At 65.4% G+C, this 41850-nt stretch carries 47 protein-coding genes and 1 pseudogene; 27 read left to right on the top strand and 21 right to left on the bottom strand.

What is annotated here, in order from left to right; translation table 11 throughout:
- Both LXM94_RS12565 and rsmI read right to left on the bottom strand, forming a co-directional pair.
- Nucleotides 1–174: YraN family protein (locus LXM94_RS12565; protein WP_235771758.1), on the bottom strand; the 174-nt coding region annotated here is incomplete at its 3' end.
- Nucleotides 164–1078 (bottom strand): 16S rRNA (cytidine(1402)-2'-O)-methyltransferase, encoded by a 915-nt coding sequence (rsmI, locus tag LXM94_RS12560; protein WP_235771748.1) that lies wholly within the window; start codon nucleotides 1076–1078, stop codon nucleotides 164–166. The genes rsmI and LXM94_RS12565, both read right to left, overlap by 11 nt.
- 253 nt (nucleotides 1079–1331) lie before the next feature.
- Between rsmI and dnaN the strand changes: the two genes are divergently transcribed.
- The 7 genes from dnaN to LXM94_RS12525 all read left to right on the top strand — a co-directional run bounded on the left by dnaN (nucleotide 1332) and on the right by LXM94_RS12525 (nucleotide 6313).
- Nucleotides 1332–2450 carry a DNA polymerase III subunit beta gene (gene dnaN, locus LXM94_RS12555; protein ID WP_235771746.1) on the top strand — a complete coding sequence of 373 codons (1119 nt, stop codon included), beginning with the start codon at nucleotides 1332–1334 and terminating at the stop codon, nucleotides 2448–2450.
- Between the two features lie 205 nt (nucleotides 2451–2655).
- Nucleotides 2656–3258 carry a phospholipid N-methyltransferase PmtA gene (gene pmtA / locus LXM94_RS12550; RefSeq protein WP_235771744.1) on the top strand — a complete coding sequence of 201 codons (603 nt, stop codon included), beginning with the start codon at nucleotides 2656–2658 and terminating at the stop codon, nucleotides 3256–3258.
- Between the two features lie 14 nt (nucleotides 3259–3272).
- Nucleotides 3273–3869 (top strand): histidine phosphatase family protein, encoded by a 597-nt coding sequence (locus LXM94_RS12545; protein WP_235771742.1) that lies wholly within the window; start codon nucleotides 3273–3275, stop codon nucleotides 3867–3869.
- Nucleotides 3856–4554, top strand: a complete 699-nt coding sequence (gene pyrF, locus LXM94_RS12540) for an orotidine-5'-phosphate decarboxylase (RefSeq protein WP_235771740.1) — start codon at nucleotides 3856–3858, stop codon at nucleotides 4552–4554. The genes LXM94_RS12545 and pyrF overlap by 14 nt, the downstream gene beginning before the upstream one ends.
- An 18-nt stretch (nucleotides 4555–4572) precedes the next feature.
- On the top strand, nucleotides 4573–4860 hold the full coding sequence (locus LXM94_RS12535; protein ID WP_235771738.1) for a DUF1330 domain-containing protein: 288 nt from the start codon (nucleotides 4573–4575) through the stop codon (nucleotides 4858–4860).
- Between the two features lie 116 nt (nucleotides 4861–4976).
- Entirely contained in the window at nucleotides 4977–5957 is a 981-nt protein-coding gene (locus tag LXM94_RS12530) for a complex I NDUFA9 subunit family protein (protein ID WP_235771736.1), read from the top strand.
- A 203-nt stretch (nucleotides 5958–6160) separates the two neighbouring features.
- Complete coding sequence (locus LXM94_RS12525; RefSeq protein ID WP_235771734.1) at nucleotides 6161–6313, top strand: hypothetical protein; 153 nt, start codon at nucleotides 6161–6163, stop codon at nucleotides 6311–6313.
- A 42-nt stretch (nucleotides 6314–6355) separates the two neighbouring features.
- Here LXM94_RS12525 and LXM94_RS12520 read toward each other — a convergent pair whose 3' ends face one another.
- Nucleotides 6356–7162: an undecaprenyl-diphosphate phosphatase gene (locus LXM94_RS12520; RefSeq protein WP_235771732.1), complete on the bottom strand. Its 807-nt coding sequence runs from the start codon at nucleotides 7160–7162 to the stop codon at nucleotides 6356–6358.
- Nucleotides 7163–7332: 170 nt separating this feature from the next.
- On the opposite strand from LXM94_RS12520, the gene LXM94_RS12515 reads away from it, so the two are divergent.
- The 9 genes from LXM94_RS12515 to LXM94_RS12475 all read left to right on the top strand — a co-directional run bounded on the left by LXM94_RS12515 (nucleotide 7333) and on the right by LXM94_RS12475 (nucleotide 17466).
- Complete coding sequence (locus LXM94_RS12515) at nucleotides 7333–8025, top strand: glutathione S-transferase family protein (RefSeq protein ID WP_235771730.1); 693 nt, start codon at nucleotides 7333–7335, stop codon at nucleotides 8023–8025.
- A gap of 8 nt (nucleotides 8026–8033) precedes the next feature.
- On the top strand, nucleotides 8034–9197 hold the full coding sequence (gene queG, locus LXM94_RS12510; protein ID WP_235771728.1) for a tRNA epoxyqueuosine(34) reductase QueG: 1164 nt from the start codon (nucleotides 8034–8036) through the stop codon (nucleotides 9195–9197).
- Nucleotides 9194–10069: an SDR family oxidoreductase gene (locus LXM94_RS12505; RefSeq protein ID WP_235771726.1), complete on the top strand. Its 876-nt coding sequence runs from the start codon at nucleotides 9194–9196 to the stop codon at nucleotides 10067–10069. The genes queG and LXM94_RS12505 overlap by 4 nt, the downstream gene beginning before the upstream one ends.
- Nucleotides 10070–10438: 369 nt before the next feature.
- The gene (locus LXM94_RS12500; RefSeq protein ID WP_235771724.1) at nucleotides 10439–10807 is read left to right on the top strand and encodes a septal ring lytic transglycosylase RlpA family protein; all 369 of its coding nucleotides are present in this window, start codon (nucleotides 10439–10441) and stop codon (nucleotides 10805–10807) included.
- Between the two features lie 64 nt (nucleotides 10808–10871).
- Nucleotides 10872–12161, top strand: coding sequence for an RsmB/NOP family class I SAM-dependent RNA methyltransferase (locus tag LXM94_RS12495; RefSeq protein WP_235771723.1), 1290 nt, complete (start codon nucleotides 10872–10874; stop codon nucleotides 12159–12161).
- 253 nt (nucleotides 12162–12414) lie between these two features.
- Nucleotides 12415–13695: an imelysin family protein gene (locus LXM94_RS12490; RefSeq protein WP_235771721.1), complete on the top strand. Its 1281-nt coding sequence runs from the start codon at nucleotides 12415–12417 to the stop codon at nucleotides 13693–13695.
- A gap of 44 nt (nucleotides 13696–13739) precedes the next feature.
- Entirely contained in the window at nucleotides 13740–15281 is a 1542-nt protein-coding gene (locus tag LXM94_RS12485) for a di-heme oxidoreductase family protein (RefSeq protein ID WP_235771720.1), read from the top strand.
- A complete protein-coding gene (locus tag LXM94_RS12480; protein WP_408015635.1) occupies nucleotides 15278–16363 on the top strand; it encodes an imelysin family protein in 1086 nt (361 codons plus the stop codon). The genes LXM94_RS12485 and LXM94_RS12480 overlap by 4 nt, the downstream gene beginning before the upstream one ends.
- A 17-nt stretch (nucleotides 16364–16380) precedes the next feature.
- Nucleotides 16381–17466, top strand: a complete 1086-nt coding sequence (locus LXM94_RS12475; RefSeq protein ID WP_408015634.1) for a DUF1513 domain-containing protein — start codon at nucleotides 16381–16383, stop codon at nucleotides 17464–17466.
- Between the two features lie 13 nt (nucleotides 17467–17479).
- Here the strand turns inward: LXM94_RS12475 and LXM94_RS12470 are convergent, their stop codons facing one another.
- The gene (locus LXM94_RS12470) at nucleotides 17480–18031 is read right to left on the bottom strand and encodes a GNAT family N-acetyltransferase (RefSeq protein WP_235771717.1); all 552 of its coding nucleotides are present in this window, start codon (nucleotides 18029–18031) and stop codon (nucleotides 17480–17482) included.
- An 85-nt stretch (nucleotides 18032–18116) separates the two neighbouring features.
- Here LXM94_RS12470 and LXM94_RS26055 point away from each other — a divergent pair, with 85 nt between their 5' ends.
- The 4 genes from LXM94_RS26055 to guaA all read left to right on the top strand — a co-directional run bounded on the left by LXM94_RS26055 (nucleotide 18117) and on the right by guaA (nucleotide 21103).
- A complete protein-coding gene (locus LXM94_RS26055; protein WP_268965105.1) occupies nucleotides 18117–18251 on the top strand; it encodes a hypothetical protein in 135 nt (44 codons plus the stop codon).
- A gap of 142 nt (nucleotides 18252–18393) precedes the next feature.
- Nucleotides 18394–18843, top strand: coding sequence for a PaaI family thioesterase (locus LXM94_RS12465; protein ID WP_235771716.1), 450 nt, complete (start codon nucleotides 18394–18396; stop codon nucleotides 18841–18843).
- Nucleotides 18840–19478 (top strand): 5'-methylthioadenosine/S-adenosylhomocysteine nucleosidase, encoded by a 639-nt coding sequence (locus LXM94_RS12460; RefSeq protein ID WP_235771715.1) that lies wholly within the window; start codon nucleotides 18840–18842, stop codon nucleotides 19476–19478. Before LXM94_RS12465 ends, LXM94_RS12460 begins: the two co-directional genes overlap by 4 nt.
- Nucleotides 19479–19540: 62 nt before the next feature.
- On the top strand, nucleotides 19541–21103 hold the full coding sequence (gene guaA, locus LXM94_RS12455; RefSeq protein ID WP_235771714.1) for a glutamine-hydrolyzing GMP synthase: 1563 nt from the start codon (nucleotides 19541–19543) through the stop codon (nucleotides 21101–21103).
- Between the two features lie 102 nt (nucleotides 21104–21205).
- On the opposite strand, the gene pheT is transcribed toward guaA, so the two are convergent.
- From pheT to infC, 9 genes are all read right to left on the bottom strand, one after another.
- Entirely contained in the window at nucleotides 21206–23632 is a 2427-nt protein-coding gene (pheT, locus tag LXM94_RS12450) for a phenylalanine--tRNA ligase subunit beta (RefSeq protein ID WP_235771713.1), read from the bottom strand.
- Nucleotides 23629–24048 carry a GFA family protein gene (locus tag LXM94_RS12445; protein WP_235771711.1) on the bottom strand — a complete coding sequence of 140 codons (420 nt, stop codon included), beginning with the start codon at nucleotides 24046–24048 and terminating at the stop codon, nucleotides 23629–23631. The genes pheT and LXM94_RS12445 overlap by 4 nt, the downstream gene beginning before the upstream one ends.
- Before the next feature lie 5 nt (nucleotides 24049–24053).
- The gene (locus LXM94_RS12440; protein WP_235771709.1) at nucleotides 24054–24329 is read right to left on the bottom strand and encodes a DUF2442 domain-containing protein; all 276 of its coding nucleotides are present in this window, start codon (nucleotides 24327–24329) and stop codon (nucleotides 24054–24056) included.
- Nucleotides 24310–24546 (bottom strand): DUF4160 domain-containing protein, encoded by a 237-nt coding sequence (locus tag LXM94_RS12435; protein ID WP_235771707.1) that lies wholly within the window; start codon nucleotides 24544–24546, stop codon nucleotides 24310–24312. The genes LXM94_RS12440 and LXM94_RS12435 overlap by 20 nt, the downstream gene beginning before the upstream one ends.
- A gap of 4 nt (nucleotides 24547–24550) precedes the next feature.
- On the bottom strand, nucleotides 24551–25636 hold the full coding sequence (pheS, locus tag LXM94_RS12430) for a phenylalanine--tRNA ligase subunit alpha (protein WP_235771705.1): 1086 nt from the start codon (nucleotides 25634–25636) through the stop codon (nucleotides 24551–24553).
- Between the two features lie 99 nt (nucleotides 25637–25735).
- On the bottom strand, nucleotides 25736–26140 hold the full coding sequence (rplT, locus tag LXM94_RS12425; RefSeq protein WP_235771704.1) for a 50S ribosomal protein L20: 405 nt from the start codon (nucleotides 26138–26140) through the stop codon (nucleotides 25736–25738).
- A gap of 36 nt (nucleotides 26141–26176) precedes the next feature.
- A complete protein-coding gene (gene rpmI / locus LXM94_RS12420) occupies nucleotides 26177–26380 on the bottom strand; it encodes a 50S ribosomal protein L35 (RefSeq protein WP_004435490.1) in 204 nt (67 codons plus the stop codon).
- Nucleotides 26381–26718: 338 nt separating this feature from the next.
- Nucleotides 26719–27000 carry a hypothetical protein gene (locus LXM94_RS12415; protein ID WP_235771703.1) on the bottom strand — a complete coding sequence of 94 codons (282 nt, stop codon included), beginning with the start codon at nucleotides 26998–27000 and terminating at the stop codon, nucleotides 26719–26721.
- A gap of 162 nt (nucleotides 27001–27162) precedes the next feature.
- Nucleotides 27163–27699: a translation initiation factor IF-3 gene (gene infC / locus LXM94_RS12410; RefSeq protein ID WP_235771757.1), complete on the bottom strand. Its 537-nt coding sequence runs from the start codon at nucleotides 27697–27699 to the stop codon at nucleotides 27163–27165.
- Between the two features lie 229 nt (nucleotides 27700–27928).
- On the opposite strand from infC, the gene LXM94_RS12405 reads away from it, so the two are divergent.
- Both LXM94_RS12405 and LXM94_RS12400 read left to right on the top strand, forming a co-directional pair.
- Nucleotides 27929–28753, top strand: coding sequence for an alpha/beta hydrolase (locus tag LXM94_RS12405; RefSeq protein WP_408015632.1), 825 nt, complete (start codon nucleotides 27929–27931; stop codon nucleotides 28751–28753).
- Between the two features lie 121 nt (nucleotides 28754–28874).
- The gene (locus tag LXM94_RS12400) at nucleotides 28875–29483 is read left to right on the top strand and encodes a transglutaminase-like cysteine peptidase (protein WP_235771700.1); all 609 of its coding nucleotides are present in this window, start codon (nucleotides 28875–28877) and stop codon (nucleotides 29481–29483) included.
- A 42-nt stretch (nucleotides 29484–29525) separates the two neighbouring features.
- Here the strand turns inward: LXM94_RS12400 and mbfA are convergent, their stop codons facing one another.
- Nucleotides 29526–30509, bottom strand: coding sequence for an iron exporter MbfA (gene mbfA, locus LXM94_RS12395; RefSeq protein WP_235771699.1), 984 nt, complete (start codon nucleotides 30507–30509; stop codon nucleotides 29526–29528).
- 114 nt (nucleotides 30510–30623) lie between these two features.
- On the opposite strand from mbfA, the gene LXM94_RS12390 reads away from it, so the two are divergent.
- Nucleotides 30624–31463: a C40 family peptidase gene (locus LXM94_RS12390; protein WP_235771698.1), complete on the top strand. Its 840-nt coding sequence runs from the start codon at nucleotides 30624–30626 to the stop codon at nucleotides 31461–31463.
- Between the two features lie 61 nt (nucleotides 31464–31524).
- Nucleotides 31525–31992, top strand: coding sequence for a group III truncated hemoglobin (locus tag LXM94_RS12385; RefSeq protein WP_235771697.1), 468 nt, complete (start codon nucleotides 31525–31527; stop codon nucleotides 31990–31992).
- A 91-nt stretch (nucleotides 31993–32083) separates the two neighbouring features.
- On the opposite strand, the gene LXM94_RS12380 is transcribed toward LXM94_RS12385, so the two are convergent.
- The 5 genes from LXM94_RS12380 to LXM94_RS12360 all read right to left on the bottom strand — a co-directional run bounded on the left by LXM94_RS12380 (nucleotide 32084) and on the right by LXM94_RS12360 (nucleotide 35717).
- Nucleotides 32084–32989 carry an EamA family transporter gene (locus LXM94_RS12380; protein WP_235771696.1) on the bottom strand — a complete coding sequence of 302 codons (906 nt, stop codon included), beginning with the start codon at nucleotides 32987–32989 and terminating at the stop codon, nucleotides 32084–32086.
- A 147-nt stretch (nucleotides 32990–33136) separates the two neighbouring features.
- Entirely contained in the window at nucleotides 33137–33802 is a 666-nt protein-coding gene (locus tag LXM94_RS12375) for an OmpA family protein (protein ID WP_235771695.1), read from the bottom strand.
- Between the two features lie 206 nt (nucleotides 33803–34008).
- Nucleotides 34009–34407, bottom strand: a complete 399-nt coding sequence (locus LXM94_RS12370) for a hypothetical protein (protein WP_235771694.1) — start codon at nucleotides 34405–34407, stop codon at nucleotides 34009–34011.
- A 176-nt stretch (nucleotides 34408–34583) separates the two neighbouring features.
- Nucleotides 34584–35123, bottom strand: coding sequence for a GNAT family N-acetyltransferase (locus tag LXM94_RS12365; RefSeq protein ID WP_235771693.1), 540 nt, complete (start codon nucleotides 35121–35123; stop codon nucleotides 34584–34586).
- Between the two features lie 9 nt (nucleotides 35124–35132).
- On the bottom strand, nucleotides 35133–35717 hold the full coding sequence (locus LXM94_RS12360) for a helix-turn-helix domain-containing protein (protein WP_235771691.1): 585 nt from the start codon (nucleotides 35715–35717) through the stop codon (nucleotides 35133–35135).
- A 118-nt stretch (nucleotides 35718–35835) separates the two neighbouring features.
- Between LXM94_RS12360 and LXM94_RS12355 the strand changes: the two genes are divergently transcribed.
- On the top strand, nucleotides 35836–37086 hold the full coding sequence (locus tag LXM94_RS12355; RefSeq protein WP_235771690.1) for an MFS transporter: 1251 nt from the start codon (nucleotides 35836–35838) through the stop codon (nucleotides 37084–37086).
- Nucleotides 37087–37148: 62 nt separating this feature from the next.
- Nucleotides 37149–38981: a translation elongation factor 4 gene (lepA, locus tag LXM94_RS12350; protein ID WP_235771688.1), complete on the top strand. Its 1833-nt coding sequence runs from the start codon at nucleotides 37149–37151 to the stop codon at nucleotides 38979–38981.
- 186 nt (nucleotides 38982–39167) lie between these two features.
- Here the strand turns inward: lepA and LXM94_RS12345 are convergent, their stop codons facing one another.
- Nucleotides 39168–40376 carry an MFS transporter gene (locus LXM94_RS12345; protein WP_235771681.1) on the bottom strand — a complete coding sequence of 403 codons (1209 nt, stop codon included), beginning with the start codon at nucleotides 40374–40376 and terminating at the stop codon, nucleotides 39168–39170.
- Nucleotides 40377–40457: 81 nt separating this feature from the next.
- Between LXM94_RS12345 and LXM94_RS12340 the strand changes: the two genes are divergently transcribed.
- Nucleotides 40458–41441, top strand: coding sequence for an AraC family transcriptional regulator (locus tag LXM94_RS12340; protein ID WP_235771679.1), 984 nt, complete (start codon nucleotides 40458–40460; stop codon nucleotides 41439–41441).
- A gap of 21 nt (nucleotides 41442–41462) precedes the next feature.
- Here the strand turns inward: LXM94_RS12340 and LXM94_RS12335 are convergent.
- Nucleotides 41463–41850: pseudogene (locus LXM94_RS12335) on the bottom strand (chain-length determining protein); the annotation flags it as partial.

Genomic DNA, 41850 nt, shown 5'->3' with positions numbered 1-41850 from the left:
GCCGCGGCGGGCGACAAGGTCGATCTCGCCAAGCTTCGTGCGGTAGCGCAGCGCGACGATGCGGTAGCCCTTGCAGAGCAGGTAGAGGGCGGCGACATATTCCGCGACATGGCCGCGGCGGAAGGCCCTCCGCCGTCTGGGGTCGGCCGATTTTTCCGCCCGCCTAGCCGCCATCGCCAGCCTTCAAGTCGAGAAGCCGCTGATAGAGGTCACGGCGCGGGAGTCCCGTCTGGCGTGCCGCCTCCGTCGCGGCCCTGCCCGCCGGCATCGAACCGGCGAGCCGGCGCAGGATCGCATCCGCATCGTGCGCCTCCATCGGCACGGCCTCCGCCGGCGGACCGACGACCAGCACGATCTCGCCCCTCACCGTGCCTCCCGAATTGTAATGCGCGGCCAGTTCGCCGAGCGTCCCGCGGCGGAACTCCTCGAACGTCTTGGTGAGCTCGCGACAGACGCAGGCCGGGCGCCCGTCGCCGAGCACGTCCGCCGCGGCTGCAAGCGTAGCCGCGATGCGGTGCGGCGACTCGAAGAACAGAAGCGTCGCCGGCACGCCGGCCACGTCCGCCAGCCGATCGCGGCGGGCCTTGTCCTTCGTCGGCAGGAAGCCGCCGAAGAAGAAGGCGTCGTTCGGCAGCCCCGAGCCGACCAATGCCGCAAGCGGCGCCGAGGCACCGGGGATCGGGACGACGCGATGGCCCGCCTCGATGGCACGCTGCCCGAGGCGGTAACCCGGGTCTGAGACGAGCGGCGTGCCGGCGTCGGAGACGAGCGCAACCGACCTGCCGGCATCGAGCACCGCGATCAGCCGCTCCCCGGCTTCGTCCGCATTGTGTTCGTGGTAGGCAAAGGGCCGATTGACGATCCCGTACCGGTCGAGCAGGACGCGCGTCACGCGCGTATCCTCGCAGGCCAGCACATCGGCGCCTGCAAGCGTTTCCAGCGCGCGCAGCGTGATATCGCCGAGATTGCCGATGGGTGTCGCGACCAGGTAGAGCGCCGGCTCGAGCGGACGGGCGGGAACCAGCGCGTTGTGCAGCCTGAAGCTCCGCTCGGCGCCCGCCCCGCTGCTATCCTTCACCTGACGTTCCTTCAACGGAATTCCCCTTTCGGCATGCCTGCGCCTTCACGCGACTCTCCTTATGAGCGAGCCGCGAAGAGACGACAAGGTGGACGCTCCGGGGATTATGGCGGGGCGTGACCGCTTGCCTCTTGCAATCCTTCGCGGGTTTCTGCCATTTTGCCCGTCCACATCCTTCCGGCACCTGCCGAAACGAAGAACTAGGAACGCGTCGGACTTCCGGCGCGCAAGCGGTCGAAAGCGGTAGATCTCCATGCGCATAACTCTCGAGCGGGCCAACCTCCTGAAATCGCTGAACCACGTGCACCGCGTGGTCGAGCGGCGCAACACGATCCCGATCCTTTCGAACGTGCTGCTGCGCTCCGACGGCGCGAGCCTCGAAATGAAGGCGACGGACCTCGACCTCGAAATCACGGAAGCCACGGCGGCGCAGGTCGAGCAGGCCGGTGCCACGACGGTGCCCGCGCATCTGCTCTACGACATCGTGCGCAAGCTGCCGGACGGTTCCGAAGTGCTGCTCTCCACCAACCCGGATGGCGCGACGATGACCGTCGCCTCCGGCCGCTCCAAGTTCTCGCTGCAATGCCTGCCGCAGGCGGACTTCCCCGATCTCACCGCCGGCAGCTTCACCCACACGTTCCGCATCAAGGCGACGGACCTCAAGATGCTGATCGACCGCACGCAGTTCGCGATCTCGACGGAAGAGACGCGCTATTATCTGAACGGCATCTTCATCCATACCATCGAGAGCGACGGCAAGCTCAAGCTGCGTGCGGTTGCGACCGACGGCCACCGTCTTGCGCGCGCCGACATCGAGGCGCCGTCGGGGTCGGAGGGCATGCCCGGCATCATCATCCCGCGCAAGACCGTCGGCGAACTGCAGAAGCTCGTCGACACGCCGGACGTCGTCGTCTCGGTGGAAGTGTCGGACGCCAAGATCCGCTTCACGATCGGCTCGATCATCATGACGTCGAAACTCATCGACGGCACGTTTCCGGATTACCAGCGTGTCATTCCGGCGAACAACGACAAAGAACTCAAGATCGACTGCCAGTCCTTCGCCCAGGCCGTCGACCGTGTTTCCACCATCTCCTCGGAGCGCGGCCGCGCGGTGAAGCTGTCGCTGGCCGACGGCCAGATGACGCTCACGGTCAACAACCCGGATTCCGGCAGTGCGACGGAAGAGCTTCCGGTCGGCTACGACAACGATCCGCTGGAGATCGGCTTCAACGCGAAATACCTGCTCGACATCACGGCACAGCTCTCCGGCACCGATGCCGTTTTCATGCTGGCCGATCCCGGTTCGCCGACGCTGGTGCGCGATCTCGCCGGCGACGACGCCCTCTATGTGCTGATGCCGATGCGCGTCTGACCGGGCGCGCCTTCGCCCGATCGTCCCGCCCTCCGGCGGGCGGCGGATTTCTTTTTTCCGAACAAGGCATTGCCGGCGCCATATTCCAAAAAGAAGTTTCGACCGGCGACGTTTACAGACTTGTTTTTGACGCAAATTCGTCCACATACTCCCCGCGAAAGCCGTGTCGGGCGGGTCCGAAGCATGAGGCGAACCGGGGGACGAGATGAATTTGCGGGTCAGGGTCAAGGAACGTCTCGGCAGGAAATTCGACGACGAGATTCGCTTCTTCAAAGGCTGGATGAGCAATACCAGGGCGGTGGGCTCGATCATTCCGACATCCTCCGTCACGGCACGACGCATGGCGAGCGTTACGGACCCGTCCTCCGACCTTCCGGTCCTCGAGCTCGGTCCCGGCACAGGCGTCATCACGAAAGCGATTCTCCAGCGCGGCATCGAGCCCGCTCGCCTCGTTTCCGTCGAATATTCGACGGACTTCTACAATCATCTCCTCGCGCGCTTTTCCGGCGTCCGCTTCATCAACGGCGACGCGTTCGATCTCGACAGGACGCTGGGCGACCTGAAGGACCAGACCTTCGACAGCGTCGTGTCGGCGGTGCCTCTCCTCAATTTCCCGATGCACAGGCGCGTATCGCTGATTGAAGACCTGCTGGGCCGCATCCCGGTCGGGCGACCCGTCGTGCAGATTTCCTACGGCCCGCTCTCCCCCGTCATCGCGATGCCCGACCGCTACCAGATCTCGCATCTCGACTTCGTTGTCCGCAACATTCCGCCGGCGCAGCTCTGGGTCTACCGCAGGACGCACTGACGCGGTCCGGGCGAATGTTGGCGCTCTATATCAGCCACCCGCAGGTCCGGATCGACGCAAGTGTTCCGGTGCCTGACTGGCAACTCTCCGACTGCGGGCGGGCGAGAGCCCGCAACGCTTCGGCGACACGCTGGATGGCCGGAGTCGGCCGCCTCGTTTCGAGCGGCGAGCGCAAGGCGATCGAAACGGCGGAGGTGCTCGCCGACGGGCGCGTTGCCATCGAAATTCGGGCCGGCATGGGCGAGAACGACCGTTCGGCGACCGGATTTCTCGATCCGCCGGCCTTCGAGGCCGCCGCCGACCGGTTCTTCGCCCATCCGGAGAAGAGCTACCGCGGCTGGGAGCGCGCCATCGACGCCCAGCGCCGCATCGCGGCCGCCGTGGACGCCGTGCTGACCGGCCATGACCCGTCCGTTCCGATCGCCTTCGTTGGCCATGGCGGCGTCGGCACCCTGCTGAAATGCCATCTCGCCGGGCAGCCGATCTCCCGCTTACAGGACCAGCCGGCGGGCGGCGGCAATCTCTTCGCCTTCCGGCTTGCGGACCGGGCCGTTACGTGCAACTGGACCCCGATGGAAAGCTTCGAGGGATTCGACCATGGCAGCGCGTGACCGCCTCATCGTCGGGCTGGACGTGCCGAGCATCCGGGATGCGGAAAGCATCGTCCGCACGCTCGGAAGCAACGTCCTCTTCTACAAGATCGGCTACCAGCTCGCCTTCGCAGGCGGGCTCGAATTCGCGCGGGATCTCGCGCGCGAGGGCAAGAAGATCTTCCTCGACATGAAGCTGCTCGACATCGACAACACGGTTGCGAAGGGCGTGGAGAACATTGCCCGGATGGGCGTGTCGATGCTGACGCTGCATGCCTATCCGAAGGCGATGGTGGCCGCGGTCAAGGCCGCGGAGGGCTCCGGCCTCTGCCTGCTGGGCGTGACGGTGCTCACCTCCATGGACGAGAAGGATCTGATCAGCGCGGGTTATGAATACGATCCGCACACGCTCGTGCTCAGGCGGGCGGAGCAGGCCCGCATCGCCGGCATGGGCGGCGTCGTCTGCTCGGCGGAGGAAGCGAAGGCCGTGCGCAAGATCGTCGGCCCCGACATGGCGATCGTGACGCCCGGCATCCGGCCGGCCGGTGCCGACAGGGGCGACCAGAAGCGTGTTATGACGCCGGCGGAGGCTCTGAAGGCCGGGGCGAGCCATCTCGTCGTCGCGCGCCCGATCGTCCAGGCCGACGATCCGCTTGCGGCGGCCAGGGCCATCCTGTCCGAGATGGATGCGGCAACGGCCGCCTGACGGCCGGGAGGAAAGACAATGCCCAAGGGATACTGGATCGCGCGCGTCGATATCCGCGACCCCGAGCGCTACAAGGACTATGTCGCCGCGGCCAAACCGGCCTTCGAAAGATATGGCGCGACCTTCCTCGCGCGCGGCGGGCCCTTCCAGCGCCTCGAAGGCGAGGTCCGGGCGCGCAACGTCGTCATCGAGTTCCCCTCGCTTCAGGCGGCCGTCGACTGCTACCATTCGCCCGAATACCAGCGCGCTGCCGCGATCCGGCAGGAAGCGGCGGACGCAGAGATGGTGGTGGTCGAGGGCGTCTGAGACCCGCCACCGTCTGCGCCAATCGGCCGCCCCGATCGGGCGCGCGGTGCCTTCACCTGCCGGGCGCTTTCGGCTATGTAGGCCTCACCCACCTCTTCGTGCTCAGGAGCAGCCCCATGACCTTGTCCAACCTTCCGCCGCTAGTCACCGTTTTCGGTGGATCGGGTTTCGTGGGTCGGCACGTGGTGCGGGCGCTCGCCCGGCGCGGCTACCGAATCCGCGTAGCCGTGCGCCGGCCGGATCTCGCCGGCTTCCTTCAACCGATCGGCGGCCTCGGCCAGATTTCCTTCGTCCAGGCGAACCTGCGTTACCGCGCCTCCGTCGACCGCGCCGTCCAGGGTGCCGATCATGTCGTCAACTGCGTCGGCATCCTCTTCGAGAGCGGCCGCAACACGTTCGATTCCGTGCAGGATTTCGGCGCACGCGCCGTGGCTGAAGCCGCGCGCGCCGCCGGCGCCACGCTGACCCATGTCTCCGCCATCGGCGCCGACGTCAATTCCGCATCGAGCTACGGCCGCACGAAGGGCCGTGCGGAGAAGGCGATCCTCGAAACGAAACCCGATGCCATCATCCTGCGCCCGTCCATCATCTTCGGGCCTGAGGACGGTTTCTTCAACAAGTTCGCCGAGATGGCACGTTTCGCGCCGGCCCTGCCGCTGATCGGCGGCGGCCACACCAAGTTCCAGCCGGTCTATGTCGCCGACGTCGCCGAGGCAGTCGCACGCTCCGTCGACGGCACGATCGACCGCGGCCGGATCTACGAACTCGGCGGCCCCGAGGTCCTGAGTTTCCGCCAGTGTCTCGAGATGATGCTGCGCATCATAGACCGGAAGCGCTCCTTCGTGTCGCTCCCCTTCCGCATCGCATCGATGATGGGGTCCGTCGCCTCGCTCGTGCCCTTCATCGCCCCGCCGCTGACGGCCGATCAGGTGACGCTGCTGAGATCCGACAACATCGTCTCCGACGAGGCCAAGAAGGAGGGCCGCACCATCCAGGCGATCGGCATCACGCCGGCGCTCGCCGAGGTGATCCTGCCGTCCTATCTGGTGCGCTATCGTCCGCAGGGCCAGTTTACCCGCAGTGGCAAGGCAGCCTGACCGGCGCCGTGCGTGGCAGGGGGCAACGGCTGGCAGCCGTTGCAATTCCGCCGCAGTGATATCTGCAGTGCGGCCTTTACCGCGGATTCAGCATGATCGCATATTGATGTTTATCGGCCCGGCGAATAAACACCGCCCGCGCCACGTCATGGTCCGCGAGATGCGGACTCGGCGCTGATCATTTCTTAAGAAGGCTTACCTGAATGGGCAAGGCAATTGCACTCTTCTTCGGCTGCGCGGCTCTGGTGATCGTCGCCGGTTCCTTCGCTGCGCCGACCACCGTCGTCGCGAGCAAGCAGGGCTGCGCGCCGGCCTATGGCGTCGACCCCTGCACGACCACCGCCACCACCCGCTAAGGGCCTGGACGCCGTCCGACCTTCACCGGACGGCTCTTCCATTCAGCCGAAAATCATCAGCGCGACGAGCCCGGCGGTTCCGATCAGGATCCGCCAGATCGCAAAGGGCGTGAAGCCGCGGCGTGAGACGAATTCGAGCAGGGATCGTACGACAAGCAGCGCGGCTACGAAGGCTGCGAGGAAGCCGGCGGCGATGACGCCGATATCGTTCCAGTCGAGAAGGCTGCGGTTCTTGTAGAGGTCGAGCGCGAAGGCCCCGACCATCGTCGGCATGGCGAGGAAGAACGAGAATTCCGCGGCGGAACGCTTGTCGGTGCCCATCAGCAGCGCACCGGCGATCGTCGCCCCCGAACGGGATGTGCCCGGGACCATCGCCAGGCACTGGAACAGGCCGATCTTCAGGCAGAGCGAAAGAGGATAGGTGCCGATATCGGTGTAGCGCGGCGTCAGTGGCATCCGGTCGATCGCATAGAGGATGACCCCGCCGACGATGAGCACGATGCAGATGAGCATCGGCGTCTCGAACAGCACCGTCTTGATGAAGTCGTGGGCGAGAGCGCCGATCACGGCCGCCGGCAGGAAGGCGATGAGCACGTTGAACACGAAACGCCGCGCCTCTGCGCTCGTCGGAAGGGAGAGCGCGATGCCGACAAGCTTCGTCGCATAGACCGACAGGATCGCCAGGATGGCGCCGAGCTGGATGAGAACGGCGAAGGTGTTTCCCGGCGACTTGAAGCCGAGAAAATGGCCGGCGAGAAGCAGATGCGCGGTGGAGGAAACGGGGATGAACTCGGTGAGGCCCTCGATGAGACCCAGCACGAGAGCGCTTACAATCGATTGATCGGCCATGAAAATTCCCTGATGCAATGGTGGAAGGACGGTGTCGCGGCCCGACACCGATTCGCTTGTGTTTGCGCGATCACCTTCCTATAGCTTCATGACCGGAGCGATGAACAGTCCAAACTCCCATGCCCGCGTGTCTGCACCGGGCCATCTCAAGTAGAACCGCAAAGCCTGAAATGCCGATACTTTACCATCATCCCATGTCTTCCGCGTCCCGCTTCGTCCGGCTGATCCTGACGGAATACGGCTATCAGACGGACTTTGCCGAAGAGCAGCCGTGGGAAAACCGCCGCGACTTCCTGGCACTCAATCCGGCGGGCACCTTGCCTGTCTACGTCGACGACAGCATGAGGGCGCTTTGCGGCGCAACCGTGATATCCGAATATCTCGACGAGACGCACGGCGTGCTCAAGCGCGACAAGCGGCTGCTCGCCGAAGACCCCTTCCAGCGGGCCGAAATCCGTCGCCTCGTCGAGTGGTTCCTGCTGAAGCTCGAGCAGGACGTGACCCGGCCGCTCGTGCGCGAGCGGATCTTCAAGCTGCAGATGACGGCCGAGCAGGGCGGCGGTGCACCGGACAGCAAGGTGCTGCGCAACGCCCGCGCCAACATCCGCCAGCACCTGAAGTATCTGTCCTGGCTTGCCGGTTCACGGACCTATCTCGCCGGAAACCGCCTGAGCTATGCCGATCTCGCGGCGGCCGCCTCGGTTTCCGTCCTCGACTATCTCGGGGAGATCGCCTGGGCGGACGCGCCGCAGGCCAAGGACTGGTACCAGCGGCTGAAGTCACGGCCGTCCTTCCGTCCGCTGCTTGCCGAGCGGGTGCGCGGCGTAACGCCGGTCTCGCACTACGCCGACCTGGACTTCTGAGGGTCGCCATGTCCTGCGGGAGGAACGAGCCGCGGGAAAGGGAACGCCGCCGCCGGCTGACGGATTTCCTGCGCGCGGAGGCCCTTGGCAAGGGCTTCGATCTTTGTCGCATCACCCGGCCGGATGCCATCCCGGAGGCGCCGCAGCGGCTCGCAGACTTTCTCGACGCCGGCTATCACGGCACGATGGACTGGCTTGCCGAAACCGAGGCCCGGCGTGCGGATCCGCGCACGCTCTGGAGCGAGGTGCGCGCCATCGCGCTCTTCGGCATGAATTACGGCCCGGAGCACGACCCGCGCACGGTCCTTGCGATGAGGGATCGCGCGGCGATCTCGGTCTATGCCCAGAACCGCGACTATCATGATCTGATCAAGGGGCGGCTCAAGGAGGTAGCGACCCGTTTCGCCGCCCGCGCCGGGGCGGACGTCAAGGTTTTCGTCGACACCGCACCCGTTATGGAGAAGCCGCTCGCGCAGAGCGCCGGTCTCGGCTGGCAGGGCAAGCACACCAACCTGGTCAGCCGCGACTACGGCTCCTGGCTCTTTCTCGGCAGCCTCTTCACGACGGCGGAACTGGATTGCGACGAGCCCGACAGCGACCACTGCGGCTCCTGCCGCGCCTGCCTCGACGCCTGCCCGACAGCCGCCTTCCCGGCGCCCTACAAGATCGACGCCCGCCGCTGCATCTCCTACCTCACGATCGAACACAAGGGCCCGATCGACCGCCCGCTGCGGCCGCTGATCGGCAACCGCATCTACGGCTGCGACGACTGTCTCGCGGCCTGTCCATGGAACAAATTCGCCGCTGCCGCCTCGGAAATGAAGCTCAAGGCGCGCGACGATCTGCGCGCGCCCGAGATCGCCTTCCTGCTGACGCTCGACGATGCGGCCTTCCGCAGTCTCTTTTCAGGGTCTCCCGTCAAGCGCATCGGCAGGGACCGGTTCGTCCGCAATGTCCTGATCGCGGCCGGCAACTCCGGCGACGTCACGCTCGTCGACCGTTGCCAAGCGCTTGCGCATGACCCTTCCCCCACGATACGGGGGATGGCAGTCTGGGCGCTCTCCCGTCTCATGCCCGTGGAGGCCTTCCGGCGCTTCGCGCGCGGGGCCCGCGACGAAGGCGATCAGACGGTGCTCGACGAATACCGACAGGCGGAAACGGAACTGGCATGAAACAGCTATTGATCCTGGGGGCGGGCTTTTCGGGGCGCGCCATCGCAAAGGCCTTCATGGACACGGGCGCGGCGGTCTATGGCACGACCCGCTCGGCCGAGAAGGCGGACCAGCTTGCCGGGCTCGGCATCACGCCGCTGCTTTACGACGGCGAGACCCTTTCCGCCGAGGTCGAGAAGGCGATGGCCGCTACCACCCACCTCGTCCAGTCGATTGCGCCCGGCGCCCTCGGCGATCCGATGTTCCGCGACGAGGCGCCGCGGCTCGAGACGCTGTTTCCGGCACTGCGATGGGCGGCCTATCTCTCGACCGTCGGCGTCTACGGCGACCACAAGGGAAACTGGGTCGACGAGACGGCTGAGCTTCACCCCGTTTCGTCCCGCTCGGTCGAACGGGTGGACGCGGAGAGGCGATGGCTCGACTGGGGTCGGGCGCAGGGTCTGCCCGTTGCCGTTCTGCGCCTTTCGGGTATCTACGGTCCGGGCCGCAACGCCTTCTGTAACATCGCTGCCGGCACGGCGCGACGACTCATCAAGGATGGCCAGGTCTTCAATCGCATCCGCGTCGAGGACATCGGATCGGCTGCCGTCTTTCTCGCCGAACGCAAGCTCGGCGGCATCTTCAACATCACCGATCACGAGCCCGGCCCCCCACAGGATGTGGTCGCCGAGGCTGCCGCGCTGATGGGTGCGGACATGCCGCCGGAAATCCCCTTTGAGATGGCGGAACTCTCTCCGATGGCCCGCTCCTTCTGGGGCGAGAACAAGCGCGTCTCCAACAGGAAGATCCGTGACCTCGGTTTCCGCTTCCGCTATCCGGACTATCGACAGTCGCTGGAACAGCTCTGGAAAAGCGGCATCTGGCGCGGCTGACCCCGCCGCACACCCGCGTTTCGCGACCTCCTTCGCAGAAAAGATGCAACTTTAACGAAAGCCTTCTTAAAATCAGGCCGGAAAACGCGCGGATTCTACGCTCGTCGTGATATAATTTTCCTCACAATTGGCCTGGCGACATCGAATTTTGCTCACTTTTCGCAAAACTGGCTTACCGGTTGATTCGAAAGAATTTTTCCGCGCCTCGACGCCGGCTCCCTCAGTCAATCCGTTCACGGAAACAGCATATGTTTGCGCGACCCACCAGATATGGTGATCGGTTGAGGCACTTTTTTGCCACTTTTCACCCCAATACGGCCCTTTGAAATCAAGAAAAACGACGTTCGACCACAAAGGGCCGATTGATCTATGTCATCGAAAATCTGTTCTGCGGCACTCGCTGCCGTTATTGCAATCGCCGGCGGAATTGCCATCGCTGACGATGCAAATGCTGCAGCGGACGGCTGCGGTCGTGCGTCCTGGTACGCCCTCACCTCGCGTACCGCCTCCGGCGAGCGCATGAACCCCACCCTCATGACCGCGGCGCATCGCAGCCTGCGCTTCGGCACGAAGGTGAGGGTGACGAATGCGCGCAACGGCAAGAGCGTCGTGGTCCGCATCAACGACCGCGGCCCGTTCATTCGCGGCCGCGTGCTCGATCTTTCCAGGGCAGCCGCCTCGCATATCGGTATGGTCCGCTCCGGCCATGCCAAGGTCTGCTACCAGATCGTCGGCTGACCAGCCGCAGGCATCTTGCTCTTGCCGGCCATCGCCGCTACCACGGCGCAAACGGAGTAAGAGTATGCGATTGGGTGGCCGGCTCAGTGGAGCGATCGAAGTTCTGGCGGATATCGAGGCACGCAGGCGTCCCGTCGCCGACGCGCTGAAGGACTGGGGTCTCTCCCACCGGTTCGCCGGGTCCGGCGATCGGGCGGCGATCGGCAACATCGTCTACGACGCGCTGCGCATGAAGCTGTCGCATGCCTTCCTGATGGACGACGACAGCGCCGCGGCGCTCGGATATGCCGTCATGCTGCGCCAGTGGGGCTTCAGCCCCGAAACGCTCGCCACGGAATTCGAGGGTGACCGCTTCGCCCCCGCACCGCCGCCGGCCGGGACGCTTGCCGCATTTGCGGCACGGGATCTTGCCGCGGCGCCCCTGCATGTACAAGGCGACATCCCGGAATGGGTGCAGCCCTCGTTCGAGCAGAATTTTTCCGACGACTGGCTTCAGGAGGCGCGCTCGCTTGCCGGACGGCCGACACTCGACCTTCGTGTCAACACGCTGAAGGCCAATCGCGACAAGGTTCTGAAGGCACTCGAGCGCGCCGGCGCGGAACCGACGAAGCTCTCGCGTTTCGGAATCCGCATTCCCGCCGGCGAAGGCGCCTCGCGGCTTCCGAACGTCACCGCCGAACTCTCCTTCCAGAAGGGCTGGTTCGAGGTGCAGGACGAAGGCTCGCAGGTCGTCGCCGATCTCGTCTTCGCGCAGGAGGGCGAACAGATTCTCGACTTCTGCGCGGGCGGCGGCGGCAAGACGCTTGCAATGGCGGCCGCGATGAACAACAAGGGCCAAGTGCACGCCTATGATACCGACCGCAAGCGGCTCGCCCCGATCATCGAACGGCTGAAGCGGGCGGGAACCCGCAACGTGCAGGTGCACGAGAGCATCGCCAGCCTCGCACCGCTCGCCGGCCGCTTCGACCGCGTCCTGGTGGATGCGCCTTGCACCGGCACCGGCACGTGGCGGCGGCGGCCCGATACCAAGTGGCGGCTCACGGAAAAGAACCTCGAGGAGCGCCTCGCGCAGCAGCAGCAGGCGCTCGCCAGTGCTGCCACCTTCGTGCGGCCCGGCGGCTATCTTGTCTACGTCACGTGCTCCGTCCTGCCGGAAGAAAACGAGAACCAGGTCTACGGCTTCTGCGACGACCATCCGGAATTCGAGATCCTGTCCGCCGCCGAGGTCTGGCAGGACCTTTTCGGCACCGACAAGCCGCAGCCATGGTCGGCGGACATGAAGACGGTCACGCTGACGCCCGCCTCGACCGATACGGACGGCTTCTTCTTCTGCGTGATGGGGCGGGCCGCTTAGGAAGGTCGCCCGGCAGCGGCGCGGTCGGCGGGTCGGGGTGTTTCGACGCGATCCGACCGAAATGCCCTGCGGGGCGGGCTGCTTCCTTCAAATCTTTCTAAACTATACTCTTTGACACCATTTTTAAATTGCGTCATGACAGTGGCGCCCGAGCGGCTGCCTCACGGCCGCCGCCCGAAGAAGCGTCCGGCGATACGTCCCCTGGAGAGGGCAGCCGGATCGGCAGGACCTGAACGGGACACCAGGAGACGCCATGAAAACCGCCCTTATTCGTACCGCAGCCGTCGCTTTGCTTGCGGCCGCCTCCAGCCTTTCGGTCTCGACCGCCCATGCGGCGGCCGACCCGGCCGCGATCGTGACGCACTATGCAGAGATCGCGCATGCGAAGTTTTCCGACTCGCTTGCCGCCGCGAAGGACCTCGGCGTCGCCATCGACGCGCTGATCGCCACCCCCACCGACGAGACGCTGAAGGCAGCGCGCGCAGCGTGGCTCAAGGCCCGCGTTCCCTACCAGCAGACGGAGGCCTATCGCTTCGGCAACGCCGCCGTGGACGACTGGGAAGGCAAGGTGAATGCCTGGCCGCTCGACGAGGGGCTGATCGACTATGTCGACCCGAGCTACGGTACGGAAAGCGACGAAAACGCGCTCTTCACCGCCAATGTCATCGCCAATCCGACCCTCAAGGTCGATGGCAAGGACGTGGATGCGACGGCGATCACGCCCGAGCTGATCGCCGGCTCCCTGCAGGAGGCTGGCGGCGTCGAGGCGAACGTCGCGACCGGCTATCACGCCATCGAGTTCCTGCTCTGGGGCCAGGACCTGAACGGAACCGGCGCCGGCGCCGGCAACCGCCCGGCCACCGACTTCGACACGAAGAATTGCACCAGCGGCAATTGCGACCGCCGCGCCGCCTATCTCAAGGCCGCTTCGTTGCTGCTCGTGACCGACCTCGAAGAGATGGTCGCCGCCTGGGCCCCGGAGGGCGATGCCGCGAAGACCGTCACGGCCGACCCGAAGGCCGGCCTCTCGGCGATGCTGACCGGCATGGGTTCGCTCTCCTACGGGGAGCTCGCCGGCGAGCGCATGAAGCTCGGCCTGCTGCTGCATGATCCAGAAGAGGAGCACGACTGCTTCTCCGACAACACGCACAATTCGCATCTCTACGACGCCGTCGGCATCCAGACGGTCTATACGGGCGAATACACGCGACCGGACGGCACCAAGCTTTCCGGCCCGTCGCTCTCCGAACTCGTCGCGGAGAAGGACAAGGCGCTCGACGACGAAATGAAGGCGAAGCTGGCCACGACCGTCGAGGCGATGCAGACAATGGCGAAGCGCGCCGAGACAACCGAGGCCTACGACCAGATGATCGGCGAAGGCAACGCGGAGGGCAATGCCGCGGTCCAGGCCGCGATCGACGGGCTCATCGATCAGACGAAGACGATCGAGCGCGTCATTTCGTCTCTCGATCTCGGCACGATCGAGCTTGAAGGATCCGACAGCCTGGATAATCCTAACGCCGTCTTCCAATAACAGACGAAGGCGGGCCGCCCGCATCCACGGGCGGCCCGATTTCCATGACGGGCATATCGACGTTCAGAGGGTTTGCCGCGGCCGCAGTTCTTTTGGCCGCAGCGGCCGTGTCGGTCGCTGGTGATCCCGTCGCGGGGGTGCATTCCGGCGAGCGAACCGACCTTTCCGGCAACGACCGCAGCCGCGTCCTCTCCGTCATCGCACCGACGCGCGACTTTACCAAGGCCGAGCCGTACGAGGCGATGTCGGGCGGCGGCGCAACGTCGATCGCCGCAACCAATGCCGACAGTTTCTCGCATTTTTCCGCCAATCTGACCTTCAAGGAAGAGGAGACGTTCAAGCTCGGGAACGCGCTGTTCCGGAAGCTCTGGGTCTCCTCCCCCTCCTCCACGCAGGCCTCGGACGGACTTGGGCCGCTCTTCAACGCGCGCGCCTGCCAGAGCTGCCATCTGAAGGACGGCCGGGGCCATCCGCCGGAAGGAGCGCGCGACGCGACGTCCATGTTCCTGCGGCTCGCCCGTCCGCCGGCAGACGACGCGGAGAGAGCCCGCCTCGCCGCCTTCGAGATCGCCAGCCTGCCGGACCCGGTCTATGGCGGACAATTGCAGGATCTGGCGGTGCCGGGCCTCGCCGCCGAAGGGCGCATGGCCATCGCTTACACCGAGGAAAGCCGTACCCTCGCGGGCGGGGACGTCGTGTCGCTGCGGCGCCCGGCCTATTCGGTGGCGGATCTCGCCTACGGCGATCTCGATCCGACGACCACGCTGTCGCCGCGCGTCACCCAGCCGATGATCGGCCTCGGCCTGATCCAGGCGATTCACGAGGCGGATATTCTGGCCCTGGCCGACCCGGCGGACACGAACGGCGACGGGATCAGCGGCCGACCGGGCACGGCCCGCGACCCCGCGACAGGCAGGCTCGCGCTCGCCCGCTTCGGCTGGAAGGCACAGAACGTGACCGTGCGGCAGCAGAGCGCAGAGGCGTTTGCCGGCGACATCGGCATCTCCACGCCGGAGGCAGACCGCAGCCATGGCGACTGCACGGATCGGCAGCAGGCCTGTCTCGCCTTGCCCGTGGGCGTCCAGCCGCGGCTCGGCGACACGGAAGCGCCGGAGCCGGTTCTTGATCTCGTGACCTTCTACGCCGAAAACTTGGCGGTTCCGGCCCGCCGCAAGGCGAGCTTCCCCGAAACGCTCGCCGGCAAGAAACTGTTCTACGAGGCGGGATGCGCCGCCTGCCACACGCCGAAATTCGTCACCCGGCGCGATGCCGGCAACAGGGCGCATGCCTTCCAGCTCATCTGGCCCTATTCCGACTTCCTGCTGCATGACATGGGGGACGGGCTCGCGGACGGCCAGCAGGTGGGGGCCGCGTCCGGCAAGGAGTGGCGGACGCCGCCGCTCTGGGGGATCGGGCTCACCAAGACGGTGAGCGGGCATACGTTCTTCCTGCATGACGGCCGGGCCCGCGACCTGACCGAGGCCATCCTTTGGCACGGCGGCGAAGCCGAGACCGCCCGAGACCGATTCGCCGCCATGGAAAAAGCCGACCGCGACGCCCTCGTCGCCTTTCTGGAGTCTCTCTGATGCGCCCCTTCCCCGCCATCGCCGTCCTTGCCGGCGCCCTCGGCTTCGCCGCACCCGCGGCCGCCCTGAACCAGGCCGCCATCCCGAAGGTCCTGGAGCGCGCCGTCGACGGCTTCATCCGGCCCGGCTACCGCGACCTGAAGACGGCGACCGCCGGCCTCGGCAATGCGATGCAGGCTCTTTGCGTGACGCCATCGGATGCGACCCTCGAAGCCGCGCGAAACGGCTTCGACGCGGTCGTCGCGCGCTGGTCGCATATCGAGATCGTCCGCGTCGGACCCGCGCTCGAGGCGAACCGGTTCGAGCGTTTCCTGTTTTACCCGGACAGGAAAGGAACGGGACTGAAGCAGGTGCAGGCCCTGCTCGCCAAGCCGGATGAAAGCGCCACCGTCGCCGCGAACCTCAAGGGAAAAAGTGTCGCCATGCAGGGATTGGGCGCGCTGGAGTTCGTGCTGTTCGGCACCGGCTCCGAGACGCTCGTGCAGGATGCCGCCGGCTTCCGCTGCCGCTACGGCGCGGCCGTCGCGGGCAATCTCGACGTCGTGGCCGGCGAACTCTCCGCCGCCTGGGAGCAGCCGGACGGCGTCCAATCCGCGTGGAAGCATCCCGGCCCCGACAATCCGGTCTACCGCGACGACGGCGAAGCCGTTGCCGGCCTGCTCGGCATTCTGGTGCACGGGGTCGAAGCGGTGAAGGACCAGCGGCTGCGTGCCTTCTATCCCGGCCCGGGCGAACGCACCCGGCCGAAATCGGCGATCTACTGGCGCTCGGCCAACACGTTCCCGAGCATTGCCGGCAATGTGGAAGGCATCCGCGACCTGTGGCAGGCTGCCGGCATGGCCGAGCTTCTCGACGAGGACGCTCGCTCGCTCGCCGGCTCGATCGAGTTCCTCGAACGATCGATCATTCGCATGGCCCGCTCGATCGACAGTCCTGTGGAGCAGTTCGTCGATACGCCGGATGGCCAGGCGAAACTCGACTATCTCGTGCTCAACACGAACGACCTGCTTGAGCGGCTCAACCGGGACTACGGCGGCGCCGTCGGCCTCGGCGCCGGCTTCTCCTTTGCCGACGGGGATTGACGATGGCTGCGCAGGCAATCGCGCGCTCTGCGCCGCTCGACCGCCGCCGCTTCCTGAAGATGGCCGGCGCCGCGTGGGCGGCGGGGCTCGCGCCGGGCGGTGCCTTTGCGCTCGACCGCACCGACGCCGTCTTCGCCTCCGGTTTCATGGACGCGGACGGCTCTTTCGGACTGGCGACACTCGCCGAGGACGGCAGGATCATCGACCGGGTCGGGCTGCCCGCCCGCAGCCACGGCATGGCGTATTCGGCGGAAACCGGCCACACCGTCGCCTTCGCGCGCCGTCCCGGCACCTTCGCCCTGATCTTCGACACCCGCGGGCGAACGGCGCCGCAGGTCATCCATTGCGGCGAAGACCGCCACTTCTTCGGCCATGGCTGTTTCTCGCCGGACGGGCGCCTGCTCTATGCCAGCGAAAACGACTTCGACGCCAACCGCGGCACGGTCGGCATCTACGCCGCGGCGGACGGCTATCAACGGATCGGCGAATTCGACACCCATGGCATCGGCACGCACGACATGACCGTGTCGCCGGATGGCAGCATGCTCGTTGTCGCAAATGGCGGCATCGAAACGCATCCGGACTTCGGCCGCACCAAACTCAATCTCGACCGCATGGAGCCCTCGCTCACGCTGATCGACGCGGCGACCGGTACGCTCATCGAGAAACACGGAATGCCCCATGCTCTACGCCAGCTGTCCACGCGCCATGTCGACATGGACGCCAGCGGGCGCATCTGGTTCGCCTGCCAGTACGAGGGTCCGCGCAACGACATGCCGCCGCTGGCCGGCAGCTTCGCCAGGGGAGAGCCGATCCGCTTCCTCGACCTTCCCGAGACCGCGACACGGGCGCTCGCCAACTATGTGGGGGCGATCGCGGTCAACAGGCCGGCCGGCCTGGTCGGCCTCGTCTCGCCGAAGGGCGGCGTCAGCCTCAGCGTCGAAATTGCGACCGGGAGGATCGTCCGCCGGCATATCGTCCGCGACGCTGCCGGCATAGCACCGGCAAAGGACGATTTCGCGGTCACCTCCTATGCCGGCCGTTTCGGCGACCGGACGGAGCCGGTCGCCTTCGACCAGCACCTTCTTCGGCTCGGCCGATGACAGGCCGCCGGCGTCACCGGGCGCCCGCGTCGTCGGTCAGCAGCATCTCGACATCATGCCAAGCATAGGCGATCTGCTCATAGGTCACACCACCGAGCCGGATCGGGCCGATTTCGACCGGCCGCGCGCCGAGCCTTTCGTAAAAGCCGCGATTCGGATTGGTCGACAGCACCCAGGCGAAGAGCGAGGCCTGGCCGCTGGCCATCACGCGGCATGCGGCCGCCTTCACCAGGCGCGAACCGATGCCGATGCCCTGATAGGGCGGCCGGACATAGAGCGCATAGATTTCCGCGGCCTTCGCGCCGGAACCGCCGCGCGCCGGCCCGAAATTGACGAAGCCGACAATCTCTCCCGTCAACCGGTCGACGGCAACGCAATGGCGGACGTCGGGCGTACGCCGCCGCCCGAGATGGCGGACCGCCTGATCGGCCGGCGACATGGCGTCGAGAAAATCATCCGCCAGCAAACCGCGAAAGGCGAATTGCCACGTCTCCACGAGGATGCGACCGATGTCGAAGACATCGGCTGTCCTGCCGTTCCTGATCTCGACGAAATTTCCGTCCATATACCCTATGTAGGAACGCGGGGCGCCCGGAAAAGACCGCGCAGGCCCGCTGGAAAAGCGGTCCGCCGGCGCCAGGTCGGGCGGCATGCCGCGACAACCGCCGGCCTACATTCTCTTTCTGCCTGCCGTTGCCGGCAGCGGCCTTGTCATCGGCTCCGTCATCGCGACCTCGCGTCGCGACCGGCTGGCGGCGGCCCCCTTCCTGCCCTGTTGCGCATGAGCCGCCCTTGCGGCCGTGCTGAACCGTGTGGTCGTCGCGCTCGATTGAAGGCCCGCCCACTCTTGCGATGCAGCATACGGCGTGCGAGGGTTGTCTTAGACGGCCGTCCACCGCGCCGTTCCGCATAGCGATCGGGCTCCGCATGACAGACCTTCCACCAGCCGATTTTCACGGCCGCATTACCGCAAGCTTCGCCCGCCAGGCCGCGATGCGGCTCATCGGCGCCGAACTCTGCCGGGTGGAGCACGGGACGGTGGAGATCGAACTGCCGTTCGACGAGAAACTGACGCAGCAGCACGGGTTCCTGCATGCGGGCGTGATTTCCGCGGCGCTCGATTCGGCCTGCGGCTATGCCGCCTATACGGTGATCGACCCGGACGCCTCGATCCTCACCATCGAGTTCAAGGTCAACCTGATGTCGCCGGGTCGCGGTGAGCGATTCCTGTTCCGCGGCGAGGTGACGAAGCCCGGCACGACGATCATCGTCGCCGACGGACGCGGCTACGCGCTGTCGGACGGCCCCGCCAAACTCATCGCGTCGATGACCGGGACGATGATGGTCGTCCGCGGCAGACAGGGTATTGCCGGATGACTTTCGAACTGAAGACGGTTGCCGGCCGCAGGCTGCTCTACATCATGGCGGTGGATGCGGAATATGGCGTGCACCTACGGGAGCGGATCTCGCCGCTGATGACCGGCGTCGGCCCGGTCGAGGCTGCGGTCCAGGCGACGAGGGCATTTGCCCATCTGGACGCGCGGGACAGCCTGCCGCATCTCGTCATCTCGCTTGGTTCGGCCGGCTCGGCGACACTCGAACAGACGGAGGTCTACCAGGCGGTTTCCGTCTCCTACCGCGACATGGATGCCTCGCCGTTCGGATTCGAAAAAGGCGTGACGCCGTTTCTCGATCTGCCGGTCTCGATTCCGCTCCCCGTCGTCATCCCGGGCGTCGCAACGGCACGGCTCTCCACCGGGGCGAACATCGTCTCGGGGCCTGCCTATCAGTCGATCGACGCGGACATGGTGGAGATGGAGACCTTTGCCATCCTGCGCGCCTGCCAGGCGTTCGGTCTTCCGCTCGTCGGGTTGCGCGGCATTTCCGACGGCAAGGCGGAGCTGCGGCATGTCGGCGACTGGACGGAATACCTGCATGTGATCGACGAGAGGCTTGCGGCCGCCGTCGACCGGCTTGAGGAAGCGGTCGCCAACGGGGCGATCGCACTCTGAGGCGCTGGAAATCCGCGCCGATCCCCGTTGCGCACCGGGCCATTTTTCTCTAAAGGCTCGCCATGACCCAGACAGCCCATCCCGACAGCGTCCTCATCATCGATTTCGGCAGCCAGGTGACCCAGCTCATCGGGCGGCGCGTGCGCGAAGCCGGCGTCTATTGCGAGATCATCCCCTTCCAGTCGGCGGAAGAAGCCTTCCACCGCATGAAACCGAAAGCGATCATCTTCTCCGGCGGACCGGCCTCGGTTCTCGACCAGGGCAGCCCCCGCGCACCGCAGGTCGCCTTCGATTCCGGCCTGCCGATCCTCGCCATCTGCTACGGGCAGCAGACCCTCGCAACCCAGCTCGGCGGCAGGGTGGAAGGCGGCCACGCCCGCGAATTCGGCCGGGCCGATGTCGAAATCCTGAAGGCGAGCCCGCTGTTCGACGGCTTCTGGGAGGTCGGCAACCGGTATCCGGTCTGGATGAGCCACGGCGACCGCGTCACCGTGGCGCCGGAGGGCTTCGAGATCATCGGCATCTCGGAAAACGCCCCCTTCGCGATCTGCGTCAACGAGGCGAGGCGCTACTACACGACGATGTTCCATCCCGAAGTGGTGCACACGCCGGACGGCGCGAAGCTGCTCTCCAACTTCGTGCACAAGATCGCCGGCATCAAGGGCGACTGGTCGATGTCGGCCTACCGCGCCCGCGCCGTGGAAGCCATCCGCGAGCAGGTCGGCGACAGGCGCGTCATCTGTGCCCTGTCGGGCGGCGTCGATTCGTCGGTCGCAGCCCTCCTCATCCACGAGGCGGTCGGCGCGCAGCTCACCTGCATCCTCGTCGACCACGGCCTGATGCGCAAGAACGAGGCGGCGGATGTCGTTGCCATGTTCCGCGAGCACTACAACCTGCACCTCATCCATGTCGATGCGGTCGATCGCTTCGTCGGCGAGCTGGAGGGCGTCTCCGACCCGGAAACCAAGCGCAAGATCATCGGCCGCCTGTTCATCGAGGTGTTCGAAGACGAGGCGAAGAAGCTCGGCGGCGCCGACTTCCTCGCCCAGGGCACGCTCTATCCGGATGTCATCGAGAGCGTTTCCTTCACCGGCGGTCCTTCGGTCACCATCAAATCGCATCACAATGTCGGCGGCCTGCCCGAGCGCATGAACATGAAGCTCGTGGAACCCTTGCGCGAACTGTTCAAGGACGAGGTGCGCGTGCTCGGTCGCGAACTCGGCCTGCCCGAAAGCTTCATCGGCCGCCATCCCTTCCCGGGACCGGGCCTCGCCATCCGCTGCCCCGGCGGCATCACCCGCGACAAGCTCGATATCCTGCGCGAGGCCGACGCCATCTATCTCGACGAGATCCGCAAGGCCGGGCTCTACGACAAGATCTGGCAGGCCTTCGCCGTGCTGCTGCCCGTCCAGACCGTCGGCGTCATGGGCGACGGCCGCACCTACGAATTCGTCTGCGCCCTGCGCGCCGTCACCTCCGTCGACGGCATGACAGCGGACTTCTATCCCTACGACATGAACTTCCTCGGCCGCGCCGCGACCCGCATCATCAATGAGGTCCGCGGCATCAACCGCGTCGTCTACGACGTGACCAGCAAGCCGCCGGGCACGATCGAGTGGGAATGAGGGGAACGGGAGCGCGCGCCTGACATCGCCTGGGCGCCACTGCGAGAACAGAAGGGGCCGGACTTGTGTCCGGCCCCTTGTTTCGTCGGATGGTTCGCCTCGTCAGGCGCGCAAGATGCCGCCCGTCGTTTTCACCACATTGCCGACGATCTTTGCCGTCAGCGCCTCGAAGTCTTCGTCGGTCAGCGTCTTGTCGGTGGGCTGGATGACGACCTCGATAGCGACCGACTTCTTGCCCTCACCGAGCGAGGCGCCCTCGAAGACGTCGAAAACGCTGACGGCGTTGATCAGCTTGCGGTCGGCACCCGTCGCGGCACGCACGATGGCGCCGGCGTCCACCGTCTTGTCGACGACGAAGGCGAAGTCGCGCCGGACGGCCTGGAAGGGCGAGAGGTCGAGCGCCGGCTTGGTGCGCGTCGCCTTCTTCTTCGGCTCCGGCATGGCATCGACATAGATCTCGAAGCCGCAAAGCGCACCGGAGACGTCGAGGGCGCCGAGCGCCTTCGGATGGAATTCGCCGAAAGTGCCAAGCACGATCTTCGGACCCATCTTGATCGTGCCGGAGCGGCCCGGATGGTACCAGCCGGGTGCGCCGGGCTCGATCTGGACATTGCCCATCGGCAGGCCGCAGGCCTCGATCACCGCAAGCGCATCGGCCTTGGCGTCATAGACGTCGACCGGCTTGCCGCCGCCCTTCGCCACATTCGACCAGAGGCGGCCGGATCCGCTGAGCGACGCCGTGCCGCGGCGGATACCGCCGGCAACACGGCGCTGGCCTTCCGGCCGGTCGCTCTCGTAGGTGCCGGAGACCTCGAAGATCGCGACGTCGCCATAACCCTTGTCGGCATTGCGCTGCGCGGCCGAAAGCAGGCCCGGCAGCAGCGAGGGCCGCATGTCGGACATGTCCGATGCGATCGGGTTCGACAGCGAAAGCGACGGCGCACCACCGCCGAAGAACTCGGCATGGGCCTTGGGGATGAAGGACCAGGTGACGGCCTCCATCATGCCGCGGGCTGCCAGCGCCCGCTTGGCGAGCCGCGAGCGGATCTGCAGCGTCGTGAGAATCCGGCCGTTGACCGCGCCATGGCTTTCGAGCGGCGCCGGGCGAATGTTGTCGACGCCGTGGATGCGCATGACCTCCTCGACGAGGTCCGCCTTTCCGTCCACATCCGGACGCCAGGAGGGAACCGCGACGGAGACGCGCTCGCCGGAGCCCGAAACCGTGAAGCCGAGGCGGGTGAGGATGTCCACGCTCTCTTCGGACGAAACCTCGAGGCCGGTCAGGCGCTTGACCTCCGAGAAGGGGAAGTCGACGACCTTGGCGTCATAACCCTTGTAGCCGACGACGTCGGTCTTCGCCGCCGTGCCGCCGCAGAGCTCCAGCACCAGTTCGGTGGCGCGCTCGAGGCCGGGCACCATGTATTCCGGATCGACGCCGCGCTCGAAGCGGTAGCGCGCATCGGTGATGATGCCGTGCGCGCGGCCGGTCCTGGCGATGTTCATCGGGTCCCAGAGCGCCGATTCGATCAGCACGTCGGTGGTCTCCGCGTCGCAGCCGGAATGCTCGCCGCCCATGATGCCGCCGATCGATTCGACGCCGTTGTCGTCGGCGATGACGACATTCGAGGGGTTGAGCGTATATTCGCGCGTGTCGAGCGCCAGAACCGTCTCGCCTTCCGCCGCGCGGCGCACGACGAGATTGCCCTTGACCTTCGCCGCGTCGAAGACGTGCAGCGGGCGCCCCTGCTCGAAGGTCATGTAGTTGGTGATGTCGACGAGCGCATTGATCGGGCGAAGGCCGATGGCGATCAGCCGCTGCTGCATCCAGCGCGGACTCGGGCCGTTCTTCACGCCGCGCACGAGGCGGAGCGCGAAGCCGGGGCAGAGATGGTCGTCGCCGCCGAGATCGAGTCTCACCTTGACCGGCGTTTCGCCTTCGACCGGGAAGGACGGCGGCTTCGCCGCCTTCAGCGTGCCGAGTCCGGAGGCGGCGAGATCGCGGGCAATACCAAAAATGCTCGTGCAGTCAGGGCGGTTCGGCGTCAGGTTGATCTCGATGACCGGATCGTCGAGGCCGGCATAGGCGGCATAGCTTGTCCCGACCGGCGCGTCCTCGGGCAGGTCGATGATGCCATCATGGTTGTCGGAGATTTCCAGTTCCTTCTCCGAGCACATCATGCCGCGGCTCTCGACGCCGCGGATGGTGCCCACCGAAAGCGTGACGTCGATGCCCGGAACGTGGGTGCCGGGGGCCGCGAAGGCACCGACGAGACCCGTGCGGGCATTCGGCGCGCCACAGACGACCTGGACCGGATCGCCCCTGCCGGTATCGACCATCAGGACGCGCAGCTTGTCGGCATTCGGATGCTGCTCGGCGGAGACGACCCTGGCGATGACGAAGGGCCTGAAGGCCGCCTTGTCGTCGACGTCCTCCACCTCGAGGCCGATCGCCGTCAGGCGCGCGCAGATGGCGTCGAGCGTGGCATCGGTCTCGAGGTGATCCTTGAGCCAGGAGAGGGTGAATTTCATCGGTTTTCTCCTTCGGGTCTCGGCACGGTGGTGGTTTCCCTGCGTGGCAGACCGTCATCGATATGTAGGTAAGGCAACTTTTCCCGCGTGTAGCCGTGAACCGTGGGCACATAGTCCTCCGGCCGGTCCATGGCGCCGAGCATCAGGAAAATCTGACCGTCAAGGCGCGCATCGGCATAGGAGATCGGCGAGCCGCAGGTGGCGCAGAAACGGCGCTCGACAGGCGCCTCGCCATAGGCGGCACCTTTTGCGCCGTGAAACGTCAAGTCGGCGGCCCTGAAACCGACGAAGGCGGATAGCGGCGCACCGCTTGCGCGACGGCAGTCGCCGCAGTGGCAGTAACTGATGTGGACCGGCGCGCCCGCGACCTCGAAACGAATCGCGCCGCAACGGCATCCGCCTGTGTGTTGGGACATGGTTGTTATGCTGCCTTCCCGGGTGCGCGCGCTCCGGGAGCCTTCCGGCCGAGGAACATGCTCTTCACCGAAATCCCCTCATCGACCCGCGACCACCAGATGCCCTCATACATGAGCTCGATTTCGTTGAGCCCGTTCGCATCGAGACCATGCAAGAACGGATACCACCAGAGCGGAGTGGAAATCGTGCGTCCATCCGCAAGCGTCACATGCACTTCTTCTTCCGTGCACCATGCCTTCACCGGACGCATTTCCTCGGTTTCAAACTCCAAAGAAGTCATTCCACGCCTCGATCCATTCGTTTCGGTGTTGAGCGATGACCGTCAGCAGCCGTTCGATTTCCCGATCATTGTATCCAATACGCCGCGCAACGGCCACCGGCTCCAGCCAAACCTTCAACGACTTGCCGTCCTTGACGACATGAACGTGGGGTGGCTCCCCCCGATCCAGGGCATAGAACCGAAACTTGTGGCCGTGCCAGATCAGGAGTGTTGGCATGATCCTACGCGCTCAAACCCCCGAACAGCGTCGGCATGTCGAGCGGGCGGAAGCCGTAGTGGCTGAGCCAGCGGACGTCGGCGTTGAAGAAGTCGCGCAGATCCGGCATGCCGTATTTCAGCATGGCGATGCGGTCGAGACCCATGCCCCAGGCAAAGCCCTGGTATTCGTCGGGGTCGAGACCGCCGGCGCGCAGCACGTTCGGGTGCACCATGCCGCAGCCCAAAATTTCCATCCAGTCGGTACCCTCGCCGAACTTGACGATCGGGCCGGACGAGCGGTCGCACTGGATGTCGACCTCGAAAGACGGTTCGGTGAAGGGGAAGAAGGACGGGCGGAAGCGCATCGTGACGCTGTCGACCTCGAAGAAGGCCTTGCAGAACTCCTCCAGCACCCAGCGCATGTTGGCGACATTCGCGGTCCTGTCGACCACGAGGCCTTCGACCTGGTGGAACATCGGCGAATGGGTGGCGTCCGAGTCCTGGCGATAGGTCTTGCCGGGGATGATGATGCGGATCGGCGGCGCACCGGCCTCCATCGTGCGGACCTGCACCGGTGACGTGTGCGTGCGCAACACCTTGCGCTCGCCGTTTTCGTCCGGAGGGAAGAAGAACGTGTCGTGCATCTCGCGGGCCGGATGGCCCTCGGGGAAGTTCAGCGCCGTGAAGTTATAGTAGTCCGTCTCGATGTCCGGACCTTCGGCGATCGAGAAGCCCATGTCGGCGAAGATCGCGGTGATCTCGTCGACGATCTGGCTGATCGGATGGATGCGGCCGCGCTCGGCGGGCGAGGAGCGGACCGGCAGGCTGACGTCCACCGTCTCCGCTTTCAGCCGCGCCTCGATTGCCGCATCGCGGAGCTCCGTCTTGCGGGAGGCGATCGCCTCGGTCACCTCGGTCTTCAGCGCATTGATCGCCGCGCCGCGGGTCTGGCGGTCCTCGGGCGTCATCGTGCCGAGCGTCTTCAGGAGTTCGGAAATCGAGCCCTTCTTGCCGAGCGCGCCGACGCGAACGGCTTCAATGGCCGCCTCGTCCGCGGCGGCGTTGATTTCCAAGAACAGGGTTTCTTTCAGTTCGACGAGATCGGACATCGGGTGAAAATCCATTGGCGGGTCAAAGAAAAACCCGCGCCGGCCCTGCCAGCGCGGGTTTCCCAATTCTAGAGGCGAAAAAACCTGGGAAGCGCTGGCTTAACGGACCGCGCTTTCAAACTCGTTCTCGGTACCGGCGTCCTTGAGGTAGGCCAGCGCCTTCTTGGCGGCTTCGACGAGAGCGCCGAAGGCAGCCGTCTCATGGATCGCCATGTCGGACAGAACCTTGCGGTCGACTTCGATGCCGGCCTTGTTGAGACCGTCTATGAAGCGGCCATAGGTCAGGCCATGCTCGCGGACGGCGGCGTTGATGCGCTGGATCCAAAGCGCGCGGAAATTGCGCTTCTTCACGCGGCGGTCGCGCGTTGCATACTGCATCGAGCGATCGACGGCGGCCTTGGCGGCGCGGATGGTGTTCTTGCGGCGGCCGTAGAAACCCTTGGCGGCCTTCAGTGTCTTCTTGTGCTTGGCGTGGGCGGTTACGCCGCGTTTTACACGTGCCATGTCATGATCTCCTTATGATCCAAATCGCCAGACGTCTCAGAGACCGTTCGGCAGGTAGTTCTTGACCACCTTCTTGCCATCGGGCTCGGCCAGAACCATGGTTCCGCGCGCGTCGCGAATGAACTTGTTGGACCGCTTGATCATGCCGTGGCGCTTGCCTGCAGCGGCTGCGCGCACCTTGCCGGTCGCGGTGATCTTGAACCGCTTCTTGGCAGACGACTTCGTCTTCATCTTGGGCATTTTGCTACTCCGTTTTCTTGATTGCGGGATCGGAAGACGTGCCGATCCCCAGCGTAAAGAACGGCCACGGCATGCCCTGCCGGACCGTTCGGACGGGGGCTTGTAACCGAAGTCCCCGAAAAGCGCAACCGGATTCATGAAACGGCGGCCGCTGGCCGGCCATATAAAAGAAGCTGCCCGACGGGCAGCTTCAAATCCGTTTTCTGAAAATGGCGTCTTTTCCGGCGCTCGCAGTCGTCGACTCAGGACTTGGGCCGCAAAGTATTGGTTTCACCGATCTTTGAGCCAAGCCACAACACCAGTCTAAGCGAGGTTTGGTCTTCGGCAGTCACAGGGCTTCAGCCCTTGCCGGTATCCTGCTTGCCCTTGTCGCCGGGCTTGTGGCCGACGTCGCGCTTGTCGGCAAAGGCCTTGCCCGAATGGCCGTCATCGAACGCGACGAAAGATACGAAAGGCGTTGCGATCAGATATGCGATTCCAAGGCACGCGACTGTCAGTATTCTGGAGATTCTCGGCATTGCCAGCTCCTTCCCTCTGTTGGCGCTTGTTTCGCCACCGTGGCGTTTCCCGCTCCGCCTGCCGCGCCCCTCGCCCGCCGCAGGTTTTTTGCCGCGGCTCAATATTCTACTTTATTCTAATTTAGGCAACTATATTTTTCCGCTGCCTCCGCCTTTACAATTCAAAGTGCTTCGCATCACAGATAAAGACGACGCCGACGCGCCAACGAAAAAGCCGCCCCTCTTGGGGGCGGCTGCTCCGACGCTGCCATGCAGGGCCGCCAATCACTTTGGAGCCAGGACCATCATCATCTGGCGGCCCTCGAGCTTCGGCTCGGCCTCCACCTTGGCCACCTCGAGCGTGTCTTCCTTGACCTGCAGCAGAAGCTTCATGCCGAGTTCCTGGTGCGCCATCTCGCGGCCGCGGAACTTCAGCGTCACCTTGACCTTGTCGCCATCCTCGAAGAAACGGTTCATCGCCTTCATCTTCACCTCGTAGTCGTGGGTGTCGATGTTGGGGCGCATCTTGATCTCTTTGATCTCGACGATCTTCTGCTTCTTGCGCGCTTCTGCTGCCTTTTTCTGGTTGAGGTATTTCAACTTGCCCAGATCAAGGATCTTGCACACCGGCGGATCGGAGTTCGGAGATATTTCCACGAGATCAAGGCCGGCGTCCTCCGCCATTTTGAGGGCCTGGTCCGTGGGAACGATGCCATGGTTGGTACCGTCGGCATCGATAAGCTGAATCCGGGGAATCCGGATTTCCTTGTTTGAACGCGGTCCGTCCTTGACCGGGGCGTCCGCTTTATAGGGTCTGCGAATGGTCGTATTCTCCTCGACTGTTTCGGATAGAAGTCTGAAATGCCTGCATGGCGTTTCCGCCTCGCCGCGCCACCTTCGTAGCCTGTGGCGGCAATGTCGGTATCGCCTTGGCGAAGTCAATAGCACGTCATATTGAAAAAATCACCCTCTGGCGGGCAAGTCGCATTAAGGAGGCAGGACAAACACAGCGGGTCGCGACCAAAGGCCGCCGACCGGGAACGTTTCGGGAATGAGGGGCATGGAAACAGAGGCAGGCACACGCAACGTGACGGTCGGAGAGGATGCGGGCGCGCGGGACATCGCTCTTCGGCTGACGCCCCCCAGGACCGGCAACGACCTTCCCCATTTCGTCTGGCTCGGCGGCTACCGGTCCGACATGACGGGGACGAAGGCCGTCGAACTGGCGCGGCTTGCGGAGCGGCTCGGCACCGGTTGCATCCGCTTCGACTATTCGGGGCATGGCGCCTCGGGCGGCGCCTTCGCCGACGGAACGATTTCGCGCTGGCTCGAGGAGGCGCTTTTCGTCATCGACCACGCCCGCGGCGCGCTTGCGACCCGCGCGATGATTCTCGTCGGCTCGTCGATGGGCGGCTGGATCGCGCTGCGCGCCGTCGCCGAATTGCGCGCAAGAGGCCTCGCCGATCATCTGCGCGGCCTGGTGCTGATCGCACCCGCGCCCGACTTCACCTCCGAACTGATCGAACCGAACCTGACGGCGGCGGAACGCACTTCTCTCGCCGAGCGCGGCTTCTTCGAGGAGCCGACGCCCTACGGACCGGACCCGAACATCTATACGCTGAAGCTCATCGAGGACGGCCGCGCGAACCGCGTTCTGGACGGCACAATCGATACCGGCTGCCCGGTCCACATCCTGCAGGGCATGCTCGATCCCGACGTGCCCTATCAGCATGCGATGACGCTGATGGAGCACCTTGTCGGCGATGACGTGGTCATGACGCTCGTGCGCGACGGCGATCACCGTCTGTCCCGTCCGGAGGACATCGAACGGATGCTGTCCGTGATCGAGACGCTTGCAACGTCGAAAATACCCTGATTCCGGACGTTGCGGCGCTGACGCAACAGCTCTTAACCATAATCTCGTCTCGCCAATTATGATGATTGACGAAGGCGCCCCGAAAAATTTAACGTTTTGTTAAGAATTCAGGGGACGTTTCATGGCGCGAATGATTGGTGCTCGAGCTGCTATGACGGCAGTTGCCGCTTGGCTTGTGACGTCCACCATCGCTTTTCCGGCACCGCTGTCGATGCAGACAGGCGCCGTCACGTCCCAGCCGATCGGCCACTACGAGTTCTGCAAGACCAATCGCAGCGAGTGCGGCCCGACGACGCGCCGGGTTGCGCCCGCACACCTGACCGGGGCCGGCTGGAACGCCGTGCGCGACATCAATATTTCCGTGAACCGCGCCATCACGCCGATGACCGACAAGGATCTCGTCGGCCAGGACGAGCTCTGGGCCTATCCGGACGGGGCGGGCGACTGCGAGGACTTCGTTCTTCTCAAGCGCAAGAAGCTGATGGAACGCGGCTTCTCCGCCGCCGACCTGCTCATTACCGTCGTGCGCAAGCCGGATGGCGAAGGCCACGCGGTCCTGACGGTTCGTACGTCCGAGGGCGATTTCATCCTCGACAATCTCGAGAACGATGTGAAGCTCTGGTCGGACACGCCCTATCGCTACCTGAAGCGTCAGGCCTCCTTCCACGCCGGCCGCTGGGTCTCGATCGAGAACGGCGATACGATGATGGTTTCGGCCGTCGGCAAATAGCGGCCGGCATCGCGGCAGTCCCGCCGCAAGGATCGGCCATCGTCACGCGTTGCCAATGAGCACACCGGCTGCCAGTACCAGTCCGCCGCCCAGCACGACCTGGAACGCCGCCCTGAGGAAGGGCGTTTCCATATACCGGTTCTGGATGAAGGCGATCGCCCACAGTTCGATGAACACCACCGCGATGGCAATCCCCGTCGCAAGTGCGAAATGCGGGATGAGATAGGGCAGCGCATGGCCGAGGCCGCCGATGGCCGTCATGATGCCTGAAGCGAGCCCCCGCTTGACGGGCGATCCGCGTCCGGAAATCCTGCCGTCGTCATGCGCCGCCTCCGTGAAACCCATCGAGATGCCGGCGCCGACCGAGGCCGACAGCCCGACCAGAAAGGTCTGCCATGTATCGCCCGTGGCGAAGGCGGCCGCGAAGATCGGCGCGAGCGTCGAGACCGAGCCGTCCATGAGACCGGCGAGGCCCGGCTGCACGTAGGTCAGCACGAACTGCCGGCGCGCCGTCTCGCTCTCCGCATCCTTCACGGCGTCCGGCGTGTGCTCTTCGCCCAGTCTTCGGGCGAGCGTTTCATGCGCCTTTTCCGCGATGGCGAGATCCCCCAGCAGCTTGCGCGTTTCGGCATCCTCGCTTCTCGCCGCCGCGGCGAGATAGAAGCGATGCGCCGCGTCCTCCATTGCCTCTGCCTGCTCGCGTGCCTTTCCGATCGGCATGGTCCCAACCAGCCAGTCGGGCTTGCGCTCGGGGAAGTCGCGGACATGCTCCCGCCTTATCAGCGGTATGCGGTTTCCGAAGCGCCGCACGTGCCGGTCGATCAGCATCTGCCGGTGGCGGCTTTCCTCCTCCGCCATGTCCTCGAAGACCCGGGCCGAGTTCGGGAACTGTTCGCGCAGCGCATCGGCATAGGCGAGGTAGATTCGTCCGTCGTCCTCCTCCGAGGAAATCGCGAGCGCGAGCACCTCCTGTTCACTGAGCGATTCGAGCGGGCGTTTGTGGGGACGGAACAGGCGCGAAAACATGGGGATACCTTTTTAGAATAATTCTAAAATAGGAAGGCGATCGCATTCGGTCAAGCTCGACGGATGTGGTTCGTCTGGCTAAAGTGTCGCGCGTCGCAACAAGGCGAGGCCGGCGTGAGTGCCATCATCAGACCGCTTTCCACGAGCCGGGATACGCTGCTCGACCGGCTCGGCAGCCATGTCGCCGCGCGGCTCCTGAAACAGACCTCCGGCTACGAGCCCTATACGCCGTCCGATCCCCAGACGCTCGCCCGCACCTTGAGGCCGGGTGACGTGCTGCTCGTCGAAGGCAACCAGAAGGTCTCAGCCGCCATCAAGTATCTGACGCAGTCAACCTGGTCACATGCCGCGCTCTTCGTCGGCGACGAGATCCCGCTGACGATCGATCAGGCCACCCTTCCGGCGACGGAGCGGCCGCAACTGATCGAGGTCAATCTCGGTGAAGGCTGCGTGGCCGTGCCTCTCTCCAAATACCGAACCTACAACACACGGATCTGCCGCCCTGTCGGCCTCACACCCGAGGATCGGGACCGTCTCATCGCTTTCCTGGTGTCGAAGCTCGGCCTGAAATACGACCTCAAGAACGTCCTCGACATGCTGCGCTACTTCCTGCCGACACCGCCGGTTCCGGTGCGTTGGCGCCGGCGGATGATCGCCTTCGGCTCGGGCGATCCGACGCGGGCGATTTGCTCCACGCTGCTTGCCGAAGCCTTCGGCGAGATCCGTTATCCGATCCTGCCCGATGTGATCCGCGCGCCGGGCCGGGCGGCGGCGACATCGACCTACTCCCGGGCGGAAATCCTGCACATCCGCCACCACTCGCTCTACACGCCGCGCGACTTCGACCTCTCGCCCTATTTCGAGATCGTCAAGCCGACGCTGGAATACGGCTTCGATTACAAGCTGCTGTCCTGGAGCGGGCGGCAGGACGACGACACGGTCCCCGAAAAGTGAACCGGCCGGCGCGACAATCCGCGGCTTGCATCGGCGGGCCGATCACCGCTATGCCGGTTCCATGACCGAAACGACACCAGACAGGCAGACGCATTTCGCGGCAATCCGCGCCAAGGCCGCCGCCGACATGGCGGCGATCGGCGTCGGTGCCGGTTTCATCCCGTTGCTCGTCGACACGTTCTATGGCCGCGTGCGCCAGCACGCCGAACTCGGCCCCATCTTCGACGCCCGACTTGACGGCCGCTGGCCGGAACATCTCGAAAAAATGCAGCGCTTCTGGTCGGCGGTCGCCTTCAAGGACGGCGGCTATGGCGGCAAGCCGGTCATGGCGCATCAGGGGGTGGCAGGCCTCAACCCGCCCCTCTTCGAGGCCTGGCTCGGCCTCTTCGCCGCAACGCTCGACGATATCGCTCCGACGCCCGAGGCCAAGGAATGGTTCATGGCGACGGCGGAACGCATCGCGAAGAGCCTCGTGCTCTCGCTCTTCTACAATCCGGCAGACGACGACCCCGCACGCCGGCCGGCCTGAGGCGGGCCGGCGTGCTGTGCCGCCATACCGACAGGGTGAAATCAGCGACCTGAATACGGCGCGAGAACCTGATGAAGGATCGCGATGCGGTTCAGGCCTGCTGTTGCGAGCCGCTGCTCGTGACCCCGGCGCTTGCCGCGACGACGAGGCCCGTTCCGAGCATCTGCAGCGGGGTCATCGCCTGCCCCAGCACGAGGAAGCCGGCCAGCGCGCCAAGCGCGGGCTCAAGGCTCATAAAGATGCCGAAGACGGACATCGGCATGCGGCGCAATGCGATCATCTCCAGCGCATAGGGCAACAGCGGCACGAGGAGCGCCAGTCCGAGCATGGTGCCAAGGCCATCCGGCGTCATGACCTCGCCGGCGCCCGCGAGACCGAAGGGAGCGGCCGCGACAGCCGCGACCAGCAGCGATACCGACAGACCATCGAGCCCCTTGAAGAGAGTACCCGACCTCTTCATGAGCACGATATAGCTGCCCCAACCGGTCGCAGCGCCGAGCGCAAAAAGGATACCGACGGGATCACCCGTCCAGCCCGCACCGTCATGCGAGAGCAGCACGACGCCGACGAGGGCTGCGAACGGCCACACAAGCCGCCAGCCGGCACCGAGCGCGACCGTGGCAACGGCAAGCGGCCCCAGGAAGTCGATCGCCACCGCGAGCCCAAGTGGAATGCGCTCGATCGCCGAGAAGAAGCAAAGCGTCATACCGGCCATGGCGACGCCGAGCGACAGGGCACTTTTCCACTGTGCGCGGCTGGAACGCCGCATCGGCGGCCGGACGATCACGGCAAGGATGCCGGCGGCGATCGCGAGGCGGAAGAAGGTGGTCGTTGAAGGGCCGTAGGCGGCCATCACCGTGACTGAGAGGGCTGAGCCGACCTGGATAGAGGACATGGAGAGCAGGCAGAGGGCCACACCGCCGATGAGCGTGGTCCGGCCCGGTCCGCCGATCTCGCCGCCGTCCAAGGCGGCAACGCTTGCCTGTTGTTCCGTCATGAGCCTCCCCCCTTTTGCTGACGCAGCCGTAGCCGAGCGGAGGTCTCGTAGCAAATTGATAGTTATCAGTCTTTGCTTCAAAAAAGCTGATCCATACCGCCATGGGTCGGGCAAGGCGACGGGCGCCCCGCCCGAATCGGGGCAGGATCAGCCCTGGCGCAGCGGCGAGATCGCGATCTCCACACGCCTGTTCTGCGCACGTCCCGCCTCGTCGCCGTTCGAGGCGATCGGCCGTTCCTGGCCGTAGCCCATGGCCGACATGCGCCGCTGGTCGACACCGCGCGCGGCGAGATAACTTGCGACATTGCCGGCACGGCGTTCGGAAAGTGCCTGGTTGTAGCCTGGGCTGCCGGTCGAATCCGTGTGGCCGTCGACATCGATCAACGTCTTGTCGAACTTGCGCAGCACGATCGCGACGGAATCGAGCGTCGGGTAGAAGGGCGGGATCACCTGGTCCTGATCGGTGGCGAAGGTGATGTTCGACGGCATGTTGAGCACGATGCGGTCGCCCACGCGCGTTACCGAGACGCCGGTGCCCTGCAGTTGCGCCCTGAGTTCCGATTCCTGGTTGTCCATGTAATTGCCGATGGCGCCGCCGGCGAGCGCGCCGACGCCGGCGCCGATCAGGGCGGCATTGCGGCGCTGCACCGGGTTGTTGCCGACCAGCAGTCCGGTCGCGGCGCCGAGACCCGCGCCGATCAGCGCGCCGCCTGCCGTATTCGACATCTTCTGCTCACCCGTATAGGGATCGGTTGTCGTGCAACCGGACAGATAGACGGCAGCGACGGCTGCGATGGCGAACTTCTTGTGCATGACGACGGTCCCCGAGGTTTCCAGATGATTCTGCTTCAACCTGGCGATTGAGGCAACACGGTGGAAGAGCCGGGGCCACCTGGCATTTTCCTCAGGAAACGCGACGGCGGCCGGAACGCGGCGCGAAATCCCGCCCGGCGAACGGACCGGCTCCCGGAGATACGCCCCGCTTTGCCGCGCGGGGCAAAGCGGGAATGTTCGCATCCCTATTCGACGAGATCGATCGTCTCCGTGTTGCCGCCGGTGCAGGTATAGCAGCAATCGTCGCAGGCATCGGCATTGTTCGGCCCAGTGCCCCAGTAGGTTCCCTTGTCGCCGGACACCCAGGCACCATAGCAGATCTTTTCTCCCTCTTCGCAGGCAAGCGACATCTCCTTCGCCTCGCCGTCATCGAGATAGTAGATCTCGCCGTTCCCGGGCCAGACGTGATCCCGGTCCTGGCTGTAAAGCTCGACCTCGACGGCATTCGGGTGGTTGTTGCGCATGACGAACGTGACATCCGACGCTTGCGCACCGGCCGCTGTACCGGCAACCGCTGCAAGGCAAATGACGGCAAGACGAAGGCGGCCGGCCCACCGCCCGGCAGCAGCAAAACTTCTCTTCATGTTGATCCCCATAGAAACGGACGGCGCGTCCGCGTCGTCAGGCGTAGCACGCCGGCGGACGACCCGGAATGACCGTCCGCAAGCCGATCGGGTCCGGCAGGGGTCCGCGCTGGTCGTTCGCTCCTCCGAAAGCTGCAAAATGGAGACGGTACAATCATTTATAGCAAATGCCGCGCTCAGGCTGCTGCGGTGGCGACCGTCCCCAGGTTCTTGTAGAACAACGTCGTCGCACAATAGCGGCCGTCGGGATAAAGCGCATAGTCGGGAATAATGCCGACGCGCTGCCAGCCCAGCCTCTCGTAGATCGCTTCCGCCGGGCTGCCGGTCGCCGTATCGAGCACGAGCACGAAACGCCCGCGGCGAGCCGCTTCCGTTTCGGCAGCCGCCATCAGCGCCCGGGCATGGCCGCGGCCACGCGCCGCCTCCAGGACCAGCAGCTTCTTGAGGTCCGCCCGATGAGGCTGGTTCGGCGGCAGGGCGATGCCGAGCTGCACCGTGCCGACGATACGCCCCTCCTCCTCCGCCACGAACAGCAGGACGGCCTCCTGCGCCACGGCCTGCGCCACACCCTGCCAGAATGGAAGGGCCTCCGTCGGACCATAGGGTGCCATGAAACCCACGGAAGCCCCGCCGGCGACGCAATCGGCGAGCACCGTGCAGAGTTCGCCGACACGCGCCTCCGTCTCCCTGGCGTCGAGCAGTCGAACCATGGCCATTCCGTGCCCTCAGGATCTGCCGCGATCGAGGATGACGGCGTAATGCGCCGTTGCCTCGCCGGGATTGTGAAAGACATGCCCCTCTGTGATGCTCATGAAGAGGCAATCGCCGGCCTGAAGCCGATGGGTCGTGCCGGCGACCGTCATTTCAAGCATGCCGGCGAAGAGCCAGATATGCTGCGTCATGCCCTCTTTCGCCGTTTCCGGCGGAAAGGCGGCGCGCCCGCCCGGTGGAAACGCGACCTCGACCACCTCGACCCGCGACACCGTTCCGGCGGGCGAGACGGCGCGACGCTCGTAGCCCGTTTCCGGATCGCGCCACAGCGGCTGGTCGCCCCGGCGCGACAGCGGGTCGCCGGACGTCCGACCGAAGGCGAAAAACGCCGACAGCGTCTCCCCCAGCGCGGTACAGAGCCGCGACAGAAGCTGGGCGGTCGGGCTCGCTTCTCCCCGCTCGACTCGCGAGATCATCGCCCGGCTGACCCCCGACCGTTCGGCGAGCTGGTCGATCGTCAGGCTCTGCGCGGTGCGCAGGCTACGCAACCGCTCGGCAATCTCAACGTCCACGGCATGCTCTGGATTTTCCATTATCATAGAATTTACTGATCTCATAATGGAGTCAAGGCACACAGGAAAATTTTGGGTGATGCCGCTGCAGCGACAACGCAGCGGCATCACACTCTACTATGGCGGCTGAAACAGGACGAATCCCATGACGCAACCGACCGCGGGCGGCCCCTCGCTCTTTTCCATTACCGCCATCGTCGTATCGATGACGTCGGTTGCGATCGGCAACGGCCTGATGCTCGCCTATGTGCCCTTCATTCTATCGCGTGCTGGCGTCCCCGATTTCGTGCCGGGCGCCGCGGTGACGGCAATCGCCTTCGGCGGCCTCGTCGGCTGCGTCATCGCCGGTCCCGTCATCCGGCGGGTCGGCCATGCGCGGGCGTTTTCCTGCTCGCTTGCCCTGGTGATCCTGGCGGCGCTGCTCGTCGCGACGGGCGTGAACCCCCTTCTCTGGATCCTGGCACGAACGCTTTACGGCGTCGCCGGCAACACCAATTTCATCATCGCGCAGAGCTGGCTCAACCACGCGAGCGAGAATCACTGGCGCGGCCGCGCCATGTCCTTCTTCTACATGGCCTATATCATCGGCCTCGGCGTCGGCGCCTGGACCTTCGGCCGGATGCCTGTCGAGGGAAACGCTGTTCCGCTTGCCACCATCTTCTTCACCACCATCGCCCTCCTGCCGATCGGACTCACCCGACTGCCGACGCCGCCGGCGCCCGCCCGCGTCGCGGTCGATCTCGCCATGGCCTGGCGCAATTCACCGGTCGCCCTCGTCGGCGTGCTCGCGGCCGGCGGGCTCTCCATGGTCGTTCAGGGATTCACCCCGATCTACGCCGCGACGAACGATGTCGGCCAGCAGGACGTGGCGCTCCTGATGTTCGTCATGCAGTTCGGACTGATGTTCGTCCAGTATCCGCTCGGCGCGCTGTCTGACCGCATCGACCGCCGTGTCGTCCTCATCCTCACCTGCATCATCATTGCCGGCACGGCCGTCGTGGCGCTCGGTGTGTCCTTCGCCAATCTCGTGCCGCTCATGCTGGTCTTCGCGATCTGGGCCGGGGCGGTCGAGACGGTCTATGCGATCGCCAACGCCCATGCCAACGACCGCACCGACCCGGCGGACTTCGTGCCACTCGCCTCGACGCTGCTCGTCGCCTGGTCGACCTCGGCGACGGTCGTACCGTTGTTGGTAACGGCGCTGACGCCGGTCCTCGGCCAGCAGACCTTCATCTATGCCGCGATGGTCGTTGCGATCGCCTACGGCCTCTTCGTCCTCACCCGCCTGCGCCGGCGCGAGACGGTGCCGGCGAGCGAGCGGGAGAGCTTCGAGGTGAAGAGCGCGCAGGTGCCCAATGCCGGCGCGCTCGTCGAAGGCGGAAACGCCCGGGAATAGAGCCCCTGGAGCGCCGCGCAACGGTTCATTTACCGCTTTGCGGGCGTCCTGCCCGCTGCTATATGGCGCGCATGAGCACCAATTCTTCGACGCCCCTCGACCATATCCGCAACTTCTCGATCGTGGCCCATATCGACCACGGCAAGTCGACGCTCGCCGACCGCCTGATCCAGACGACGGGCGGCCTAGCCGAGCGCGAGATGTCGGAACAGGTGCTCGATTCGATGGACATCGAGCGCGAGCGCGGCATCACCATCAAGGCCCAGACCGTGCGCCTGCACTACAAGGCGAACGACGGCGAGACCTATGTGCTGAACCTCATCGACACGCCCGGCCATGTCGACTTCGCCTATGAAGTGTCGCGCTCGCTGTCGGCCTGCGAGGGTTCGCTGCTTGTCGTCGACGCGTCGCAGGGCGTGGAGGCGCAGACGCTCGCCAATGTCTACCAGGCGATCGACAACAACCACGAGCTCGTGACCGTGCTCAACAAGATCGACCTGCCGGCGGCCGAACCGGACCGCATCCGCGAGCAGATCGAGGAAGTGATCGGCATCGACGCCTCCGACGCCGTGCTGATCTCTGCCAAGACCGGCCTCGGCATTCCGGATGTGCTGGAAGCGATCGTCAACCGCCTGCCCGCGCCGAAAAGCGAGGGCGGGGAGAAGGCACCGCTGAAGGCGCTGCTCGTCGATTCGTGGTATGACGCCTATCTCGGCGTCATGGTCCTGGTGCGCGTCATCGAGGGCCGGATCAGCAAGGGCCAGACCATTCGCATGATGGGCACGGACGCCAAGTACACCATCGAGCGCGTCGGCGTGCTGACACCGAAGATGGTTGCGATGGACTCACTCGGCCCGGGCGAGATCGGCTTCATCACCGCCTCGATCAAGGAAGTCGCCGATACGCGCGTCGGCGACACGATCACCGAGGACAAGCGCCCGACGGCGAAAGCCCTGCCGGGTTTCAAGCCGGCCCAGCCGGTGGTCTTCTGCGGCCTCTTCCCGGTCGATGCGGCCGACTTCGAGGACCTGCGCTCGGCGATGGGCAAGCTGCGCCTCAACGACGCGTCCTTCTCCTTCGAGATGGAATCGTCCGCTGCGCTCGGCTTCGGCTTCCGCTGCGGCTTCCTCGGCCTCCTGCACCTCGAAATCATCCAGGAGCGCCTGGAGCGCGAGTTCGACCTCGACCTGATCGCGACCGCGCCCTCGGTCGTCTACAAGCTCTTCATGACCGACGGCTCGGAGCGCGAGCTGCACAATCCGGCCGACATGCCGGACGTCGTGAAAATCGCGGAAATCCACGAGCCGTGGATCCGCGCGACGATCCTGACGCCCGACGACTATCTCGGCGGCATCCTGAAACTCTGCCAGGACCGCCGCGGCATCCAGATCGAGCTGACCTATGTCGGCACGCGCGCCATGTTGACCTACGACCTGCCGCTCAACGAAGTCGTCTTCGACTTCTATGACCGGCTGAAGTCGATCTCCAAGGGCTATGCCTCCTTCGACTACCAGATCACCGACCACAAGGAAGGCAATCTGGTGAAGATGTCGATCCTGGTGAACGGCGAGCCGGTCGACGCACTGTCGATGATGGTGCACCGCATGGCCGCCGAGAAGCGCGGCCGCGAAATGTGCGAGAAGCTCAAGGAACTGATCCCGAAGCACATGTTCAAGATCCCGATCCAGGCCGCCATCGGCGGCAACGTGATCGCCCGCGAGACCATCTCGGCGCTGCGCAAGGACGTGACCGCCAAGTGCTACGGCGGCGACGCCACCCGCAAGCGCAAGCTGCTGGAAAAGCAGAAGGCCGGCAAGAAGCGCATGCGCCAGTTCGGCAAGGTGGAGATCCCGCAGGAAGCGTTCATCGCGGCGCTCAAGATGGGGGATGAGTGAGGGGCGGAGCGGCCAGACAGCCTACTTGGAATTTGACCTTCCGCCGGATCCGCCGGAAATGCTGATCCACGGAGAAAACGGCCGCATCCGTGACCGGAACTCCTACGGCGACGATCCCTTCCCGCCGAAGGGATAACGGCGTCGGCGCAGGAATACGATCTGCCCATTCCTGCGCCGGTTATCCCCCTACACAGCCTCCGCGGCGACCGCCGGCTTCGTCTGCACGCCGAGCACGATCATCAGCGCGGCGACGATGAGGATGGCGCCGCTTGCCGCGAAGACCGTGCCGACGCCGGCAAGGTCAACCAATGCGCCGCCGGCTGCGGCGCCGGTGGCGATCGCGAAATTGATCGCTGCGACGAAGAGACCGCCGGCGCTTTCCGCCTCGTCGGGCACGGCCCGCGTGATCCAGGTCGACCAGGCGACCGGAACGGCGCCGAAGACCAGGCCCCAGAGCGCAACCATTGCGGCGTCGGCCGCCAGGCTTCCGCCGAAGAAGGCGAGCAGCAGCGCCAGCGTTCCCATGACGAGCGGCATCAGTGCAAGCGTCAGGCGCATCGAGCGCTCGAGCAGGAAGGCGCCGAGATAGTTGCCGAAGAAGGTCGCGATGCCGAAGCCGAGCAGGATGACCGAGACGCCGGTAAAACCGACATGCGTCACGGTTTCCAGGAACGGCCGGATATAGGTGAAGAAGGCGAAGTGACCGGTGAAGACGAGCAGGATCGCCAGCATGGCGACGGCGACGGCTGGGCGCGCCAGGACCTCGACCAGCGTGCCGAAGCGTGACTGGCCGCGCGGCGGCAGCGACGGTAGCGTCGCAAGCTGCACGAAGAAGGCGACGGCGCCGAGAACCGCCGCCGCGATGAAGACGTTGCGCCAGCCCGCCACCTCGCCGAGATAGCTTCCGAGAGGCGCTGCGAAGACGGTCGCAGCCGAGACGCCGGAGAACATGACGGAGAGAGCCCGGGCAACGTAGGCCTCCGGGACGAGCCGCATCATGGTGGCGGCGGAAAGCGTCCAGAAGCCGCCGAGCGCCACGCCGAGCAGGATGCGCCCGGCGAGAAGCAGCGGCAGGTTCGGCGCCATTGCCACCAGCAGGTTCGACAGGACCAGCAGCAGCGAGAATCCGAGCAGCACGAAACGCCGGTCGATCCGTCGCGTCGCCACGGTGATGGTGAGGCTGGTGACCAGCGCGACGGCTGCCGTCGCGGTCACGGCCTGGCCTGCCATGCCTTCGCTGACGCCAAGTTCGGCCGCCATGGGCGTCAGAAGGCTTGCCGGCAGGAACTCCGCCCCGACCAGGCCGAAGACGCCGAGGCTCATGGAAAAGACGGCGCCCCAGTTCGGCCGGTCGCCAGCGGTGGCGCCCTGCGCCCCGATTATCCTGTCGCTCATCCGCAGATCCTTTCGTTGTTGCGGTGCACATATACGGCAGATGGGTGGATTTACCAGACGATCCATGCCATTTTATCCGGAATGCTTGATCGAAACTCCCATAATGACGCCGTCGACCCCGTCAGCGAACTGCTGCTCGGTATGCGGCTGCGCGGCGCGAGCTACGGCCAGTTGCGGCTCGCTCCGCCGTTCGGCGTGCGGTTTCCCGCCGGATCGGAGGCCCGTTTCCATTTCATTGCCGCCGGCACGCTTCTGCTGCGAGCGGCCGACGGGACGCTGACGCCGCTTGCCTGCGGCGACGCTGTCCTCCTGCCGCGGGGCGACGAACATGCGCTGGTTTCTGCGGCCGGCGTGCCGCTGCGCGGGCTCGATAGCTACGAGACGACGCGGCTGTGCAGCGATGTCTGCGCGATCCGGGAATGCGCGCCGGACACCTGTCGGACGAAGGACACTCTGGTCTTCACCGGCCGCATGGAGTTCGAGCTGGAAACGCTGCATCCGCTGATCGGTCTCATGCCGGCGGTGATGTCGGTCGGTGCGCTGCTCGGCCGTCAGCCGGAGATCATGCCGCTGCTCGAGGCGATGGAGCGGGAAATGGCGCAGGAGCGCGCCGGCTCCGCCGGCATCCTCGCCCGCCTCGCCGACGTCGTCGCCGCGACGATCGTGCGCGGCTGGGTCGAATGCGGCTGCGGCGACGCCACGGGCTGGATCGAGGCGCTGCGCGATCCGCGTCTCGGCCGCGTCATCGCCGCCCTGCACCGCGATCCGGGACGGGCCTGGACGGTGGCGGAGATGGCGTCCGCCATGGGGAGTTCACGGTCCGTCTTTGCCAAGCGTTTCGTCGATGCGACCGGCACGACGCCGCAGCGCTACGTGCTGGCGCTTCGCATGCGGCTTGCCGAGCAATGGTTCCGCCGCGACAAACTGCCGATCGATACCGCCGCCCGCAGACTCGGCTTCAGCTCGCAGGCCGCGTTCACGCGCGCCTTCAAGCGGGTCATCGGCTATCCGCCCGGCAGGTCCCGCCTGACACCCGACGCGGGCCGCCCCGCCGCGACGCGATAGCCCGAGCGGAACGTTCAGGCGTCATCCGGCGGGCGTCTCCCGGCTTTCGGTATCGACATAATATTTCGCGTAATGGTGGCGGTATTTTTCCGCAGCGCCGAAATCGCTGTAGCGCGATAGCGCCGCCATGTCGGTCTTGTTGAGGATGACGCCCAGAACCTTGGCGCTGATGCGGCCATCGGACTCGAGAATGTCGCGCACCATCGGTGCCGGGGTGCGGCCCCATTCGACGACGAAAAGGAAACCGTCCGCCATCGGCTCGAACGCCTTGGCATCGACGACCGGGCCGAGCGGCGCGAGATCGACGATCACATAGTCGAAGGCCTTGCGTGCCTCCTCGACCAGCCGCGCCATGCCCGGCGAAGCGAGCAGTTCGTTGGTGTGATGCAGCCTGTCGCGCGAGGCGCCG

It is taken from the genome of Rhizobium alarense, from assembly GCF_021555155.1.
Classification (GTDB): Bacteria; Pseudomonadota; Alphaproteobacteria; order Rhizobiales; family Rhizobiaceae; genus Rhizobium_D; species Rhizobium_D alarense.
Note: the sequence above shows the minus strand (reverse complement) of the source record. Positions and strands in the feature narration are given on the sequence as shown.

Coding starts and splice junctions, on each gene's coding strand:
- LXM94_RS12445 (WP_235771711.1), bottom strand. CDS start 24,048: ATGTCCCAACACACAGGCGGATGCCGTTGCGGCGCGATTCGTTTCGAG.
- LXM94_RS12525 (WP_235771734.1), top strand. CDS start 6,161: ATGGGCAAGGCAATTGCACTCTTCTTCGGCTGCGCGGCTCTGGTGATC.
- LXM94_RS12535 (WP_235771738.1), top strand. CDS start 4,573: ATGCCCAAGGGATACTGGATCGCGCGCGTCGATATCCGCGACCCCGAG.
- LXM94_RS12505 (WP_235771726.1), top strand. CDS start 9,194: ATGAAACAGCTATTGATCCTGGGGGCGGGCTTTTCGGGGCGCGCCATC.
- pheS (WP_235771705.1), bottom strand. CDS start 25,636: ATGTCCGATCTCGTCGAACTGAAAGAAACCCTGTTCTTGGAAATCAAC.
- pyrF (WP_235771740.1), top strand. CDS start 3,856: ATGGCAGCGCGTGACCGCCTCATCGTCGGGCTGGACGTGCCGAGCATC.
- LXM94_RS12345 (WP_235771681.1), bottom strand. CDS start 40,376: ATGAGCGACAGGATAATCGGGGCGCAGGGCGCCACCGCTGGCGACCGG.
- LXM94_RS12500 (WP_235771724.1), top strand. CDS start 10,439: ATGTCATCGAAAATCTGTTCTGCGGCACTCGCTGCCGTTATTGCAATC.
- LXM94_RS12340 (WP_235771679.1), top strand. CDS start 40,458: ATGCTTGATCGAAACTCCCATAATGACGCCGTCGACCCCGTCAGCGAA.
- queG (WP_235771728.1), top strand. CDS start 8,034: ATGTCCTGCGGGAGGAACGAGCCGCGGGAAAGGGAACGCCGCCGCCGG.
- LXM94_RS12530 (WP_235771736.1), top strand. CDS start 4,977: ATGACCTTGTCCAACCTTCCGCCGCTAGTCACCGTTTTCGGTGGATCG.
- LXM94_RS12400 (WP_235771700.1), top strand. CDS start 28,875: ATGGCGCGAATGATTGGTGCTCGAGCTGCTATGACGGCAGTTGCCGCT.
- LXM94_RS12435 (WP_235771707.1), bottom strand. CDS start 24,546: ATGCCAACACTCCTGATCTGGCACGGCCACAAGTTTCGGTTCTATGCC.
- LXM94_RS12405 (WP_408015632.1), top strand. CDS start 27,929: ATGAGGGGCATGGAAACAGAGGCAGGCACACGCAACGTGACGGTCGGA.
- mbfA (WP_235771699.1), bottom strand. CDS start 30,509: ATGTTTTCGCGCCTGTTCCGTCCCCACAAACGCCCGCTCGAATCGCTC.
- guaA (WP_235771714.1), top strand. CDS start 19,541: ATGACCCAGACAGCCCATCCCGACAGCGTCCTCATCATCGATTTCGGC.
- pheT (WP_235771713.1), bottom strand. CDS start 23,632: ATGAAATTCACCCTCTCCTGGCTCAAGGATCACCTCGAGACCGATGCC.
- lepA (WP_235771688.1), top strand. CDS start 37,149: ATGGCGCGCATGAGCACCAATTCTTCGACGCCCCTCGACCATATCCGC.
- LXM94_RS12465 (WP_235771716.1), top strand. CDS start 18,394: ATGACAGACCTTCCACCAGCCGATTTTCACGGCCGCATTACCGCAAGC.
- LXM94_RS12380 (WP_235771696.1), bottom strand. CDS start 32,989: ATGACGGAACAACAGGCAAGCGTTGCCGCCTTGGACGGCGGCGAGATC.
- LXM94_RS12365 (WP_235771693.1), bottom strand. CDS start 35,123: ATGGCCATGGTTCGACTGCTCGACGCCAGGGAGACGGAGGCGCGTGTC.
- LXM94_RS12385 (WP_235771697.1), top strand. CDS start 31,525: ATGACCGAAACGACACCAGACAGGCAGACGCATTTCGCGGCAATCCGC.
- LXM94_RS26055 (WP_268965105.1), top strand. CDS start 18,117: ATGCCGCGACAACCGCCGGCCTACATTCTCTTTCTGCCTGCCGTTGCC.
- LXM94_RS12520 (WP_235771732.1), bottom strand. CDS start 7,162: ATGGCCGATCAATCGATTGTAAGCGCTCTCGTGCTGGGTCTCATCGAG.
- LXM94_RS12360 (WP_235771691.1), bottom strand. CDS start 35,717: ATGATAATGGAAAATCCAGAGCATGCCGTGGACGTTGAGATTGCCGAG.
- LXM94_RS12440 (WP_235771709.1), bottom strand. CDS start 24,329: ATGACTTCTTTGGAGTTTGAAACCGAGGAAATGCGTCCGGTGAAGGCA.
- LXM94_RS12545 (WP_235771742.1), top strand. CDS start 3,273: ATGTTGGCGCTCTATATCAGCCACCCGCAGGTCCGGATCGACGCAAGT.
- LXM94_RS12460 (WP_235771715.1), top strand. CDS start 18,840: ATGACTTTCGAACTGAAGACGGTTGCCGGCCGCAGGCTGCTCTACATC.
- dnaN (WP_235771746.1), top strand. CDS start 1,332: ATGCGCATAACTCTCGAGCGGGCCAACCTCCTGAAATCGCTGAACCAC.
- LXM94_RS12375 (WP_235771695.1), bottom strand. CDS start 33,802: ATGCACAAGAAGTTCGCCATCGCAGCCGTCGCTGCCGTCTATCTGTCC.
- LXM94_RS12485 (WP_235771720.1), top strand. CDS start 13,740: ATGACGGGCATATCGACGTTCAGAGGGTTTGCCGCGGCCGCAGTTCTT.
- pmtA (WP_235771744.1), top strand. CDS start 2,656: ATGAATTTGCGGGTCAGGGTCAAGGAACGTCTCGGCAGGAAATTCGAC.
- LXM94_RS12515 (WP_235771730.1), top strand. CDS start 7,333: ATGCCGATACTTTACCATCATCCCATGTCTTCCGCGTCCCGCTTCGTC.
- LXM94_RS12490 (WP_235771721.1), top strand. CDS start 12,415: ATGAAAACCGCCCTTATTCGTACCGCAGCCGTCGCTTTGCTTGCGGCC.
- LXM94_RS12370 (WP_235771694.1), bottom strand. CDS start 34,407: ATGAAGAGAAGTTTTGCTGCTGCCGGGCGGTGGGCCGGCCGCCTTCGT.
- rplT (WP_235771704.1), bottom strand. CDS start 26,140: ATGGCACGTGTAAAACGCGGCGTAACCGCCCACGCCAAGCACAAGAAG.
- LXM94_RS12355 (WP_235771690.1), top strand. CDS start 35,836: ATGACGCAACCGACCGCGGGCGGCCCCTCGCTCTTTTCCATTACCGCC.
- rpmI (WP_004435490.1), bottom strand. CDS start 26,380: ATGCCCAAGATGAAGACGAAGTCGTCTGCCAAGAAGCGGTTCAAGATC.
- LXM94_RS12495 (WP_235771723.1), top strand. CDS start 10,872: ATGCGATTGGGTGGCCGGCTCAGTGGAGCGATCGAAGTTCTGGCGGAT.
- LXM94_RS12470 (WP_235771717.1), bottom strand. CDS start 18,031: ATGGACGGAAATTTCGTCGAGATCAGGAACGGCAGGACAGCCGATGTC.